Below are 57671 nucleotides of genomic sequence, written 5' to 3' on the forward strand. Positions count from 1 at the left end.
CCCTGTCCATCCAGAAAGTGTTCTTGCGCGTGCTTCAGGAGCGCACCTTCCGCCCGGTGGGCGATACTCGCGAGCAGACCAGCGATTTCCGGCTCGTGGCCGCCACCAACCGCGACCTCGACGCCATGGTGGAACAGGGACAGTTCAGGGCCGATCTGCTCTTTCGCATCAAGACCATGCGCATCCATCTGCCGCCGCTCTCCCAGCGGCCCGAGGATATCCGCGCCCTGGCCCTGTTTCAGGTGATACGGCTGTGCGAGCACTACGGCATGGAGAAGAAGAATTTCGGCTCCAATTTCTTCACCACCCTGGAGAGCTACAGCTGGCCGGGAAATGTCAGGGAACTCTTCAATATCCTGGAGAGGGCCGTGATCGAGGCGGGCCAGGAAAGGACCATCTACGCCATGCACCTGCCGCGCGCCCTGCGCATCGAGGTGGCCAAGGCGCAGATCGAGCGCATGACCGGCTCCCATGTGGTCACCGTCGGTTCCGGCCTGGTGGACGGGGTGTCTGTCCGAAAAATCGGACAGGAGATTTTCGAGGACATCTTTGACCAGGCCCTGCCTTCGCTGCGCGAGTTCAAGGGTACGGCGGAAAAGGTCTATCTTGGCGAACTGATCCGTCAGAGCGCGGGAGACCTGGCGCAGATCCTGAATGTGTCGGGGCTTTCGCGGTCCCATCTCTACTCGTTGCTCAAGAAGTATGGGTTGTCCCTGTGATGCGAGCGGGCCGGGCTGCCCGCAGGTGGATGCAGGCAGGGGTCTGGGGAAAAAAGAGGCGCATTGTGCGCCATTGGCCGGAGGGAACCTCTTTTATGCCGGGTTATCCGCACTATTTTTTGCGGGCGGGCGTTTTTGGGCTTCCTTTCATTTCGTCAAGTGTGTATGGAGGGCTAATACTTTTGCGTTCCACGCACGGTAACCATTTTCATCAAATAGGAGAGACACAGATGACCAAAGCAGAACTTGTTGCCAAAATCGCTGAGAAGAACGGCACCTCCAAGGCCCAGGCCGAGGCGTCCATGAATGCCATCCTCGATGTCATTCAGGGCGAGCTGGCCGCTGGAAACAAACTGACCCTGACGGGCTTCGGCACCTTCAGCGTCAGCGAGAGGAAGGCCCGCACCGGTCGCAACCCGCGCACCGGCAAGGAAATCAAGATTCCGGCCTGCAAGGTCGCTCAGTTCAAGCCCGGCAAGGTTCTGAAGGAAGCTGTGAAGTAGTTTTGTCACGCTGCTGATGAAGGAGCCCCCCTGCACGCGCAGGGGGGCTCTTTCTGTTTCCTGGCCTTGCAGTCAAGGGCGTGGTAGCCCTGCAGCATTGGAAATCAACGCAAACACCAGGAATAGTCATGAACCGCATCAGCGAGATTCTCGAAAAGATTGGCACGCTGGAAAACGAACTTTCCACCGAACTGGAGCGAAGGCACGACGAGCTGCGCGGCGTCATCAAGGAAAAAAAAGCGTGGTTCAGCGACGAGGTGGACCGGCGGCACAGGGAACTCGCCACACGGTTTCTGGATTACGTCTACGACTCCGGTTTCCTGAAGATACTGACCATTCCCGTCATCTGGGCCGCGCTGATCCCGGCGGTGTTTCTGGATATGGTGGTCTGCGTCTACCAGTTGGTCTGCTTTCCGGTGTACGGCATCCCGCGCGTCAGGCGTGGCCGGTATTTGGTCATTGACCGGTATGCCCTGGGCTACCTCAACTGGCTTGAGAAATGCAACTGCGTCTATTGCGGCTACTTCAACGGGTTGATGAGTTTTATACGCGAGGTGGCGGCCAGGACCGAGCAGTACTGGTGCCCGATACGCCACGCAAGGCCGGTGGTGCCCCACAGCCGCTACAAGCATTTCTTCGACTTCGGCGATGCCGGGGCCTACCGCGACGGGTTGGCCGAGGTCCGCAAAAAGTTTGATGACGTGGAGTCATACCGCAACTGACCCGGCCTCGGGAACCTCTCACTGCCCGGCGTGTCCCTAAAAAAGGATGAGTCTGTTTTTTCGGATTCATCCTTTTGTTGTGTTTTTATTGCGAAGTGGTACAAGTAATGACCAGATACTCCCGTTTGGCGCGATCTTTCTTTCATCCCGGGGGTGTGGCTCCTGTCCGGTTTTCCGGACGCAGGGGCGTCCCCGCTCTGGTCCTCGCGCAGTCTTCCTATTACAACATTTCGCTATGTTTGAACAAATGGTGAATCACCCATCTTGGCATGGAAGTTGATGCAGGGAGTTTCGGATTGATCGATCCGAACGCGACCGCACCAGCGGAGCATGTCAGATAACAAAGCCTCAGAGGAGAACGATGAAATGTCCAAGATGAAGACCATGGACGGCAACACGGCTGCGGCCTGGGTGGCCTATGCCATGAGCGAGACGGCGGCCATTTATCCCATCACCCCCTCGTCCACCATGGGCGAGATCGCGGACGAGTGGGCCGCCCAGGGCCGCGAGAACATTTTCGGCCAGAAGGTGCGCATCCGTCAGTTGCAGTCCGAGGCGGGCGCGGCAGGCGCGGTGCACGGCGCCCTGGCCGGCGGCGCGCTGACCTGCACCTTCACCGCGTCACAGGGACTTTTGCTCATGATCCCGAACATGTACAAGATCGCCGGAGAGCTTCTCCCCGGCGTTTTTCATGTCTCGGCCCGGGCCATCGCGGCCCACGCCCTGTCCATCTTCGGCGACCACCAGGACGTTATGGCCTGCCGCCAGACCGGATTCGCCATGCTCGCCTCGGCCAGCGTCCAGGAGGTCATGGACCTCTCCCTGGTCGCCCATCTGGCCACTGTTGAAGCCGGAGTGCCTTTCCTCAGCTTTTTCGACGGGTTTCGCACCTCGCACGAGATACAGAAGGTCGAGGTCATCGACTACGCGGACATGAAGCCGCTGCTGAACATGGACAAGGTGGCCGCCTTCCGCGCCCGGTCCATGAACCCGGAGCATCCGGACATCCGCGGCACGGCCCAGAACCCGGACATCTACTTCCAGGGCCGCGAGGCCTCCAACGCCCGCTATGACGTGATTCCCGGCATCGTGGAAGCGTACATGACCAAGGTCTCGGCCCTGACTGGCCGCAGCTACAAGCCCTTTGACTACGTGGGCGCGCCTGACGCCGAGCGCGTCATCATCGCCATGGGCTCGTCCTGTGAGGTCATCGAGGAGGCGGTCAACGCCCTGTGTGCGCGCGGCGAAAAGGTGGGCCTGATCAAGGTCCGGCTGTACCGCCCGTTCTCGGTCGAGCATTTCCTGTCCGTGCTGCCCGCGTCGGCCAAGACCGTGGCCGTGCTTGACAGGACCAAGGAGCCGGGGGCGCTTGGCGATCCGCTCTACCAGGACGTGCGCACCGTGTTCGGCGAGCAGGGCATGGACCTAACCGTGCTGGCGGGCCGCTACGGCCTGGGTTCCAAGGAGTTCACCCCGGCCATGGTTCAGGCCGTGTACGCCAACATGGCCGCTGCCGAGCCCGTGCGCCACTTCACCGTGGGCATCACCGACGACGTGACCAAGACCTCCCTGGCCGTGCCCGCCGTGGCCGACACCACGCCCGAGGGCACGGTCCAGTGCAAGTTCTGGGGGTTGGGCGCGGACGGCACCGTGGGCGCCAACAAGCAGGCCATCAAGATCATCGGCGACAACACCAACCTCTATGCCCAGGGATACTTTGCCTATGATTCCAAGAAGTCGGGCGGCATCACCATCTCCCACCTGCGCTTTGGCGAGAAGCCCATCCAGTCCTCCTATCTGGTCACGGCAGCCGATTACATCGCCTGCCACAATCCGAGCTATGTCCATCTTTACGATGTGCTCGACGGCATCAAGGAGGGCGGCACCTTTGTCCTCAACTGCCCCTGGACCGCCGCGCAGATGGAGATCGAGCTGCCTGCGGCCATGCGCCGGACCATCGCCCAGAAGGGGCTGAAGTTCTACACCGTGGACGCGGTCAAGATCGCGCAGCAGGCGGGCCTTGGCGGGCGCATCAACATGATCATGCAGACCGCCTTCTTCAAGCTGGCCGATGTCATTCCCTTTGACCAGGCCGTGGCCCTGCTCAAGGACGGCATCAAGAAGGCCTACGGCAAGAAGGGCGACAAGATCGTCAATATGAACAACGCCGCCGTGGACAACGCGGTGGACGCCATTGTCGAGATCAACGTGCCTGCGGCGTGGAAGACCCTGGCCGACGCCGCCCCGGTCAAACGCAACGAGCCGGAATACGTGACCAAGGTCATGCGCCCGGTGCTGGCCCAGCAGGGCGACACCCTGCCGGTCTCGGCCTTCAGCCTGGATGGCACCATGCCGGTGGCGACCTCGAAGTTCGAGAAGCGCGGCGTGGCCATCAACGTGCCCGAGTGGATCGCGGACAACTGCATCCAGTGCAACCAGTGCGCCTTTGTCTGTCCGCATTCCGCCCTGCGCGCGGTGCTGGCCGACGATGCCGAACTCAAGGGCGCGCCCGCCTCGTTCGCCACCCTCGAAGCCAAGGGCAAGGACGTCAAGGGGCTCAGCTTCCGGCTCCAGGTCAATGTCCTCGACTGCCTGGGCTGCGGCAACTGCGCCGACATCTGCCCGTCCAAGGACAAGGCCCTGGTCATGCAGCCCATCGCCACCCAGACCGGTGCGCAGGTTCCCAACTTCGAGTTCTCCGAGGCCGTTGCCTACAAGGACGCCTTCAAGCGCGACACGGTCAAGGGCAGCCAGTTCCGCCAGTCGCTGATGGAGTTCTCGGGCGCGTGCTCGGGCTGCGGCGAGACCCCGTATGTCAAGGTGCTGACCCAGCTCTTTGGCGAGCGCATGGTCATCGCCAACGCCACGGGCTGCTCGTCCATCTGGGGCGCGAGCGCGCCGACCACACCGTATTGCGTCAACCAGGACGGCCACGGCCCGGCCTGGGGCAACTCCCTGTTCGAGGACGCCGCCGAGTTCGGCTACGGCATTGACATGGCCCTGGCCCACCGCCGCGATCACCTGGCCCGGCTGGCGGTCACGGCCCTGGAATCAGCCCAGGGCGAGTTGAAGACCGCCCTGGCGGGCTGGCTGGCCAACCGCGACGACGCCGAAGGCTCGGCTGAGTGGGGCGGCAAGCTCAAGACCGCGCTCACAGGCGCGACCGATCCGGCCCTGGCCGAGATCGCGACCATGAGCGACCTGTTCACCAAGAAATCGGTTTGGATATTCGGCGGCGATGGCTGGGCCTACGACATCGGCTACGGCGGCGTGGACCATGTCCTGGCGTCGGGCGAGGATGTCAACATCCTGGTCATGGACACCGAGGTGTACTCCAACACCGGCGGCCAGTCGTCCAAGGCCACGCCGCTTGGCTCCATCGCCAAGTTCGCGGCCGCGGGCAAGACCACGGGCAAGAAGGACCTGGGCCGCATGGCCATGACCTACGGCTACGTCTACGTGGCCCAGGTGGCCATGGGCGCGGACAAGCAGCAGATGCTCAAGGCGTTCCGCGAGGCCGAGGCCTACAAGGGCCCCTCCCTGATCATCGCCTACGCGCCGTGCATCAACCAGGGCATCAAGAAGGGCATGGGCAAGACCCAGTACGAGCAGAAGCTGGCTGTCGATTCCGGCTACTGGCCGCTCTACCGCTACAACCCCACCCTGGCCGACGAGGGCAAGAACCCCTTCACCCTCGAATCCAAGGCCCCTGACGGAACCCTCCAGGAGTTCCTCTCCGGTGAAAACCGCTACGCCATGCTGGAGAAGTTCCATCCGGAAATCTCCAAGGCGTTCCGGGCGAAAATAGAGAAGGATTATACCACGAGGTACGCCATTCTGAGCCATCTGGCCGAAACCGACTTCAGCGCGGCTGGAGCGGGCGAGGCACAGGGCGATGTGGCGGCGTGCGACGCGGGTGTGTCCGCCGAAAGCCCCGGCTCTGGCGAGCCGTGTGACGACGGCAGATAGCGTTTGAGGATTGCGCGGGGTGCGGGTGTTTGCGGAGGCTTCTGCCTGGCCCTCGCCCCGCGCGTTTAGAGAAACGGGTGTGTGGTTGCACCGGTTTTTACACTTCAATGAGGAGTAGGGTACGATGTACACGTTAATGGCACTGGCACCGATTCTCACGGTGTTCTTCTTCCTGGTAATTTTGCGCTGGCCTGCCAAAAAGGCCATGCCCCTGGCCCTGATCGTGGCCGCCGGCCTGGCGTACTTCGTCTGGCAGGTTTCCGGCATGGTCATCGCCGCTTCCATCATCCAGGGTCTCGCGATCACTATCGCCATCCTCTGGATCGTCTTCGGCGCGCTCCTGATGCTCAACACCCTGACCAACAGCGGGGCCATCGCGGCCATTCGCGCAGGGTTCATGGACATCACCCCGGACCGTCGAATCCAAGCCATGATCATCGCCTGGTGCTTCGGTGCCTTCATCGAGGGCGCGGCCGGTTTCGGCACCCCTGCAGCGGTCTGCGCACCGCTGCTCATGGCGCTGGGCTTCCCGGCCATGGCTTCGGTCACCGTGGCCCTGATCATCCAGTCCACCCCGGTCACCTTTGGCGCGGTCGGCACCCCGATCCTGCTCGGCGTGCGCACCGGCCTGGACAACCCCATTGTCCATGACCTGCTGGGTAAAAACGGTATCGCCTTCATGGACTACATCTTCGAGATCGGTGCCACCGCCGCCATCATGCACGGCATCATCGGCATCATGATCCCGACCTTCCTGGCCGTCATGCTGACCCGCTTCTTCTCCAAGGAGAAGTCCATCGCCAGGGGTCTTGAGGCCCTGCCTTTCGGCATCTTTGCCGGTCTGGCCTTCACTGTTCCCTACATGCTGGTGGCCTGGTTCCTCGGCCCCGAGTTCCCGTCCCTGATCGGCGGCCTCGTCGGTCTGGCCCTGGTCGTCACCGCTGCCAAGAACAACTTCCTCACCCCCAAGAACACCTGGGACTTCGACGATCGTTCCGAGTGGCCCTCCGCCTGGATGGGTACCTGGGAGCCGAAGTTCGCCAAGGCTCCCGAGCACATGACCTTGCTCAAGGCCTGGGCTCCGTACGTCCTGGTCGGCCTGTTCCTGGTCATGTCCCGCAAGATCGATTGGATCAAGGGTGCCCTGACCTCGGTCAAGATTCCCATCAACAACATCTTTGACACCGGCATCGGCTACGTCATTGACCCCCTGTACATTCCCGGTTTCATCTTCGTGTGCGCCGTCATCTGCGCCTTCTTCATCCAGCGGATGAAGGTCAAGGACCTCTCTGATGCGGCCAAGCAGTCCTTCAAGACCACGGTGCAGGCGTCCTTTGCCCTTGGATTCGCCATCCCCATGGTGCGCGTGTTCATCAACTCCGGCGAGAAGTTCAACGCCTCTGGGCTGGCTTCCATGCCCCTTGAGCTGGCCAACGGCGTCGCCGCCCTGGCGGGTACCGCGTGGACCGGCTTTGCGGCGGTCATCGGCTCCCTGGGTGCCTTCATCGCGGGTTCGAACACCGTGTCCAACATGATGTTCTCCCTGTTCCAGTTCGGCGTGGCCTCCCAGATCGACGTGCCGCAGTCCATCATCGTGGCCCTGCAGGCCGTGGGCGGCGCTGCCGGCAACATGATCACGGTCCACAATGTCGTGGCCGCCGCCGCAGTGGTGGGCCTGATGGACCGCGAGGGCGAGATCATCCGCAAGACCCTCATCCCCATGACCTATTACCTGATCTTCGCCGCCATCATCGGCACCGTCATGATCAGTTCCGGTTGGGGCACTGTCCTGAAGTAACCGCGTCCCCCGGACGCGAGAACATGTTATGTCGGGAGGGGAGGATATCCTCCCCTCCCACCATGGACACAAATTTTCCAAGGAGATACGGAAATGGGTGCTGAAAAGCTCATCAAGGATTTTGAGGCCGCAGTCGGTGCGGACAATGTTATGACCAGCGAGACTGATCGCCACGCCTATTCCTATGATGCGGCGGTGCTCGATTCCGTCATGCCTGCCATGGTCGTCCGGCCCACCACCAGCGAGGCGCTGGGCCAGGCCACCAAGCTGTGTAACGACAACGGACTTCCGCTCACCGTGCGCGGCGCGGGAACCAACCTTTCCGGCGGCACCATCCCCCATCCGGGTGGTGTGGTCGTCCTGACCAATGGCTTGAGCCGCATCCTCGAGATCAACGAGGCGGACATGTACGCCGTGGTCGAGCCGGGCGTGATCACGGCCAAGTTCGCCGCAGAAGTGGCCAAGCGCGGCCTGTTCTATCCGCCCGATCCGGGCAGCCAGACCGTCTCCACCCTGGGCGGCAACGTGGCCGAGAATGCGGGCGGCCTGCGCGGCCTAAAGTACGGTGTGACCAAGGACTACGTCATGGGCGTGGACTTCTGGGACGTGAACGGCCAGATGGTCAAGTCCGGCTCGCGTACGGTCAAGTGTGTCACCGGCTACAACCTGTCCGGGCTCATGATCGCCTCCGAGGGCACGCTGGGCGTGTTCGACAGGATCATCCTCAAGCTCATTCCCCCGCCGCAGGCAGCCAAGTCCATGATGGCCATCTTCCCCTCCATGAAGGCCGCTTCCGAGACCGTGGCCGCCATCATCGCCAACAAGATCGTGCCCGCCACCCTTGAGATGATGGACAACTTCACCATCCGCGCGGTGGAGAATTTCCGCGGCGCGGGGTTGCCCGTGGATGCGGCGGCCCTGTTGCTGATCGAGGTGGACGGGCATCCGGCCCAGGTGGCCGACGAGGCCGCCAAGGTCGAGGAAATATGCCGGAAGAACGGTGCCACCGAATTGAAGGTGGCCAAGGACGCCGCCGAGCGCGACGCGGTCTGGCAGGCAAGACGCGACGCGCTGCCCGCCCTGGCCAAGCTCAAGCCCACCTGCGTGCTTGAGGATGCCACGGTGCCGCGCTCCAAGATCCCGGCCATGATCGAGGCCCTGGGCCAGATCAGCAAGAAGTACGACCTGACCATCGGCACCTTTGGCCACGCGGGCGACGGCAACCTGCACCCGACCATCCTGACCGACAAGCGCGACAAGAAGGAATGGGAGCGCGTGGAGCACGCCATCGACGAGATATTCGAGCGCGCCCTGGCCCTGGGCGGCACCCTGTCCGGCGAGCACGGCATCGGCATGGCCAAGTCCAAGTACCTGGAGCAGGAGACCTCGCGCGCCACGCTGGAATACTCCCGCCGCATGAAGTCCGTTCTCGACCCCAAGGGCATCCTCAATCCCGGCAAGATCATCGGCCTGAAGTCCGAAGGGTAGGGGGAATCATGGCAGATATCCACAAGCTTGCCCAAATGCTCAAGGAGCTGGACGACCAGCTGGTCGGCTGCATGCGCTGCGGCATGTGCCAGGCCGTTTGTCCCATATTCGCCCAGACCGGGCGCGAGGCCGATGTCACGCGGGGCAAGCTCGCCCTGCTCGACGGGCTGGCCAAAGAGATGCTCACCGACGCCGAAGGGGTCAACGAGAAGCTCAACCGCTGCCTTTTGTGCGGCACCTGCCAGTCAAACTGTCCCAGCGGCGTGAAGATCATGGACATCTTCCTCAAGGCCCGGGCCATCATGACCGGCTACTTCGGCCTGTCCCCTGTCAAGCGCGCCATCTTCCGGGGCATGTTGCAGAACCCGAAGCTCTTCAACGCCCTGACCAGCATGGGCTCCAAGTTTCAGGGGTTGTTCACCAAGAAGGTGGACGACATGCTTGGCTCGTCCTGCGCCCGGTTCAACTCGCCGATCATCGGCGACCGCCACTTCCGCACCCTGGCCGAGAAGCCGCTGCACACGATCGTGCCCGAGCTGGACACCCCGGCCGGAAAGAGCGGGATCAAGGTCGCCTTCTATGTGGGCTGCGTCATCGACAAGATATTCCCCCATGTGGGCCAGTCCATCATCGATGTGCTGACCCGGCACGGGGTGGGCATCTACATGCCGTCGGGCCAGGCGTGCTGCGGCATCCCGGCCCTGTCGAGCGGCGACACTGCCACCTTCGACACCCTGGTGGCCATGAACGTGGAGCGGATGGCCGAGGGCGAATTCGACTACCTCGTCACTGGCTGCGCCACCTGCACCTCCACCATCAAGGAGCTGTGGCCGCACATGTTCAAGGGGCCGTCGGCGCTCAAGTACGACATCGGCGTGATTGAAAGAAAAACCATGGACATCAGCCAGTTCCTCGTGGATATATTGAAACTGGAGCCAAAAGTGCAGACCGGCGGACGGACCGTGACCTACCACGATCCCTGCCACCTGAAGAACGCGCTGGGCATCACCGCCCAGCCCCGCGCCCTGATCAAGGCAGCGGGTTGCGGCTTCAAGGAGATGGCCGAGGCGGGCGTGTGCTGCGGCTGCGGTGGCAGCTTCAATATCGCTTACTATGAAATGTCCAAGAAGATCGGCAGCCGCAAGGCGGACAATATCATGGCCTCTGGCGCTGACACCGTGGCCACCAGCTGTCCGGCCTGCATGCTCCAGATCACGGACATGCTTTCGCAGAAAAAAGCCGGTATCGATGTGAAACACGTCATCGAACTCTACGCCGACGGCTGCTAGGCCGCCGGGAGCGGCTGGCCACCGGGGTCAGCCGCTCGTTCATCTTTGAACTGTCTGCCGGGCCAGCGCCGACAGACCGAAAAGGAAAGCACTATGTCCAAGAACCTGTATGTGACCGCGACGGAATCGCGAAGCGGCAAGTCCGCCATCGTCCTCGGCGTGTTGCAGATGATCCTGCGGGAACTGCACAATGTCGCCGTTTTCCGGCCCATCATCAATGATCCGGGCGAGGGGAGGAAGGACCACGACATCGAGCTGATGATCGAGCACTTCAAGCTTTCCATCCCCTATCGCGACACCTACGCCTACACCCTCAAGCAGGCGCGCGAGCTGATCAACTCCGGTCAGCATGCCCTGCTGCTCGAAAATATTCTCAAGAAATACAAAGACCTCGAAGCCCAATATGACTTCGTGCTCTGCGAAGGCACGGACTTCAAGGGCAAAGATCCCGCCTTTGAGTTCGACATCAACGCGGACATCGCGGCCAACATCGGCGCCCCCATGCTGGTGGTCTGCTCCGGGCTGGACAAGTCGCCCGAGGAAGTCATCTCCGTCTCCCAGACCACCATCGACACGCTGGAGGAGAAGGGCGTGGACCTCGTGGGCTGCATCGTCAACCGTGCGCCCGAGGGCGTGACCCGCGAGATGGCCAGCCTCATCGAGTGCAAGGTGCGCTGCAAGGAGCCCATGCCCGTCTACAGCATCCCGGAGAACGAGGCCCTGGGCAAGCCCACCATCGGCGATGTCAAGCGCTGGCTTGATGCCGACGTGCTCTACGGCCACAGCGGCATGCACGGGCTGGTGGACAACTATGTGGTCGCGGCCATGCAGATAGGCAACTTTCTTGGTTACATCCGGACCGGCAGCCTGATCATCACCCCGGGCGACCGCTCGGACATCATCCTGTCGAGTCTTGCCTCGCGGCTGTCCAGCTCCTATCCGGACATTTCCGGCATCGTGCTCACCGGCGGGCTGAACGTGTCCACCAATGTGCACAAGCTCATCGAGGGGTGGACCGGCGTGCCAGTGCCCGTGCTCTCGGTCAAGGGCCACACCTACCAGACCGTGCAGGAGCTGACGCGCCTGTATGGCCGCATCGAGACCCACGACGACCAGCGCATTGCCACGGCGCTTGGCGGATTTTCCCAGCATGTGGACGTGCAGGAGCTGCGCGACCGGGTCATCGAGCAGCGCTCCACCCGCGTCACGCCCAAGATGTTCGAGTATTCGCTGGTGGAGAAGGCGTCCGGCAACAAGCAGCGCATCGTCATGCCCGAAGGTTCGGGCGAGCGCATCCTGCGCGCCACCGACATCCTGCTGCGCCGCGGCGTGGCCGAGATGATCCTGCTGGGCAAGCCCGAGGAGCTCAGGGCCAAGGCGTCGGCGCTGGGCGTGGACATTTCGGGCGCGCGGATCATCGATCCCAGTGAGTCCGAGCTGCTCGATCCCTTTGCCGAGGAATATCTGGAACTGCGCAAGCACAAGGGCGTCATTGCCGAGATGGCCTGGGACCGCATGCGCGACCCCACCTATTTCGCCACCATGATGGTCCACAAGGGGTTTGCAGACGGCATGGTCTCCGGCTCGGTGACCACCACGGCCCAGACCATCCGCCCGGCCTTCGAGTTCGTCAAGACCAAGCCGGGCTGCTCCATCGTCTCCTCGGTCTTCCTCATGTGCCTCAAGGACCGCGTGCTGGTCTACGGCGACTGCGCGGTGAACCCCAACCCCAACGCCCAGCAGCTGGCCGAGATCGCCATTGCCTCGGCAGAGACCGCGCGCATCTTCGGCATAGAGCCCAAGGTGGCCATGCTCAGCTACTCCACCGGCGATTCGGGCAAGGGTGAGGATGTGGAAAAGGTCATCGAGGCCGCCAGGATCGCCAAGGCGTTGGTCAAGGAGCGCGGCCTGGGCTTCCCCATCGAGGGGCCGCTTCAGTACGACGCCGCCGTGGACCCGGACGTGGCCGCGGTCAAGATGCCCCATTCCGAGGTGGCTGGGCAGGCCTCGGTCTTTATCTTCCCTGATCTCAATACCGGCAACAACACCTACAAGGCCGTGCAGCGCGCTGCCAACGCCGTGGCCATCGGCCCCATCCTCCAGGGGCTGAACAAGCCTGTCAACGACCTCTCGCGCGGCTGCACCGTGCCGGACATCGTCAACACCGTGGCCATCACCGCCATCCAGGCGCAGGCCGAAAAGGGCAACTAGCATGAAAGTACTTGTCATCAACTCAGGCAGTTCATCCATCAAATACCAGCTCCTGGACATGCAGACCGAGGCCGTGCTGGTCTCGGGCCTGGTGGAGCGCATCGGCGAGGCCAAGGGCGAGCTGACCAACAAGGCGTTCCCCGGCACTGACCGGCAGGTGGTGACTAAAATCGAGCAGCCCATTCCGGATCACAACACCGGCATGCGGCTGGCCATCGAGCTGATCACCGACCCGGAAAAGGGCGTGATCAAGGATCGCGGCGAGATCGACGCGGTGGGCCATCGCGTGGTGCACGGCGGCGAGGAGTTCCACCAGCCCACGATCATCACCGCCGAGGTCATCCGGGCCATCGAGGCCACGGTGCCGCTGGCCCCGCTGCACAATCCGGCCAACCTGGACGGCATCCGCGTGGCCGTGGAGCTGTTTCCCGGCGTGCCGCAGGTGGCCGTGTTCGACACCGCCTTTCACCAGACCATCCCGGCCCACGCCTACATGTACGCGCTGCCCTACGCCCTGTATGCGACCGACCGCGTGCGCCGCTACGGCTTTCATGGCACCTCGCACAAATTTGTGGCCGGGGAGTGCGCAAAGCTGCTGGGCAAGCCGCTCGACAAGTGCAACCTGATCACCGTCCATCTGGGCAACGGCTGCTCCATGACCGCCGTGGAGCAGGGCAAAAGCGTGGACACCTCGCTCGGGCTGACTCCCCTTGAGGGACTGGTCATGGGCACCCGCTCCGGCGATGTGGACCCGGCTGTCCACGCCTTCCTGGCGCGCAACAAGGGCATGGGTATCGAGGAAATCGACACCATGCTCAACAAGGAGTCCGGTCTCAAGGGGCTGTGCGGCATGAACGACATGCGCGACATCCACGCGGCCATAGCCAAGGGCGACGTCAGGGCCGGGCTTGCTCTGGATGTCCAGACCTACCGCAACCGCAAATACATCGGCGCATACATGGCCGTGCTTGGCCGGGTGGACGCCATCGTCTTCACCGCGGGCATCGGCGAGAACGACGACATTGTCCGCCGCGAGTCCCTCAAGGGGCTTGAGTGCCTGGGTGTGAAGATCGACGCCGAGGCCAACGGACAGCGCGCCAAGGAGCCGCTGAAGATCAGCGCTGCCGACAGCACTGTCGCGGTCTGGGTCATTCCGACCAACGAGGAACTTGCCATCGCGCGAGAAACGAAGAGCGTTTTGAACTAGCATCCGGATGCGGCCTGGCCGGGGGGTCGGGCCAAACGGGGGAGGGTACCCATGACAACCAGCACTGAATACTGCCAGACGTTCATCGAGAAGGCCAAGGCCGTCTCCGCGTTCGTCACTGAAGTGAAAACCGAGGACGAGGCGCTCAAGTACGTCATCGACCTGTGCGACACCAAGGAGGCGTGCCAGCTGCTCGTCTCCGGCTGCGAGCGCGACCTGTCGGAAAAGGCCGAAAAGCTGTGCGACGCCAAGCAGAAAAAGGTCATCGCCGCGCCTGGCCTGAAGAAGCCGCTCTATGACAAGCTCGCGGAGATGAGCGCCAAGGCGGGTTTCGAATGCATCGATTCCGGCATGCGCGAGCATCTGGCCGGGGTGGACATCGGCTTCACCTTTGCCGAATACGGTCTGGCCGAGACCGGCACCCTGATGCTCGACTGTCCGAGCGAGGACCTGCGCCTGGCCACCATGGTCAGCGAGTTCCATGTCTGCGTGCTGCCCAAGTCCAAGATCCGCAAGGACAGCTACGCGGTGGAAAAGATGATGCTCACCCGCATGGGCAAGACCCCGGATTATCTGGCCTTCATTACCGGAGCCAGCCGCACCGCCGACATCGAGCGCGTCCTCGCGCTGGGCGTCCACGGTCCCCTTGAACTGCACATCCTGCTCCTGGAGGACTAGCCATGCAGAAAGCCGACAATCTCAAGGAATACCGCAGCGAGCTGCGCGAGTCGCTGGATAACGACTTCCTGCGCACCACGCTCGACAACTTCGCCATCGCCTATCGCACCGGGCGCGCCAACGCCTTCAAGGGCATGGACGTGCGCGGCCTGATCGACGAGATCGCCTGCTCCAAGGACGAAGCCGCCGCCCACCTGGACGACCTGTACAAGGAGTTCAAGACCAAGGCCGAGGCGGCGGGCGTGCATGTGCATCTGGCCAAGGACGCCAAGGCGGCCAACGCCATCATCGCTTCCATCGCCAAGAACGCCAACTGCAAGAAGATCGTCAAGTCCAAGTCCATGACCGCCGAGGAGACGCTCCTCAACCATGCGCTGGAGGACGAGGGGCTTGAGGTGACCGAGACCGACCTTGGCGAGTGGATCATCCAGCTGCGCCACGAGGGACCGTCACACATGGTCATGCCCGCCATCCACCTGTCGCGCTATCAGGTGGGCGACCTGTTCACCGAAGTCACGGGCAAGAAGCAGGACAGCGAGATCGAGAAGCTGGTCAAGGTGGCCCGCCGCGAGCTGCGCCAGAAGTACGTCGAGGCCGACATGGGCATCTCCGGCGCCAACTTCGCCGTGGCCGAGACCGGCACCATCGGGCTGGTCACCAACGAGGGCAACGCCCGGCTGGTGACCACGCTGCCCCGCGTCCATGTGGCGCTCATGGGTCTGGACAAGCTGCTGCCCACCCTGCACGACGCCCTGCGCATCCTCAAGGCGCTGCCGCGCAACGCCACAGGCCAGGCCATCACTTCCTACGTCACCTGGATCACCGGGGCCAACGAGTGTGCGTCCGCGCCCGACGGCAAGAAGGAAATCCACTTCGTCATGCTCGACAACGGGCGTAGCGAGCTGGCCAAGGATCCGCTCTTCTCCCAGGTGCTTCGCTGCGTGCGCTGCGGCGCGTGCGCCAACGTCTGTCCGGTCTACCGGCTGGTGGGCGGCCACAAGATGGGCCACATCTACATCGGGGCCATCGGCCTGATTCTGACCTACTTCTTCCACGGCAAGCATGCGGCCAAGAACCTGATCCAGAACTGCATCAACTGCGAGGCGTGCAAGGACATCTGCGCGGGCGGCATCGACCTGCCGCGCCTGATCAAGGCGATCCACGCCCGTATCCAGGATGAGGACGGCCACCCGTTGCCGAGCCTGCTGCTGGGCACGGTGCTCAAGAACCGCAAGCTCTTCCACACCCTGCTGCGCACGGCCAAGTGGGCGCAAAAGCCCGTGGCCGAGAAGGACGGCTTCATCCGCCACCTGCCCATGATCTTCTCCAAGGAGCACGGGTTCCGTGCCTTGCCGACCATTGCCGAGACCCCGTTCAGGGACAAGTGGGCCGAAATCCGCCCGACCGTGGAGAACCCCAAGTACCGCGTGGCCCTGTTCTCCGGCTGCGTGCAGGACTTCGTGTACCCGGAGCAGATGCAGGCGGCGGTCAAGCTGTTCGCCGCCGAGTCCGTGGCCATGGAGTATCCCATGGATCAGTCCTGCTGCGGCCTGCCCGTGCAGATGATGGGCGAGATGAAGGCGTCGCGCGATGTCTGCGTGCAGAACCTGCGCGCCTTCGAGGCGGGCGACTACGACTACGTCATCACCCTGTGCGCCTCCTGCGCCGCCCACCTCAAGCACAACTACCCCAAGCTGGTCATGGACACCCCGAGCCTGGCGCTCAAGGCCGCCGAGTTCGCGGCCAAGGTCATCGACTACAGCTCCTTTGTCCACGACGTGCTCAAGGTCAAGGCCGAAGACTTCACCCAGTCTGGCGGCAAGGCCACGTATCACGCCCCGTGCCACCTGTGCCGCGGGCTCGATGTCCACGCCGCGCCGCGCGAGCTGATCGCCACCGGCGGCATGGAGTATGTGGAGTGCAACGAGGAGGAGGTCTGCTGCGGATTCGGCGGCACCTTCTCCATGAAGTTCCCGGAGCTTTCGGCAGAGCTGCTCAAGAAGAAGCTGGGCAATGTCGAGGCCACCGGGGCCGAGGTGCTCCTGACCGATTGTCCGGGCTGCATCATGCAGCTGCGCGGTGGCCTGAAGACCAGGGGGTCGGCCATCAGGGTCCGGCACGTGTCCGAGGTGCTGGCCGACAATCTGAAGAAATAGCAAACGGCAGATCAACGCCGCCGGATGGCGGGCCGGGCGGGTGCCCGGCCTTCCCGGCGGCGGGCGGACAGGGGGATGCCTGACCAGCCCCCGTCCGTGTCCCATATTGCATGAGGCTCTCCAGGTTGGACCGCAATCCCTTGAAGCAATGCCACGCTTCCTCCTGAGACCCGGCCTCCATGCAGGTTCCCCGCCCCGGGCAGGGCGGGGAACCATTATTGTTCCGGGAATCGCAAAGCCGGTGCGCCGCTGGTTCGAAGAACCCGATCCAGCCGGGTGCGCACAACGAGGTGTCCATGAGCCAGTCCACGCCCCCATACCTGCGCAGATTCGTCGCGCTCTATTTCGGAGTTTTCGCCCTTGTTGCGGGAGCGTCCGTCTGGTTTACCCTGGCCTGTTCCGGGGAGGCGTGGGCCGTGGCCGTGGTTGCCACGGCGATCTTAGGCGTGTTCGGCCTGCTCGGCATCGCCCTGGTGGTCCTGCTCGGGCGGCTGCTCGTCGGCCCGGTCAGCCAGGTGATGCGCTACACGGCCCATGTGCTCGACGGCAACTATGCCGAGGCGGACGACGCGGCGCTGGCTAAGGCCATGCCCGGGCTGGGCGGGATGGTCAGCGAGCTGGCTGGCCGGTTCAAGGAGCGGCTCGGCTTCTCCCGGAGCATTCTCGCCGGCCTGCCCGTGCCGTGCTGCCTTGTGGACACCGGGCAGAACATCACCTTTCTCAACCAGGAATGCCTGGACATGATCGGGTCCAAGGATACTCCGGAATCCTTTTATGGCCGCAAGATTTCCCAGATTTTCTACCGCGACGACCGCAAATCCGTCATCGGGACATGCATGGATGATACTATCCGGATGATGAACCGGGAGGCGGTCTTCAAGCATGTGGACGGCAGCGACATCAACGTGCTGGCCAACCTGTTTCCCCTGACGGACGTGACCGGCAAGGTCATCGGCGGCTGCTGCCTCTATCTTGACACCACGGAACTCAAGCGGCGCGAGGCGGAGATTCTCAGCCAGAACGAGCGGATAGCGCGGGCCGCCAGCGACGCCTCAGCCATTTCCGAGGAGCTGGCCGCCGCTGCGGTGCAGCTTGAGGGGCTGGTGGCCAACGCCAGGACCGGGGCCTGTGTCCAGACGGACCGGACCGGCGAGACCGCCACGGCCATGGAGCAGATGAACGCCACGGTCCTTGAGGTGGCGCGCCACGCCCAGGACGCTGCCCTGGACGCCGACGAGGCGCGACAGCGGGCCGATGAGGGCGCTGCCGTGGTCACCGAGGTAGTCCAGGCCATCCATGAGGTCGCCACCCGCGCCCAGGAACTCAAGTCGTCCATGGAGGAGCTTGACGTTCGGGCCGAATCCATCGGCAAGGTGCTCGGCGTGATCGAGGACATCGCGGACCAGACCAACCTGCTGGCCCTCAACGCCGCCATCGAGGCCGCGCGCGCGGGCGAGGCGGGCAGGGGGTTTGCCGTGGTGGCCGACGAGGTGCGCAAGCTGGCGGAAAAGACCATGCAGGCCACCAACGAAGTGCATCAGGCCGTCACCGGCATCCAGGACGGGGCCAGGAAGAATGTCCGGGCCACGGAGATTGCGGTCAGCGCGGTGCAGAAAAGCACGGACATGGCCAACCGTTCGGGCGAGGCCCTCAAGAGCATCGTCCTGGTGGCCGAGTCCACCGCCGATCGGGTGCGCTCCATCGCCACGGCGGCGGAGCAGCAGTCCGCGGCCAGCGATGAAATCAGCCGGGCCACCATGGATGTCAACCGCATCTGTGGCGAGACCGACCGGGCCATGGCCGAGTCTGCCGAGGCGATCAAGCGGCTGGCCGGGCTGGCCGAATCACTGGCCGATGTCATTCGCGGCATGCGCTAGCGTGCATTATAAATGTGTCTCGACAGGTGACATGCGGCGCATCAGTGCTTATTCATTGTAATGTAGGTGAATGCCATTCTGGCGCATTTCGCCAATAGTCTTGAATTATTAACTTTTTTCGATGAGGGGTTGAGCGTGGTCAGGCATATCGTCATGTGGACAATGAAGGAAGAGGCCGAAGGCAACCCGGCCCAGGTCAACGCGGCCCGGATGAAAGAGATGCTTGAAGCCCTGGCCGGGCGCATCGAAGGACTCCGGCATATTGAGGTCAGTCACGACATCGTGGCCGCCGATCCCGATTGTCACGTTGTTTTGTGCTCCGAGCACGACGACGCAGACGCCCTGAACCACTATCAGGGCCACCCCGAACACCAGGCATGCGTCGGCTTCGTCAAGAAGGTCGCCGCCAGCCGAAAGGCCGTGGATTACGAGATCTAGCCGATCCGGGAACCCTGGTTCCCGGAAGAGTGCCGATGCAGTTGATCCCGGCTTTCGCGACACAGGAAACGTCGCGAGAAGGAGAGTGCCATGTCCATGCGTTACGATCAGGACCGAAAGCGGATTATCTGCCGCTGGGAAGAGCCGATCAAAGTGGTGATGAACAAGAAGGAAGGGTTCATCAACCGGTCGCGCATGATCACCGTCAAGGTCAATGACAACGGCAAGCTGAACAGCAAGGACATCCGGCGACACGCCAAGCACCCCATGTTCCCGTTCATCAGCCGGTTCAACCAGATGCTCAACAACATCGAGTATTATCCTGAAGGTGATGGGCACAGGTGCGCTGTCTGCGGCCTGGAGCAGGGCGTGAGCCCGCATTTTGACGTGGGGACCCAGTCCATCGTCTGGCTCTGCCGGGAGCATCTGACCGATTCGCCCAAGGTTGATGCCTGATCCTGGCATCGCAAGGAAACCGCAGTCCCCTGCCGACTTTTGGCAGGGGACTTTTTGTAAGCTGCGATCACCTGGGAGGTTACAATGCTGCAAGCTGGTGCGAATTCGGTTGGAATTATCATGGAAATGGAGATACGTTCATGCCATGTGGATGAAGCCTGCCCTGTTTCTCGGCCTGCTCGCTTTGGGCCTACTCTCAAGCTTGTCTGCTCTGGCGGCAGATCGGGTGGTTCTCGCCTCTCTGGAGTGGCCGCCCTATACAGGGGAGTCCCTTCCCGGAAACGGAGCCACCTCAGAGGTGGTCCGCGAGGCTTTCAGGGTCATGGGGTACGAGCTTGAGATCCGGTTCTACCCTTGGAACCGCGCTTTGAACGAGGCCCGGTTGGACAAGGATATTGCTGGGTATTTTCCCGAGTATCCAGAGCACTGGCACAAGGATGCGTTTCTCAATTCCGACAGCGTGGGCAGCAGTTCCCTTGGACTGGCAAGCCGTCAGGAGATGGTCATCAACTGGCAAACCCTTGACGATCTTCGCCGATACACCCTCGGTGTCGTGGCAGGTTACGCCAACACCCCCGAGTTTGACGCCATGGCGAAAGAGGGGCGCCTGACCATCGACCACTCCAGCACGGACGCGCTCAACCTGCGCAAGGTCCTGGCCGGGCGGGTTCGCGCCGCCGTGGTGGACACCAACGTGTTCAGGCATCTGTTGCAGGTCGATCCCGTGCTGCGCAAGCAGAGGGGAGAACTGGTGATGAGCACACGGCTCCTGGGCACCAACAGCCTGGTCGTCTGCTTCTCCGACACCGAGCGGGGGAGGAGGCTGGGGCGGATACTCAACCTCGGGTTGCGTCAGGTCGATCAGGAGGCTGTTTACTTGCGTCATTTCAAGGAATGAGGCGCGTGGCGGTCACATGGAGCAGCGGAACTCTGGGGCAAGGGCGGTCGCTCTCCGAAAGGGCGGAGCGAAACGGACAGCGGTCGATTCTGAAGAGAAATTCAGAAAATTTTATTGGACAAGTTTTGGCTCTAATGTTTAAAAATACGCGCATTGTGGAATTTGGTTTCTTGATCTTAAGAGTGGGGCATCAGGTCATGATCACGCTGCGAAAGATGAAATCCGCCACGTCCGGAGTTGCCGGTCGTTCTGTTTCGCGGGCCTGTCCGGCCCGTGCGTGCGGGTTTTCGGCGCAGGCGGTTTTCTTCAAGGATGCGAATGCGCACCGGCTCGTTTCCCCAGCCGGTTTTTTTATGGCATAGGCATTGTCCGGAAGCGGCGAGGGAGAGAGCATTGCACGGCAACGTCTCGGATATTCCCCCTCTTCGTTTCGTGTCATCCCGGTCCGTTGCGGACACCCGTGCCGGTTTTCGTGCGAGTTTGAGGCCGGTTTTATTCGAGGCCCGTCTGCCTGGAGAGTTTGTATGGATCAAATGACTGAATCTGTTCGCGTTGTCCGCAAGGGCGCGCCCAAGGCCGCGGTGTCACGGCGCGGCGATGCCGCCATCAGCTTTGTGCTGCGGTTTCTGCTGCTTTTTGGCACCTGGCTGATCCTGTCGGGCATGTTCGACGCCTTCCACATGACCGTTGGCGCTTTTTGCAGCGCCTTTGTGACCTGGATCTCTACGGATATCTTTCCGCCCGAGGTGCGCAGCTTCCGCAAGCTGCGCGCCCTGTGGCTGCTGGCCCTCTATGTGCCCTGGCTGGTCCTGGAGATTGCCAAATGCAACATGCGCCTGCTCCGGCTGGCCTTCGACCCGCACCTCAACGACAAGATATACCCGCGCATCGTCACCTTCAAGACCGTGCTGCGTACCAAGCTGGCCCTGACCTTTCTGGCCAATTCCATCACCATGACGCCCGGCACCATCACCGTGTCCATTGATGAGCGCGGCTATGTCTCGGTCCACGCCTTTGACGAAGTGGCTGCCGAGGGCCTGCCCGGCGATATGGAAAAGAAGATCAAGGCCATATTCGAGGAGTTATGATGGAATCATTCATCCTGTATTCCGGCGTGTTCCTGGTGGCCATCATGACCATGCCCCTGTATCGCGCCGTGGTTGGCCCGACGACGCTGGACCGCCTGATGGGCATGAACGCCATCGGCTCCAAGACCGTGGCCCTTATCGTCATCATCGGGCTGGTCTTCGAGCGTGTGGACATGTTTGTGGACATTGCACTCGCCTACGCGATGCTGAACTTCATCGCCGTTCTCGCGGCTTCCAGATATCTGCATAAAAGGGGACGCCGGGACACGGCATCCTAAACGTCGGAGGAAGCGACCCCATGGTCCAGATCTTGGTTGTTATTTTGTGTTGCAGCGGAATGCTGCTGTTTGTCGCCGGCATGGTGGGCATTTTGCGGCTGCCGGATGCCTACACCAGGCTCCACATGGCCGGAATGCTCGACACGCTCGGGCTGCTGACGCTGCTCCTTGGGCTGGTGCTGTATGGCGGGATCCAGGCCACCCCCATGACCTTGCTGGTGCAGCTCAAGGTGCTCCTGCTCTGGGGGTTCGTCCTGATAACCAGCCCCACGGCGACCCACGCCATGGTTGACGCGGGCGTGCGCGCAGGGCTCGCACCCTGGGTCCAGACAGACGGCAAGAGGAGGCGCAAATGATCTGGGAAATCAAACTGCTGGCCCTCATCCTCGTGATCATCTGCGCCATCGCGGCGATCAACGTCAAGGATCTGCTGGGGGCCGCCATCATCTTCGGCATCTACAGCTTCATGATGTGCGTCCAGTGGCTGGCCATGGGCGCGGTCGATGTGGCCTTCACCGAGGCGTCCATCGGCGCGGGCATCAGCACCGCCCTGATGTTTGCGGCCATTTTCCGGACCACAAGGAGGACCAAAGATTGAAAAAGGCAGCTCTTGTGGCCGTGCTTCTTGCCGGCGCTTTCCTGATTCTGTCCATGGAGAACTTCTCCTCCTGGGGCGATATTGAATCTCCGGCAAGCCGTCATATTTCACGGTACTTCATCGAAAAAAGTTACGAGGACACCCATACCCCCAACTTTGTCACAGCCGTTTTGGCCGACTACCGTGGGTTTGATACCATGCTGGAAACCGTGGTGGTCTTCACTGCGGCCCTGGCCTGTTTCCTCATCGTCCGTCTGCCCAGCGACGTGTGCAAGCCCGGCCTGTTCTACTATCGTCATGCCAGCACCGGGCTGGTGGTCCGCAGGCGTCAGGCCTGCGCACTCCCGGATGAGGGCGGCGCGTTCGAGCGCGTGGATTCCGACTGGCCGCCGCACGATGTCGTGGTCACCACCACCTGTCGGATGATCATCCCTTTCATCCAGCTTTACGCCCTGTATGTGCTCGCGCATGGTCACTACAGTCCGGGCGGCGGTTTTCAGGGCGGCGTCATATTCGCGGCCAGCTATGTCCTGCTCGCCGTGTCGCACGATCTGCGCACCCTGGTGAACCAGCTGACCGAGCGCTTCACGCATCTGCTTGCGGCTGCGGGTGTGCTGGTCTACTTCGGCACCGGCCTCCTTGGCTTGGCCAAGGGAGCGAATTTTCTGGATTACGATGCTGTTGCTGACATAATGGGCGTGTCCCTGGCGAGCGGGCACTCCCTTGGCATCCTGTTCGTCGAAACCGGCGTGGCCATGACCGTGACCGCCGCGCTGGTGATCATCTTCAAACTCCTGTCCTCTCGCGGGGCGGTCACGGAAGGATTGTAGGCGTATGGAAGACTTCCTGACGCAACTGACATCCAAGTACAACTTCTGGGCCTACATCGTCCTGATGATGATTGGCCTGTACGCGATGATAGCCAAGGGGAACCTGATCAAGAAGCTGATGGGGCTTGGTATATTTCAGACCGCCATCATGCTCTTCTACGTTGCCATCGGTTCCAAGGCGGGGGCCACCATACCCATCCTGCTGGATACCCACTCCAAGGAACTGATCGACTTCGCGGACTACATCAACCCCTTGCCCCACGTGCTGATGCTGACAGCCATCGTCGTCTCCGTGGCGACACTCGGCGTGGCTCTGGCCCTGGTCCAGCGCATCTTTGATGTGCACGGGACGCTGGAAGAAGATGAAATACTGGAAAAAATCAAGAATCCATAGCCATGCATGATGTAGTCCTGACCCTCCTCCCGTTGCTTCTTGGAGCGTTCCTCGCCACCCTGGCGGGCTGGACGCGGAGCGTGCTCGCCTATCCCGTGGGTGCCATCGCTCTCCTGACATCCTTCGGCTTTGCCGTGAAACTCCTGTGCAGCGTCCTGGCGCACGGGACCGCGACATACCTGCTTGGCGGATGGTCCCCCCCGTGGGGCATCGTCTTTGTCGTGGATACGTTCAGCGCGGGCATGCTCGTGCTGATCTCGGCGTCGGCGCTGTTCACCTTCCTCGCCTTCAGGGCCGAGATCCTCGACCATTTCGCCGAGAAGTCGGCGGCTTTTGTGGCCCTGTTCATGCTCACGGTGGCCGGGCACATGGGCATCGTCGCCACCGGCGACCTGTTCAACCTGTACGTCCTCATCGAGGTCGCAGCCTTGAGCGGCTACGCGCTCCTCGGTTTCGGGACCGGGCGCTCCCCGCTGGCGAGCCTCAACTACCTGTGCATCGGGTCGGTGGGCGCTTCGTTCTATCTGCTTGGCGTCGGCTATCTCTACATGCTGACCGGCTCGCTGAACATGGCCGATCTGGCCCGGATCATCGCGGCCTCGCCGGTTACGGTGTCCATGCACGGGGCTGTGGGCGTGATCCTGCTCGGCCTGTGGGTGAAGATGGCGCTGTTCCCGTTCCACGGCTGGCTGCCCGGCGCCTATGGAATGACATCCCCGGTGTCGGCCACGCTCATGGCGCCGCTGACCACCAAGGTCATGGTGTATGTGGTCATCCGCATTCTCATCAGCGTGCTCCCCGGTGCCTCCATACCGGACGCCATCCCCGCAGTGGCCGTGACCCTGGCCACCGCCGCCATTTTCGTGGGGTCTGTCATGGCCTTCCGGCAGACAGACCAGCGCCGCATGCTCGCCTACATCCTGGTGGCCGAGGTGGGCTACATGGTCGGCGGCGTGTTCATCGGCAACCGCACGGCCATGACCGGGGCCATGTTGCACGTCTTCGCCGACTCGCTCATGACCCTGACCCTGTTCATGGCCGTGGGCAGCATCGCCCGCCAGCGCGGCGAGATGACCCTTGGCAACCTGAGCGGGCTCTTCAGGACCATGCCCTTCACCATGGCCGCCTTTGTCCTTGGGGCCATGTCCATGATCGGCGTGCCGCCCCTGTTCGGCTTCTTCAGCAAGTGGTACCTGCTCTCCGGCGCACTGGCGTCCGGTCAGTATGTGTTCATGGCCGGTCTGCTGGTGTCGAGCCTGGTCAACGTGGTCCTCTTCTTCCGGCTCTTCGAGACGGCCTTTTTCGATGCGCCCGGGGAGTCTGTCCGGGACATCGAGCATTGGAGTCGCGTGACGCCGCTGGCGATTGTCGCCGTGCTGCTTATTGTGGCCGGGCTTTCGAGCGGTCTGATCGTGGACCGGCTCATCGCCGGAATCATCCCCGCAAGCCTCATCTAGCCGGAGAAGTCACATGTATTCCATATACTCGATCCAGCCCCTTCTCGCAGTGGCCGCCCCTCTGCTGGCGGTCCCCGGCATCATCTCGGCGCGCACGCCCAACATCCGCGAGGCGTGGTCCTTTGCGGCGGCGCTGCTGCTGCTGGCGCTTCTGGCCTGCATGGTCCCGGCGGTGCTGGCCGGGCACACCTACACCTGGGTTCTGGCCGAGGTTCTGCCCGGCGCGCCCATCGCCTTCCGCGTCGATGCCTTTGGCATGCTCTTCGCCCTGGTCTCCTCCAGTCTGTGGGTGGTGACCACGGTCTATTCCATTGGCTACATGCGCGCCAAGAACGAGCATGCCCAGACCCGCTTCTTCGGCTATTTCGCAAGCTCCATCTTCTGCGCGGTGGGCGTGGCCTTCTCGGCCAACCTGCTGACCATGTACCTGTTCTACGAGCTGCTTTCCTTCTCCACATACCCGCTGGTGGCGCATCACCAGAACGAGGAGAGCCGCAAGGCCGGGCGCAAATACCTCGGCTTCATCGTGGGCACCTCCATCGGGCTGGTGCTCCCGGCCATGGTCGCGGTGCACCACTTCACCGGCAGCCTCGATTTCGCCTCGGGCGGCATCGCCCTGGGCGCTGCGGACTCCACGACCCTGACCGTGCTGCTCTGCCTGCTGCTTTTCGGCTTTGCCAAGGCGGCCCTCATGCCGGTCCACGTCTGGCTCCCGGCGGCCATGGTCGCGCCCACGCCGGTCAGTTCGCTGCTCCATGCCGTGGCCGTGGTCAAGGTCGGCGCGTTCTGCATCATGCGCGTGGTCACGGGCACCTTTGGCGTGGAGACGCTCCAGGCCCTGCATCTCAACGATGTCATCACCGGCGTGGCGGCGGTGACCATGCTGGCGGCGTCGCTGATCGCCCTGTCCCAGGACGGGCTGAAGCGGCGGCTGGCCTACTCCACCATCGGCCAGCTCTCCTACATCGTGCTGGGCGCGGGGTTGATGACCACTGCCGGGCTGACCGGCGGCATGCTGCACATCTCCATGCACGCCTTTGGCAAGATCACGCTCTTCTTCTGCGCCGGAGCCATTTATGTGGCCACGGGCGAGAAATACATCAGCCGTCTCAACGGCATCGGCTACCGCATGCCCTGGACCATGACCGCATTCCTCATCGGGTCTTTGTCCATCATCGGCATCCCGCCCACGGGCGGGTTCCTGAGCAAGTGGTATCTGCTCAACGGGTGCATCGGGTCAGGTCAGTGGGTGCTCGCCCTGGTCCTGCTCGTCAGCTCGCTGCTCAACGCGGCCTACTTCCTGCCCATCGTCTACCGGGCGTGGTTCTGCGCCCCTGATCAGGCCCAGCACTCCGGGCCGGTGCGCGAGGCCCCGCTGGCGTGCATCGTGCCGCCGCTGATCACTGCGGGCATTTCCGTGATCCTGTTCTTCTATCCTTACCCGTTCCTGAATTTGGCCCGACTGGCCGCCAACTAGGAGTTGCGATGAGCAAGAAAAAGGAATTCGACTTCTTTGACCGGCCAAAGACAAGGCGCATGCTCTGGATCGCTCTCTGGGGCAGTTGCGGGCTGACCGTGGCCTTGCAGTTCTTCGCCTCGCCCGAACCGCATTTCGGCTTTGACGACTTCTTTGGTTTCAACGCCCTGTTCGGGTTCGTTGCGTGCTCTGTTCTGATCCTGGTCGCCAAGGGTCTGGGCTTTATCCTGAAGAGAAACACGGACTATTATGATGACTAGCATTCACCCGATCCTCGCCTATCTGGGAGCCGCTGCGCTGCTTCCGCTGTTCACCGGAGCGTGGCGCAACCGCATGGTTCTGGCCGCAGCCGCCGTCGGTCTGCTCATCGTGCACAACCTCCCGTCAGGCACCCTGGCCACGGCCAATTTTCTCGGCATGGACCTCGTCCTCATGCGCGTGGACGGCCTGAGCCGGGTGTTCGGGTACATCTTCTGCCTCAACTCGGTCTTTGCCTTCCTCTTTGCCTACAAGCTCAATGACGTGCGCCAGCAACTGGCGGCCCTGTTCTACATCGGCTCGGCCCTGGGGGCGGTGTTCGCCGGAGACCTGATCACCCTGTACGTATTCTGGGAGATCATGGCCATAGCGTCCACCTTCCTGATCCTGGCCCGCAAGACCAAGCTTTCGTCCGGGGCGGGATTCCGCTACGTGCTCGTCCATCTTTTCGGCGGGCTGTGCATGCTGGTGGGCATCATCGTCCATATCCAGACCACGGGCTCCATCGCCTTTACCTCGCTGGCCCCCAGCCTGGGCAGCTGGCTCATCCTGCTCGGCGTGCTGGTCAACGCGTCCGCCTTCCCCTTTGCCAGCTGGCTTTCGGATTCCTATCCCGAGGCCACAGTCACCGGCGGCGTCATCCTCTCGGCCTACACCACCAAGACGGCGGTCTACGCGCTCCTGCGCGCCTTCCCCGGCTGGGAAATCCTCATCGTCATCGGCTGCCTGATGGCCGTTTACGGCATCATCTACGCCCTGCTCGAAAACGACATGCGCCGCATCCTGGCCTATTCCATCACCAACCAGGTGGGCTTCATGGTCACGGGCGCGGGCATCGGCACGGCCATGGCCATCAACGGCGCGGCAGCCCACGCGTTTTGCCACATCATTTACAAATCGCTCCTGTGGATGTCTGCGGGCGCGGTGCTGGCCGCCACGGGCAAGAGCAAATGCACGGAACTCGGCGGACTCCACAAGACCATGCCGTTGACGTTGCTGCTCGGACTCGTCGGGGCGCTGGCCATATCGTCATTCCCCGGCACCAGCGGCTTCACCAGCAAGAGCATGATCATCCAGGCCGCTGCCAACGAGCATCTGACCTGGGTGCTGATGATCCTTGAGATCGCTTCGGCGGGCGTGTTCCTGCACGCGGGCATCAAATTCCCGTACTTCGTCTTCTTTGCCAAGGACAAGGGGCTGCGGCCTCCCGAGGCGCCCAGGCACATGCTCCTGGCCATGGCCGGGCTGGCCTTCCTGTGCATCGCCCTGGGCGTTTACCCCCAGCCGCTGTACGCCATCCTGCCCTTTGACGTGGGCGGGTTCGACGTCTACAAGGGGGGCAAGGTCGTGGCGCAGCTCCAGCTGCTCCTGTTCTCGGCCCTGGTCTTCTTCCTCATGCTGCCGCTGCTCAAGCGGACCGACACCATCGCCCTTGAAACCGACTGGTTCTACAGGCGCGGCGGGCGGCTGTTTTATCAGGCCGTGTCCGCATTCTTCAATGGGCTGAACGACATGGCCGCCAAGGTCGCTGGCCGCGCGGTTCACGGGTTCGCCGAGTTCTGCCGGAACTTGCCTGAGCGGGCCTTGTTCCTGCTGACCGCGCTCAATCCTGATTTTTGGACCAGTGGCACGACCGTCAATGCCGCGCTCAGGATGAAGCAGATCAGGGATTCCCTCGACGCGGGAGCCCTGCCTGTGGGCGGTTCGCTGATTGCTGTCACTCTCGGGCTGGCTGTCCTTTTAGGCCTGGTCTTGTAATTATCCTGGAGGTTTGATCATGAAGTCTTTGAATAGCAGCCAGTTCAATATTCTCGAAAACGTCTCGGAGGAGCTGATCGAAAGGCTCCGGCGCGAGGTCCAGCCCAAGGACTACGCCAAGGGGGAGGTCGTCTACCAGAAAGGCGACCCGGCGGATAATTTCTACTTTCTCCTGAAGGGCAAGGCGCAACTCCAAGTGGAGAACAAGGAAGGGGTGACCGTCATCCTCGGCGTGATCAAGGTCGGGTACTGCTTTGGCATGACCGCCCTGTTTCCCGAGCAGTCCAGGCAGCATTCCGTGGTCTGCGATGACGCCTGCCGGGTGGCTGTCATCTCTGGCAGCGACCTTCGCGCCATCCTGGAGTCCGAGGACAAGATCGGGCTGCCCTTGCTCTGGAATCTGTTTCATCTGCTCAAGGACCGGCTCGATCTGCGCACAGATCAGCTTGTGCAGGTGCTCGCCTCGCATCCCGATGTGAGCAAGCTTGGCATCTGACCGATCGCTGGCGAGTGAACCCGACGGCATGTCCCCACGGTCTTGCTGTTTGGCGAAGCAGGCTTTGCCTGTGCGCTTCAGACGCGAGGTCGGGCAATGGCCTGGGGATGATCAGGAATGCAGGAAGCAGGGCTGCGGCCCTGCTTTTTGTTGTCACGCGTCTCAGGGGTGAGGCGTGATGCTGTCGGCCCGAGTGCGGGCGGCTGGATTTCATTGTTTTTTGCCGATGAGCTTGGGAGGCGCCATGAGACTATTGCTGGTCGAGGACGAGCGGGAGATCGCTGACTTCCTCAAGGCGCGGCTTGAGGGCGAAGGGTTTGATGTCGTGGCTGCGGTTACTGGCGAGGAAGGGTTTTTCCTGGCCAACGAGCAGGTGTTCGATGTAGTTCTGCTCGATCTGACCCTGCCCGGTCGTGGCGGGCTTGAGGTCCTCAGGATGCTGCGCAGGCGCGGCATCAACGCACCGGTGATCCTGATTTCCGGCAGCGACAGCGTCGAGGACAAGGTGGCCGGGCTCGATGCCGGGGCCGACGACTACATCGTCAAGCCGTTCGCCTTTCCCGAAGTGCTTGCCCGCATCCGCGTGGTGTTGCGTCGCGGCTGGGCCGATCAGGTCCTGCTGCTTCGGTGCGGCGATCTGGCCATGGATCTGATCACCCGCATCGTCACGCGGGGGGGGCGGACCATCGCTCTGACGGCGCGCGAGTTCGAACTGCTGGAATACCTGCTTCGCCATCCGGGCCGGGTGGTCACGCGCGACATGCTGGCACGCGACATCTGGCAGGAGGACACCAGGGCCACCAACCTCGACAATGTCATCGACGTGCACATTGCCCGCATCCGAAAAAAGCTCGATCACGGGCACGAACGCAAACTGCTTCACACCCAGCGCGGCGTGGGCTTCCAACTCAAGAATCCTGAACTCGACACCAGGCAGAAGTAACGTCTTCCGCCACGAAGTTGCCCCTGCCCGTGGGCGGGCGGTGCAAACCCTCTCTTTTGGAATTGTTGCTTCCAGTGCCTGCGTTATCGTTTAATCTCCAATAGTCATAGATGGATACATCCCCTGTTCCGGCCCGGACTGGAAGGGCTGGAGGATGTTGAAGCAGGCGTCCTGCGTTTTTTGCGCGTGTCCGCGCGTGTTTTCCGTACCGTTGTAGTAGGCGCCGTTGGCTTCGAGGATATGCTCGATGCGCTCCCTGAAGGCATCGACGAACGCCTTGCCGTCGCCTTTGAAGGTCATGTTGCCCATGGTGATGTCGGTGGCCGCACTCATGGCGTCGAGGGTCATGCACTGGGTTGCGAGATCAGCCTGGCAAGTGACATGCCCCCAGACCATGGAGTTTTCCGGGATGGCGATGGGTTCGTCGGAGTCGATGATGGTGTGCGGCATGACGATGGAATTGCGGCCCACAGTGATATGCTCGGGCTTCTTGCCGTGCAGGAAGGAGTTGAAGCCGACAAAGACCTTGTTGCCGAGGCGGGTGTTGATGACCTTTGCCCCGTGCGCGGTGATGTCGAGGCCCTCGTAAACCGAGTTCATGATGTAGCAGTTTTCCTGGGCGTTCGAGCCGTTGCCGAAAACCGAGTCCTCGACGTGGGCGCGCTGGGCCACCAGGGCATTGTCGCCGATGGTGCAGTTGCCCTTGAGCACTGCGTAGGGGCTGACGTAGGCGCCATCGCCCTTGCCTTCAAAGGGCTCGGGACTGATGGACGAGTAGATGGGCAGGAAGTCTTCCTTGCGCTCGTCCACATGGTCGAAGAACTCGCCGGACAGGCTGCCGTTCTCGTCCATGGAGATGTACTTTTTGAGCACGCCTTCGGGATAGATGTAGTTGAACTCGAAGAGGCCGTTGTATCTGATCCAGACGCGGCCCGGCTCAATGACCTGGCGCGAGAGGTCTCCGGCCTGGACATAGGCGTATTCGCCTACCACGCAGTTGTGCATGTACGAGAAATCGACAGTGGCAAAGGGGCCGAGGAATACACCCTCTGTGGTGGTGCCGTGAATGTTGGAGTAGTGCATGGCCACGGTGTTCAGGATCTTGAAAACCTCCGGGATTTCCGGATTGTGGGAATAGTTGTGGACCAGGGTCTTGACGAGGTAGCTGTTGATGATGCGGATGACCTCGTTGTAGAAGAGCTTGGTCTTGATGCCGTCGAACTCCACCACGTCGCCCTTGCGTTTGAGCTCGTCGCCGCGGATGTCGCTTTTGTAGAGCACAGAGCGGTCCACCAGGGTCTTGCCCAGGAAATAGGTGCCACCCAGGCTTGAATTGGTGAAGCGGAAGCTCAAGGGGTGGTCGGTGGTCAGGGCGTAGAAGGCGTAGTAGAGCAGATGTCTTTCGCGCGGGATGGCGTTTTTCAGGATCGGCTCCACGTCGATGCCCATGGGCTTGAGGTTGATGTTGATTCTCGAAGTGATGTGGGTCAGCAGTTCTTCAAGCTTTTCCATGGAGTCTCTCCCTCATGAGAAGTGTTGCAGACAAGACAGCTGCCGTACACGAGGTGTACGACAGCTGTCTTTATTTCATAGATGGTTCCGATTGGCTAGCCCCCGGCAGGCACGGTGATGGGCATGCCCATCAGCGGCCAGATGACGAGGCAGGCCAGGCCCACCACGACCATGAGCATGATGCTGGCCGGAATGCCCCACTTGAAGAACTCGCCGGTGGTGAACTGCCGGGAGTCGTAGGCGATGGCGTTGGGGGCCGCGCCCACGAGCAGCAGGAAGGGCATGCCCGCCGTGACCAGCGAGGCGTACAGGATGACCTCGGCCGACACGCCCAGGTAGGGCGCGATGACCAGGGCCACGGGCAGGGATATGGCGATGGCCGCCACGTTCATGATGAAGTTGGTCATGATCATGACAAAGAAGGCGATGGACATGACGAACACGAACCAGTTGGCCTCCTGGAACATGACCAGCCAGTTGACGGCCATCCACTTGGCCGCGCCCGTCTCCCACAGACAGAAGCCGATGGACATGGCGCCCGCGAAGAGCAGGATGATGTTCCAGGGGATGTCTTCCAGGTCCTTGATGTCCAGGATCTTGAAGATGAAGAAGAGGACCGAGGAGCACAGGATGATGGCAGTCTTGTCCACCGCGTCCAGCGCGGGCACAAAGGCGCGCAGACTCATGATGAGGATGGTGATGCCGACGATGATGGCGGCCATGATTTCGTTGCGGGTCAGGGAGCCCATGCGGGCGTTGAGCTCGCGGGCCTTTTCGCGCAGGCCGGGGATGCGGTCTTTCTCGGGCTTGCAGACGAGCATGAAGAAGCCCCAGAGCAGGAAGACCATGAGCCAGCCTATGGGGGCCATGTAGTAGGACAGCTCGAAGAAGCCGACCTCCTTGCCCACGATCTCCTTGAAGAAGCCGATGGCCACGGCGCCGCGGGCCGCGCCGAGCAGGGTGACGATGGAACCCGCGCCCGCCACATAGGCCATGCCGATGAACAGCCCCTTGCCGAATTTGGTGGGCTTGTCGCCCTCGCCGTACAGGGCGTAGATGGCCAGCAGCAGCGGATAGATGGTGGCGGCCACGGCGGTGTGGGCCATGATGTGGGTCAGGGCGGCGGTGACCACGAACACGCCCAGATAGATCATGCTGGTGCGCTCGCCCACGATGTCGAGCATCTTGTAGGCCAGCCGCTTGGTCAGGCCGGTCTTGGTGAAGACCAGGCCGATCATGATGGAGGCGAAGATGAACAGGACCGAGGGGTCCATGAAGTCCTTGAAGGCCGATTTGGCCGGGCGGATGAGGAACATGACCTGGAGAATGCCGATCATCAGGCTGGTGATGCCGATGGGCACCACCTCGAAGACCCACCACGTTCCGGCCAGAAGGAAGACCGCCAGGGCTCCCTTGGCCTCATGGGAGAGGACGAAATGCTGGCCAGTGGGGTCGATGGCGTCGGGCCAGGCCGGAGAAAAATAGACCAACGTGAACAGGGCGACGCCGGTGAGCATGAACACCAGTCGGCTCCAGTCGAACTTTGATTGCGGGGCGTGTGCCGCTTCCATGGTAACCTCCTCAGGTCAACCCGAAAATTGTGTTAGCAGCCGCAGCTGGTGATTCTTTTCCTGATTTCCGCAAAGACATCGGCGAGGCGGAGCAGTCCGGTCACCTCGCGCTTGCGGCGGACGATGAGTGGCTGGTGCACGCCGGTGATGTAGTGATGCACGCCGAATTCGAGGTTGTCTTCCTCGTCGAGGTACTCCACGTCAGCGGGCACGTACATGACTTCGGACACCTTGATGTTTACACACTTGCGGCACAGTTCGTTCAGGGTGTCGGACCACAGGCCGAACTCCTTGAAGATATCGGCCACGTATTTGTTGGTCAGGGTCTCGCCGTTGCGCTCGTGTTCCGTGAGCCGCTTGTAGCTGGGTTCAAGGGCCGCAAGGATGTCGGTCATGGTCAGGATCCCGGCCAGGCTTCCCTGCTCGTTGATCACGAGGACATCGTTGTGCTTGCTCGTGGAGAGGGCGGCTGCGGCGTCGCCCAGCGTTGCCCCGGTGTCGAGCGTCGTGTATTCGCCGACCGGAGTCATCAACTCTTTGACTTTCATTATCTTCCTTCCTTGGGAAAAAGTTTCATACACCACCCCCGATGTCCTTGGCCCGTCTGGCCGAAACCGCGTCGAGCTTTTGCAGCAGTTCATCGAGATCCACAGGTGCTGCCACCTCGTCGAGCGCGCCGTGCTTCATCGCCTCGATGGACAGGGGAACGTTGCCCGAGTGGTTGATGAGGATCACTTCGCTGCCTGGGCAGTCCTGACGGATGCTCCGCAGAAAGGCCAGGAGCGTCTGCCTGGGGCTGGAGAGCCCGACCAGCACCGCGCCTGTCCGTTCGCGGCAGGCCATGAGCCTTGCCTCGGCAGGGTCTCCGGTGGCCTGCACCGTCATTCCGCGCCTGACAAGCTGCCTTGCCAGGCTTTCCCGGAAGCGTTCGTCCGCATCAACTATCAACACATTCATCAGGGTCGGTCCATCCTCGTGTTCAGGCGCATGGTTTGCGACTTGTTTCACAAGCAATAGGCAAGGTGTGTGCCACGATTTTTTTTACACGCTATAATAATGAGTTGTGAAATTTTAGCGATGTGGCTGGCGTGAGAATGAACCAAAATGAGACAAAATAAAACATATAGTGCGGGTCAATATGTTTCACTTTGAAACACAATAAAGCGGCGTAGTCAGTATATGTATGTTCCTGGAACAAGCCGCTTGTCGTGGTAGGCGTCGAGCACGGCGTCCACCGGCCCGCAGACATCGTCGATGACCTTGGTGCCTTTCCACACGAGGAAATCGTGGTATTTGCCTTCGATTCCGGCGCAGATGACGGTGTTGACGTTCTCGCTGATGGCCAGTCGGCAGATGGATTCCGCCGAGGCATGGTCCAGGACCACGACCTTTTCCTCCAGGCTTTCCCTGCGGCTGGATTCGCGGGGGATGGTGACGATGAGCACGTCTGTGGCGAGGTCGAAGCGGGGGGCCACGTCGTTGTCCATGAGTGGGATGAGTATTTTTTCCATGGGGCTATCCGAGGTCGTGGTGTTTCATCTTGCGCCACAGGGTGGAGCGGCCCCAGCCGAGGAGTTCGGCGGCCTGGCTTTTTCTGCCGCCCGCCCTGCGCAGGGCGTCGAGGATTATGGCGCGCTCCATGTCGGTCCAGGTGGCGGACGGGGCCATGGGCGTCCGGGGCAGGGCATCGGCCCTGCCGGGCGTATCTGCGGGCGCGCCGGACTGCCCGGAGGCGTCGGGCCATGCCGTGGGCTCCAACTCTGCGGGCTGGGGCGGGTCTGCCGGGTGGAGTAGATAGCCGGGCAGGTGCCGGGTGAGGATGAGCTTGCCGTCGCAGAAGTTGACCGCGTATTCGATGAGGTTGCGCAGTTCGCGAACATTGCCCGGATAGGGGTACGCCTTGAGCAGGGTCTTGGCGTTGTCCGAGAACCCTTCGACCTTCTTGCCGAACCGGGTCTGGAGCTTTTTCAGGAAGTGGTCCTGGAGCAGGGGGATGTCGCCGCCGCGCTCGCGAAGGGGCGGCAGGTGCAGGCGGATGACGTTGAGCCGGTAGAGCAGGTCCTGGCGGAACAGCTTCTGGCGGACCATGGCCTCCAGGTCGCGATGGGTGGCGACCACGACCCGGACATCGGTATGAAAGCCCTTGGAACTGCCCAGGGGATAGACCACCTTGTCGTCGAGAAAGGAGAGCAGCTTGACCTGGAGCGCCAAGGGCAGGTCGCCGATCTCTGTCAGGAACAGGGTGCCGCCGTGGGCCATGCGGAAACGGCCCGGCTTGTTCTGGTCCGCGCCGGTGAAAGCGCCCTTGGTGTGGCCGAAGAGCTCGGATTCGAGCAGGGTGTCGGGCAGCGCGCCGCAGTTGACCTTGACAAAGGGGCCGTCGCTGCGGGCCGACGCGTTGTGGATCTCCTCGGCCAGCAGATCCTTGCCGGTGCCTGTCTCGCCGGTGATGAGCACCGACGAGTCGGTCTGGGCAATGGAGGGAACCATGGCGAAGATCTTCTCGATCTGGGGGCTGCGCCCCACCAGATCGCCCAGCCCGAAAACGCCCGTGGCCACGCTGTTGAGGGTGTGGGTGGTCCGCGAGGTGATGGTCTCCACCGCGCCGCGCAGGCTCCCCTCCTCGTCCAGCAGGGGGGCCACGGTCAGGCGCACCTGGATCTTGCTGCGCTCGCGGCTGACGAGGTTGGCCTCGACGCCGACCGCCCCCAGCTTTTTCCACCCGGTCATGACCGGACAGTCGCCCATGCAGTAGTCGCAGCGCAGGCTGTGCAGGCACTGGAGCCCCAGCACCCGGTTGCGGTCCACGCCCGTGAGGGTCTCGTAGGTCTTGTTGACCAGCAGCAGGATGCCCGCGGCATCCATCACGGCCACGCCAAGCGGCAGCTCGTCGAGCATGGCCGAGAGGCTGTCCGTGTCTGGCAGCAGGGCGGCGAGCTGTGTCGGGTCTAGGGTGGGCATGGGACACGCCTGTCGGGGTGAAATGTTACATCTCGGCGCGCAGGCGCGGATCAGATTGAATCATAATGAAACAAGCACCAAAAGACAAGGCGCGCACACGGAGCCGTGATGGCGTGGTCCTGACGGATCGACTTCCGCAATCTCTTGACCATGGGGTCGTTGATGGTATTCTTGTCCTGCTTATGACTGAATAGGAACACCGTGTTCCCGCCCAGGCGAGGCAGGCGTGTCCGCACCCTGTCTGGTATCGCCGATAGCCCCTGCATAAACTTGGCAGCAGGTGGGCAACTGGGCGCGTCGCGGAAGCGTCGCCGGTTTGTCACTTGACGGTGGGGACCGGATCAGTACACTGGGCTCAATGAGATATCCCGCCATGCGCGCAGCGTGGCCGGGGCAAGGAGCCGCAACCCTTGGGAGATTGTATGGCGAATCTGCTGGAGAAGCATTGGCATTATCGGGAAGGCGACGAAGTGGCTGCGTTGCTTTCGGTTGATCCGAAAACCGGCCTTGATCAGTTTGAAACCGAGCAGCGGCTCAAGCGTTTCGGCGAGAACGTCATCACGGGAAAGCGTTCCAAGACCGCCCTTGAGCGTTTTCTGCTCCAGTTCCACCAGCCTCTGGTCTATATCCTTATCGCGGCGGGCGTGGTCACCGCCCTCCTGGGCGAGTGGGTGGATTCCTTTGTCATCATGGGCGTGGTTCTCGTCAATGCCCTGGTCGGCTATTTTCAGGAGGCCAAGGCGATCAAGGCGCTCCAGTCCCTTTCGGCGAGCATGCGCGTGGAGGCGGTCGCCCTCCGCGCCGGGGAGCCGGTGCGTCTTGCCGCGTCCCAACTGGTGCCAGGGGATATCGTCCTACTCAGGTCCGGCGACAAGGTTGCGGCGGACCTGCGCATCCTTTCGGTCAAGGAACTCAGGGTGGACGAGTCCACCCTGACCGGCGAATCCGTGCCCGTGGAAAAGAACCCGGCTGCCAGTCCCATGGACGCGGTGCTGGCAGACCGACGCTGCATGGCCTATGCGGGCACGCTGGTCAGCTTCGGCCAGGGGCGCGGCGTGGTCGTGGCCACGGGCAACCTGACCGAGATCGGGCGCATATCGGGCCTCATCGATTCGGCGGACGAGCTGGAAACCCCGCTGACCCGCAAGATCACCCGTTTCAGTCATCTCCTGCTCATCGCCATCCTGGCCCTGGCCGGTCTGGCCTTTCTCCTCGGCCTGATGCGTTCCGAGCCCTTGAGCGATATTTTCATGGCTGCCGTGGCCCTGGCCGTGGGTGCCATCCCCGAAGGACTGCCTGCGGCGGTGACCATCATCCTGGCCCTTGGCGTGTCGCGTATGGCCGAGCGCAAGGCGGTCATCCGCAGGCTGCCCGCCGTGGAAACCCTGGGCGGCACCACGGTCATTTGCTCGGACAAGACCGGCACCCTGACCGAAAACCAGATGACCGTGCAGAGCATCTTCAGCGGCGGGATGGGCTACGATGTTTCGGGCACAGGTTATGGCAGCGAGGGGGAGATCGTCGCCCAGGACGGCGGCGACGCCCGTGCCAGCAAGGCCCTGGAGGAGTGCCTGCGCGCAGGGTTGCTGTGCAACGACGCCAGGATACGGAGCAAGGACGGCCAACTATCCGTGGAGGGAGACCCCACCGAGGGGGCCTTGCTTGTCTCGGCGGCCAAGCTCGGCCTTGAGCTCGGTGCCGAGATGTCGGCCCGGCCCAGGGTGGACGAACTGCCCTTCGAGTCCGAGTGGCAGTACATGGCCACCGTGCATGACCAGGGCGACCATGTGATCGTCTACATGAAGGGTGCGGTGGAGAGGATCGTCGAATGCAGCGCAGCGAGCATGACCCCGTCCGGGGACGTGGCCGCGCTCAATGCCGATGTCATCCTGGAGGAGCAGCGGCGCATGGCGGCCAAAGGGCTCCGGGTGCTTGCCCTGGCCAGGAAGGTTCTGCCCGCAGGCAGCGGGATAGAGCGCGCGGACGCCTGCCTGGGCATGGATTTCCTCGGGTTGCAGGGGATGATCGACCCGCCGAGGGAGGAGGCTATCAAGGCGGTCGCGGCCTGCCAGAAGGCGGGCGTCTCCGTCAAGATGATCACTGGCGACCACGCGCTCACCGCAGAGGCCATCGGGCTCCAGCTCGGCCTGAGCGGCCGTGACTGCACCCTTGGCCGCGACTGCCCGGTGCTGACCGGCAGGGAGATCGCCGCATTGAGCGACAAGGAGCTGATCGAGAAGGTCGGCGGTGTGCCGGTCTTTGCCAGGGTTTCGCCGGAGCAGAAGCTGCGTCTGGTCATGGCCCTTCAGGCCAGGGGCGAGATCTGCGCCATGACCGGCGATGGCGTCAACGACGCCCCGGCGCTCAAGCAGGCGGACATCGGCATCGCCATGGGCATCACCGGGACGGATGTGGCCAAGGATGCCGCCGACATGGTGCTCACGGACGACAACTTCGCCACCATCACCGCAGCGGTGGAGGAAGGGCGGGGCGTCTACGCCAACCTGATCAAGTTCATCGCCTGGACCCTGCCCACCAACGCGGGCGAGGGGCTGGTCATCCTGTTCGCCATCCTCTTCAATACCGCACTGCCCATCCTTCCGGTGCAGATATTGTGGATCAACATGACCACCGCGGGCTGCCTGGGCATGATGCTCGCCTTCGAGCCCAAGGAGCCGGGCATCATGGAGCGCCCGCCGCACAGGCCGGACAAGCCTATCCTGGACCGGGTCATCCTGCGCCGGATCGGGCTGGTCAGCCTGTTGCTGCTTGTCTGCGCCTTCGGCCTCTTCAAGTGGGAGATATTAAGCGGCTCCTCGCCCGAAAAGGCGCGCACCATTGCCGTGAACGTTTTTGTCGTCATTGAGGGCTTCTACCTGTTCAACGCGCGCTCCTTCAAACGGTCGCCCTTTGCCCTGGGGCTTGGGACCAACCTGTGGGTCATCGGCGGCTTTGTCATCATGATGACCCTGCAACTGCTGTTCACCTATGCCCCGGTCATGAACACCCTGTTCTCCAGTACGCCCATCGGGCTGCTCGACTGGCTCAAGATCACCCTGTGCGGGGTGGCTGCCTTCCTGCTGGTGGAGGCAGACAAGAAACGCACCGCCTCGGACGTGTAAATCCGGGTCCAACGGGTCGTCACAGGCCCGCGATGCACTGGATGGCGCCCTCTGCCGTGTTGGCGGGAGGACGCAGAGTTGCCTGACAGGCCACACCTCAACAGACCGAATATGGAGAAGATCATGGACAAGGTGCTTTTCATTTGTGTTCACAATAGCGCGCGCAGCCAGATGGCCGAGGCATACCTCGATCTTTTCGGCAACGGGGAGTTCGAGGCGCAGAGCGCGGGTTTTGAACCCACCAGCATCAATCCGCTGGTGGTTGAGGTCATGCGCGAGGAAGGGGTGGACCTGAGCAGCAAGGGTGTGCAGTCCGCCTTTGACCTCTTTAGGCAGGGCAGGGTATTTTCCTACGTGATCACCGTGTGCAGCGATGCTGACGAGGCGCAGTGTCCGATCTATCCGGGCCTGGTGCGCCGTCTCCACATCCCCTTTGCCGATCCGTCAAAACTGGAAGGAACGCGCGAGGAAAAGCTGGCCCAGCTCAGGGGTATCCGTGACCAGATCAGGGAGGCGGTCAAGGGGTTTGTCGCGTGGGTGCGGGCAGGCGGCGAGGGCGATCTGATGCACCACATCAGACAATGACTTTTCGGGCCCGGACCATTCCGGGCCGCAGGCGGTAGGGCGTGGCCCGAGGCAGAGGGCCGGGCGCGCCTCAGGCCGCGAGGGGTTTGTTGTCGTCTTCCTCCTCAAGCAGGTGCAGGGCTATCTGCAGGGCGCTGCCGTGACTCAGGCAGACGTTGTTCTTGCCCACCAGCCGGACCACGCCGAGGGTGGTCATGTCCTGGTGGATTTCTTCGTGCAGGGCGATGATGACCTTGATGCCGGTTGCCTGGAGCCTTTCGATCATCTCGGTCAGGGCGAAGACGGCGGAGATGTCGATGAAGGGTACTTGCATACAGTTGACGACCACGATGCGGGTGCCGAGCAGCCGTTCGACCTTGTCCGCCATCTGGGAGGCGGTGCCAAAGAAAAACGGTCCGTTGATGTTCATGACGCGAATCCGGAAGCTGCTGGCTTTCTGGATGTCGCGCTCAAGGGTGGTGAGCTCGGCTGTGCTGTCGGTGCCGGAAATGCTGATCCTGGTCTGGCGCGAGATGCGCCAGGTGGTCATGACCGCAGCCAGGGTCACGCCGATGGCCACCGCCGCGATGAGATCGACAAACACGGTGATGCCGAAGACCGTCAGCATGACGGCCATGTCCTCGCGCGGAATCTGGCGAATGATCTTGAGCAGCCGGTAGTCGAGGATGTCAACCCCGACCTTGATGAGAATGCCCGCCAGCACAGCCAGGGGGATGTGCGAGGCCAGGGGGCCTGCCCCCAGGATGACGGCCAGGAGCAGCAGGGAGTGGACCACGCCCGAAAGCCGGGTGCGTCCGCCCGCGTTGATGTTGACCACGGTGCGCATGGTCGCGCCCGCGCCGGGCAGGCCGCCCACCAGGCCGCAGACGGCATTGCCGATGCCCTGGCCTATGAGTTCGCGGTTGGAGTCGTGCCGCTCCTTGGTCAGGGAGTCGGCCACGATGGAGGTGAGCAGAGAGTCTATGGTGCCGAGCAGGGCCAGCGCCAGGGCTGTTCCGGCTATGTGGCTCCACAGGGAGAGATCGATGGACGGCAGGTTGAATTCGGGCAAGCCCATGGGTATTTCGCCGATGGTGCTGACCGGCAGGTCGAAGCCCCAGGCGACCAGGGTCATGCAGACCAGGGCGATGAGCGGCGAAGGCAGCACCAGGGAGATGCGCGGCGGCACCTTGAAGACGATGAGCATGGTGGCCGCGGCCAGCAGCAGGCTGGGCAGGGAGATGTCGGCCAGGGCCGCCGGCAGATTGACCACGGCCATGATCGGCGAGTTGGCACCCGGACTGCCCAGGATGGGACCGAGCTGGAGCAGGATGATGATCACGCCGATGCCGGTCATGAATCCGGATATGACGGGATAGGGGATGAACCGGACAAAGCCGCCCACGCGGCACAGGCCAAAGCCGATCTGCATGAGCCCGGCCAGGATGACAACCATGCACACCGATTGGAAATCGCCGTGAAAGAGGACCACGGCGGAGGCCGTGACCACGGTCATGGGGCCTGTGGGGCCGGATATCTGGGTGCGGGTGCCGCCGAAGACCGCCGCGAAAAAGCCGAGCACCATGGCTCCGTAGAGTCCGGCTGCCGCTCCCGCGCCGCTTGCCACGCCAAAAGCCAGGGCCAGCGGCAGGGCTATTATGCCCGCCGTCAGCCCGCCGAATATATCGCCGCGCAGATGCGCTGGCGAAATGACCCTACGCATGGGGGGGATTCCTTGTTATGCAGTCGGCCTGTCAGCGGTCGGCTTGGTGTGCTTTCTTTTCCCTTCGGGCCGAGGCGGCTTCAGCCGCTTCGTCGATGGCCTTGATCAGAGCGTCCAGCTCCACGGGTTTGTTCAGGAAAGCCCGTGCCCCCCAGCGGCGACACTCGGTGACGCACAGGGGGGTGCCATACGCGCTGAGCATGATCACCTCCACATCCGGGTGCGAGGTCTTGATCAGATGCAGGGTTTCCAGCCCGTCGATGCCGGCCATGCGCACGTCGAGCACCACGACATCCATCTCCACGCCCTGGTTCAAGGCTTCGAGGGCCGTCCGTCCGCTGTGGGCCTGATGTATGGTGTAGCCGCGTTTATCCAGGCGGCGGGCAACGGCGTCGACAAACCCTTCTTCGTCATCCGTCAGCAATATGTTCACGGCCATGCGTTCAACCTCCGGGAGTGAAAAAAAGACAATCCTGTGTCTGTTCATGCCCAGTATCTTAAATGCGATTCAAAGGGAATGGGTAACAGGTCCAGGAACGAGCTTTTCAGCATGTCTTGCAGGCATGGACCCATCGTCGATGCCTGCTCAGGGAGACGAGTCTGGATGACGTTACTTGACACGGGATTGATCCTTGCTCATTGTATCCGCGCAGTGACTTAAACAGATGGAGCGTGTCATGGTGCAACCGGACAAGGCGGCGCGGGTTTTCAAGGTTCTTTCCGTGGAGTCGCGGGTGCGGCTCATCGAGCTGCTCAAGCAGCGGTCGCTGTGCGTCAATGCGCTGGCCCGGTCTCTGGCCATCACCCCTGCGGCGGTGTCGCAGCATCTCAGGGTGCTGCGCGACGCAGAGGTGGTCATCGCCGACAAGCAGGGCTACCATGTCCACTACCGGATCAATCCCGACACTTTGGCCCAATGGGCCCGCATCGCCGGGAGCGTTTTGCAGGCCGATGGCGTGCGCGAGCGCGTTGCCAGGAGTCTTGCCGGGACGGACGGGTAGTCGGCCTTCTCTTTTTTTGCCGATTTTCAAAGTCTGTGCGCAGTAACTTAATCAATTGAGCCGGAGGTTGCCATGAGCATGCATCATCGCCGCAAGGGCGTGGTTGACGCGGGACGTCCCTGTGGATGGAAGGAAGGGGGCGGCCATGTCCGCTGAAAACGGAGCCGCCATCGAGGTGCGCGGGCTGGCCAAGCGGTTTGGCGAGGTGCAGGCGGTCAGGCAGGTGGACTTCACGGTGTCGCCGGGCGAGTTGTTCGGCTTTCTCGGTCCCAACGGGGCGGGCAAGACCACGACCATCAACATGCTCACCGGGCTGGCCCGGCCCGATGCCGGGTCCATCGTCATCGACGGCATTGATTGCGTCAGGCATCCCAGGGCGGCCCAGCACCTCATCGGCGTGGTCCCGGACGAGAGCAACCTGTACCCCGAGCTGAGCGGCTACGACAACCTGTGCTTCTGCGCCGCGCTCTATGGCATGGGCAAGGCCGAGCGCCGGGAGCGGGCGGACGAACTGCTGGAAGCCTTTGGCCTGACCCAGGCCGCCGGGCGCAAGTTCGCCGGATATTCCAAGGGCATGAAGCGCAAGCTGACCATCGCCGCCGGGATCATCCACAGGCCGAGGATTCTCTTTCTCGACGAGCCGACCACGGGCATCGACGTGGCCAGCGCCCGACATCTGCGCCAGCTCATCGCCGAACTGCACGAGGCCGGGACCACCGTGTTCCTGACCACCCATTATATCGAGGAAGCGGAGCGGCTGTGCGACCGCATCGCCTTCATCCTGGCGGGCAGCATCGTCAGGGTGGATACCGTGGCCAATCTGGTGCAGCCAATCCTGGATCGGCATGTGGTCCAGATCGCGTGCGAAAACGGTTTCGACAAAGGCGCGGGTGGCGGGCATGACGCCATTTCGGCCCGGCTCAGGGCCGCGTTTCCTGATCTCCATTTCGGCTCCTTCGAGTCCGGGGCGATCCGTGTGGAAGGCGACGGCCCGGTACGCGTCGGGCCGCTGGTGCGGTTTCTGGAGGAGCAGGAGCTTGAGGTGTCCGAGGCGCGCAGGATCAGGCCGAGTCTTGAGGATGTCTTTGTCTCCATCACCGGCATCGAGGCCGACGCCATGCGCGGCGAAAAGGAAAAATCGGGAGGCCCGCGATGAAACGCTGGATTGCGTTCTGGAACATATTGGTCAAGGACATGCGCACCTATTACATGAAGCCGCCCAACATCAGCTGGGGGCTGCTCTTTCCCCTGGCCTGGACCGGCATGTTCTTCATCCGCTCAGGCCAGGGGCTGGAGAGCGTGCCTTCGGTGCTGCCCGGCGTGGTGGCCGTGTCCATCCTGTTCGGCACCACCTCCATGCTGGCCGTGACCGTGACCTTCGAGAAGAAGAACCGCTCGTTCGAGCGGCTGCTCCTGGCGCCGCTCCCCTTTGAGCTGCTGATGCTGGCCAAGACGAGCGGGGCGATCCTCTTCGGCATTGCCAACGCCTTTGTGCCGGTGATCATGGCCGCCTTTCTCATGGATCTGTCCCATGTGGCGTGGTCCGTGTTCGTGCCCGCCGTGGTTTTGATCGCCGTGGCCTCGGCCTTTCTCGGCTTGTTCATCGCCGTGGCCGTGAGCGAGGTCTTCGAGGCCCAGACCTTTTCCAACTTCTTCCGCTTTCCCATGATCTTCCTGTGCGGGCTTTTCTTCCCCATCAGCGGGCTGCCCGTGTTCCTCAAGCCGCTCTCCTTCGCGCTTCCGTTGACGTATGGGGCGGATGTGCTTCACGGGGCGGTCCACGGCGATCATCTGCTGCCGTATGCCGTTGATCTGGCCATTCTCGGCGTATTCTGTCTCGGCCTGTTCCTGCTCAGCCTGCGCAACATCAGGAAGCGCTGGATCGCCTGAACCGTACCCGGTCAGAGGCCTCTTTGGGGTGCCACCCGCGCCAGAGCGGCCCAGGCGTCAGCGCCGGGGCATGCCGGGGCCGGCGTCCCTGAAGACCACGGTCATCAGGGTTCCGGCCTGATCATCCGTGCGCATGACGATGTTGGCCCCGTGGGTACGGGCGATGAGTGCGGCAAAGTAGGTGCCAAGGCCGGTGCCGTTCTCCTTGCCGTGGGTGACGTATTTGTCGAAGACCCGGTGGCGGATCTCGGCTGGCACCGGGGTCTGGTTGTAGACCGAAACCCGCTTGCGCGGGCCGTTTTCCAGGCGCATGAGGACCAAGCCGCCCCGGTTGGACGCCTCGATGGCGTTCTGGATCAGGTTTCTGAGCATGGCTCGCAGCAGCGGCTCCTCGCCCCGGACGGCGAACTGCTCCACGCCGACCACCTCGGCCTCGTCCAGCTCGATGTTCAGCGACACGCCCAGGCTGGCGAGCAGGGGGGCGAATTCCTCCTCAAGGGCGCAGGCGGTTTCCACAAGGTCCACGGGCTTCTGGCGCAGGGAGTAGATGCCGTGCTCCATCTTGAACATGTCGAGATGGTTGCGGATCATGTCGAGCATCCGGTAGCCAGCCGCGCGGATGCGCTTGACGCTCTTGACTTGCTGGTCGTTCAGCCCGCCCTCGGTCAAGAGCAGCTCCGGGTAGCCGATGACCAGGCTCAAGCTCGATTTCAGGTCGTGCCGGTTGATGCGCTCCACCTCGTCGCGGACCATCTCGGCCTTGGTCCTGCGCCGTATCTCGGCCTCCAACATCAGGTTCTTGCGCTCCAGCTCCTGGCCGCTGATCTCCAACTGCCGAGTGCGTTCTTCCACCATCTGCTCCAGGTATTGGCGGTGGCCGCGCAGTTCGGCATCGCGCTGTCCGATCTTTTCGAGCATGGCGTTGAACCCGACCACGAGCATGCCGATCTCGTCGTCGCTGCGATACTCCACCCGCCTTGCATAGTCCTCGTTCAGGGTGATGTCGGCCACGGCGCGGCCAAGCTCGGTCAGCGGGTCGGTCAGCCGCCGCCGGAAGCGGATCGCCACCCGGATGCAGACCGCGAAGACACCCGCCATGATGAGCAGGGCGATGAGCAGGGAGCGCCACATGGCCGCCCACTGGTCGGCCAGGGACACGGTCACCACCAGCCAGCTGCCGGGCGAGGCCGAGGCCACGGGCCGGATCACGGTCAGGCTCGACAGGTGCATCTCGACCACCGGCTCGCCATTACGCAGAGCCTGGGCTTGGTCTGGGAGTGGGGGCGGCTCGCCATAGGCGGCGAACAGGACGTTCCCGTCCACATAGACCGCTGCCCCGGAAACCTCGGAGATCAGGGCCAGGGCGGCCAGATCCTCGGTGGCCGCGTCGGGATCGTCAAAGTCCGCTGCCGCAGCCAGGGATGAGGCCATGAGGCTTGTCAGCGAGCGCGCCCGCTGGGCCGCCTCGCGTTCATGGGAGTGGATGGCAAAGAGCAGGTTCAGGGCAAAGGCCAGCACCAGCGCCAGCAGCGACGTGCCGAGAATGGCGGCCACCAGCTTGCGGCCCAGGGGGGTGAAGCGGTCATCGTGCATTGTCGCCCCCGTGGTATATCCTGGCCAGTCCCAGCAGCCGGGAGCTGATGTCCAGGCCCGCCCGCTCGGCGGCCTCCGGGTTGATCTCCAGCTTGAGCTTGCCGTCTGACAGGAAAAGATTGACCACCGCGCCCATGCGCAGGCTGGCCGGGCTTTGGCCGACAGTCAGAACCGGGCGCCTGGAGGCCCATTGCAGGATGGCCGCCGCGGACCGGTCCGGCGCGCCCGCCAGGACCAGAACATGACAGGTGTCCACAGGCCACTGCACGAGCCTGAAGCCGCCGCTGTCCCCGGCATCGTCGAAGTAGGGGCGCAGACTCTCGGCGTCGGTGGCCGCCACGATGACCGGTTCGCCGTCGGCGGGAGCGGCATCCTCAGGCCAGGTGACGTACCTGACCAGCCGCTGGACGAACAGGGCTCGTAATTGGTCGCCCGTGGCCGTGCGCGGCGATGAGCCGGGCAGGGCCGGAATCGGGGTGAGCAGGAGTGCGGCGAGCAGTGCCGCCACGAACAGGCCCTTGCCCGTATCCATTAGAAATCCCATGTAATCCTCAGATCGACACTGGGGCCGACCTTGAGCGGTGAAAACTGCGCATGCGGTTCGGTGAGGTTGCGGCCGATGAGCTCGATGAGCAGGGCGTCCGTGGCCCGCCACGAGGTATGGGCGTCCAGGGTGAAGAAGCCTGGCACGCGGGGATTGGTCGGGCTGTCGATGTAGCCTGCCAGGAGATCGAAGCCGACGCCCTCCCACGGCGTGGTCAGGGCCTGGAGCTTGAGCTCGCCCTGGGTGCCGTTCTCCGGCATGGAGTCGCCCATGGGGGCCTTGTCCATGCCGTAGACGCGCTGGTCGATGAGGCTGATTGAGGGACGCAGCGTCAGCCAGTCCGCCGCGCGCCAGTTGAGCAGGGCCTCCATGCCGTAGGCCGTGCCGCGCAGGGTGTTGGCAAAGGTGGCCGTCATCGACGTGTCGTCGAATTCGAGCTTGGTCAGGTGGTCGTAGTCGTTGACGTACAGGGACAGGTCCAGGCTCAGGTCGCGCGAGGCGGTGTGGCGGTAGCCCGCTTCGTAGGAGATCATTTTTTCGGTACCCAGGTTTCCGGGGGCGACGACCGTGTATTCGACGCCGTGCTGTCTGATCCGGTAGCTGCCGTCGCGCTGCCAGCGCGAGTCGGCGCGCACGGCGCGCGAGATGGCCAGCCAGTATTCGTTGTCGGTGCGGGTGTAGAGCAGCCGGGCCGTGGGCTGCACCTCAAGCTGGCCCTGGCCGAAATAGTCGAACTTGGAGCCGAGGATCAGGAAGAACTGCCTGGGCGACAGGGTGATCTTGTCCTGCACAAAGGCGTTGACCTCGTAATAATCCGGGTCCTTCATGTCGATGGACACGGCCCGCCCGTTGGTGAACTCGTCCCAGTTGTAGCGGGTGCCCGCGCCAAGGGTGAAGCGATGCGCTCCGGCCTGCTCCGCCGCGTACTGGACCTCGGCGTCCGCCGTGTTGAGCACCCCTTCGAGGTCGCCGATGGATGTCTGCTCGCGTGTGTACGAAGTGCGGAAGCTGACGCTTGAGTCGAGGCCCAGGGCCCTGTCCCAGGAGAACTGGCCGTAGCCGGTGTAGGTGTTGGTGGATTTTGGGTCATGGATGTGGGGCGTGCTTGCCGCACTGTCGTCGATGCGCGCCCCGGTCAGCTCGCCCTGGAGGGAGAGGGCGTCGGTGAAGGCGTTGGTCCAGTCCGCCCTGAAGCCGGTGCGGCCCTGCTTCCAGTCGCTCGACCCCCGTTGGCCGGAGTTGCCGGAGAGCCAGCTGCCGGTGCGGTAGGCGCCGTTGGCGTACATCCTGTAGTGGCCTTCGTCGCCCAGGGTGTCGCCGGTGCGCAGCGTTTGCTCGAAGCCGGTGGTGCCGAGCATGGTCACACTCTGGTTGCCCTGAGTCTCGGCAGCCGTTTTGGTGATGACGTTGATGACCCCGGTGAAGGAATCCGCCCCCCACAGGCTTGTCCACGGCCCCCGGACCACCTCGATGCGCTTGACCGTGCTGAGAGGGACGCCGCTGCCGCCCCAGTACACCCCGGCTGCTGCGGACGAGGTGACGGGCCGTCCGTCGATGAGCACAAGGTGCTTGTTGTCGAGCATGCCGTTGAAACCCCGGATGCCCACGGCCCATTTGTCGGTGTCGGTCTGGGCCACATGGACACCCGGCACCAGCTTGAGCGCCTCCTGGATGGTGGTGGCCCCGGAGCGGAATATATCCTCCTCGGAGAGCACGGTGACTGCCCCAGCCACCTGGCTCAGGGGTTCGGCCCGGCGTGACGCCGTGACCACCTCGACCTCCATCAGTTCCTTGAGGTCGAGGTCCTCCAGCCGCTGGTCGTCCGCTGCAGCAGAGGTGACGGACATGGCCACAAGGAGCAGCAGTCCAAGGAGCAGAAGCCCAGCCAGAAGTCCCCTGCCCCGGCCCGGCATCTAGACCGCTCCGGCCTGTGGCACGGCGAGCAGGTAGCCGCGTCCGCGAATGGTCTTGATGCTGGCGTGGCCGCCCAGTTTCCGGCGCAGGTTGCTCATGTGCACATTGAGCACATAGTCGTCGAAATCCGTGTCGCGCCCCAGCGCCTTTTCCATGAGATCCTCGCGCTGCACGATGTTGCCCAGGTTCAGGGCGAGCTGCTCTATCAGGCCGAATTCAGTTGAGGTCAGATGCACCGGCGCGTCGGACAGGGTCACCTGCTGCGCCCCCCGGTTGATGAGAATCTCGCCCACCTTGATGTCCCCCTGTGGTCGGGGGGGCTGCTGGGGGTCGCCATCGCCTCGCTCCGGGCCGACGCGGCGCAGCACGGCGCGCATCCGGGCCAGCAGCTCGCGCAGGGGGAACGGCTTGGACACATAGTCGTCCGCGCCCATCTCAAGCCCCACCACGCGGTCGATCTCCTCGCCGCGCCCGGTCAGCATGATCACGGGTACAGCCGAATCCCCCCGGAGCCTCGACAGGACGTTGAAGCCGCTGGTGTCCGGCAGCATGACATCGAGAATGATCAGGCAGTATTCGTTCGATCTGGCCTGGGCCAGGCCGGATTCCCCGTTGTAGGTGGCGTCCAGGGCAAAGCCTTCACCTTCCAGGTAGCGGCCCAGGAGTTCTGCCAGTTCCGGGTCGTCGTCAATCAATAGAACCTTATTCATAACGGACTCCTTTGAATGAATGGTAAAGATTCATCATCAATAATTGAACTGTTATATTGTTAAGAAATGTAAAGATTGTTGTGAAATGTAAATTTTGTATGAATCTATTAAGCATTGGTTAATTTTTTGATGCAGGAAAAATTTGCCCTGCGTAAACGGTACATGTGATTCGCTCCGTATAAATGGTCATAAAGCCTCACTCGCGGTGGGTGAGGCAAATGCATGGATGCAGAACCATTCAAGGAGGAACACATGTCTTTAGTCGTCAACAACAACATGATGGCAGCCAATGCGGCCCGCAACCTGAACACCTCTTACAGCGCGCTGAGCACGTCTACGGAGCGTCTGTCTTCCGGCCTTCGCATCAACTCGTCCTCAGACGATGCGGCCGGGCTGGCAGTTCGCGAACTGATGCGCTCGGACGTCGCGACCATCAACCAGGGTGTGCGCAACGCCAATGACGGCATCTCCATGATCCAGACCGCTGACGGCGCCTTGAGCGTGGTCGACGAGAAGCTCATTCGGATGAAGGAACTGGCCGAGCAGGCGTCCACCGGTACCTACACAGACAGCCAGCGGCAGATCATCGACGACGAGTATCAGGCCATGGCCTCGGAAATCACCCGTATCGCCAGCGCCACGGACTTCAACGGCATCCACCTGCTCAATGGCAACCTGGGCGGGACGGGCATGACCATCCACTTCGGCACCGGTAACGACGAGGCCGAGGACAAGTATGCCGTGACCATCGACGATTGCAGCGCCGAGGCGCTGGGCGTCGGCATCGGCGTCGGCGAGAATGTGGCTGGCGCCACGGTTTCCACCCAGGCATCTGCCCAGGCAGCACTGGAGGCGCTCGACAACGCCATCACCTCCAAGGACAAGGTCCGCGCCAACCTGGGCGCCATGGAGAACCGGCTGTCAGCCACCATCTCCAACCTGGAAATCCAGGCCGAGAACCTCCAGGCCGCCGAATCCCGCATCTCGGACGTGGATGTGGCCACCGAGATGACCGAGTACACCAAGCAGCAGATCATCACCCAGATGGCTGTTTCCATGCTCTCCCAAGCCAACTCGCTGCCGCAGATGGCCCTGTCCCTCATCGGCTAGCCCTCCAACACATGGCCAGGTCCGGTTTCGCCGGGCCTGGCCTCCCTGATTACAATAGCGCTCCAGGCGTGGAAAAGGTTGCAGGTCGCGCCTGGGAAAATCCTGCCCGCCGCTTGCTCAGCCCGCCGCCCGGCATTGCCCGCCGCCCCCGCAGTTGGTCCCACGCCCGCACAGCATCCTGAAATGCCGACTTTTTTCATGAAGTTTTCTCAAGGACGTCTCTGCGTCCTGAATAAATTCGAAAGATTCATGGTCATTCATTTCTTTCGTCTGAATGCAAGTAGACAAATATTGATTCAAAACCAATGTTGCACGGCATGCTGGTTGCTCAATTCAGGGCATGAAGACGCTTACTTGTTCAACAACACTCCATACACAGGCTAACATTATTGATCTTTCGTATGCAGATTTTTTTGAAAAATATTCTCGTGTAATATTTAAATTCATACATGCATTCTCTTCAGCCAAGCATTTGAAAGTCAATCGTGACGATATTGATGACATATATCAAGAAATTGCGATGAAGATCATCAGGAATGACTACATTTATAAGTACAACAACGAGAAGAGTTCGTTTTTGACATGGCTCAATATTATCTGCCGGACCATGACAATTGACTACTACAGAAGGAAGCTGCGCTGGGAGACTGGCGAGTGGAGTGACGAGCCGGAAGAGTCCACGGACCTGGGCGCGGAGCAGCCCGTGTTCATTCTGCCAGCCGGAGTGCTCACGGACAGGCAGGAGGAAGTGATCGCCCTGTTTTTCAAGGACGACATGGAAGCGGGCGAGATCGCGGCAAAGCTCGGCATATCGCCCATGACCGCCAGGAGCATCAAGTTCCAGGCTTTGGAGAGACTGCGCAGACATTTCAAAACCGCCGCGCGGGCCAGCACGGATCAGGGCGTGGACCAAGGCGCGAAAGAGACACGGAGGAAAGTGTCATGACCGTTGAAACGACCAGCTATTACGAGTCCCTGCTGACAGCGTCCTCGGAGACGGCGGACACGAGTACGGCCAGCACCTCATTGGGATCAATGGATTTTCTGAATCTGCTCATCACCCAGTTGCAGTACCAGGATCCGACCGAGCCGGTGGACAACACGGAAATGGTCAACCAGATGACCCAGTTCTCCCAGCTTGAGTCGCTAACCAGCATCGAAGACAAGCTCGACGAGTTGACATCGAGTCTGAGCGCGTCCTCGACCACCAGCGCCATCAGCTACCTGGGCAAGGAAGTGGAGGCCTCGGGCTACTCCCTAAGCAAGTCAGGCGACGACATCTCCGACCTCTACCTCACCCTCGACGACGCCGCCGAGTCAGTGACCGTCAACATCTACAACTCAAGCGGCACTATCGTCGACACCGAGACCCTGAGCGCCCTTGAAGCGGGTAGCTATTCCTTTACCTGGGACGGGCTCGATTCCGACGGTTCGGAGGTGGCCGACGGCACCTATTACGTCGCGATCTCTGCCGAGGACAGCAACGGCGACTCGGTGGATGTCAGCACCACCACCACGGGCACCGTGGCGGGCATCAGCACCACCAGCGACGGCGTAGTTCTCATCCTGGACGATGGTCGCACCGTGAATCTGAGCGACGTGACCCTCGTCACCACATAACGCGTCAACATTTGTCTGCAATACAAGGAGGTTTGATATGAGTATCACAGGATCAATGTACACCGGCATCTCCGGACTCAAGGCCCAGAGCCAGGCCACCTCGGTGGTCAGCAACAATCTGGCCAACTCCACCACCACTGCCTACAAGAGTTCGTCCATCACCTTTGAGGACGTGTTCTACAGCACGGTCTACGCCGGCGGTAGCGTCGGCCAGGTGGGCAACGGCGTGACCGTGGCCTCGGTCAATACTGACTATTCCCAGGGATCTTACGAGTCCACCAATTCGGCCACGGACGTGGCCATCAACGGCAACGGATTCTACGTGGTGATCGACCCGGACACGGGCAACACCTATTACACCAGGGCAGGCAACTTCACCTTCAACACTGAAGGCTATCTGGAGGATGCCCACGGCAACAAGGTCCAGGGTTGGGCCATGAACGACGGCTCCATTGAGGGCACCCTGACGGACATCGTCATCGATCAGTCCCAGTCCCCGCCCAACGCGACATCTGAGGTCGGCTTTTCGCTCAACCTTGATTCCACCGAGACCGATCACACGACCTCGGCTACCAATCCCTACGCGGCCCTGTTCGAGGCCTACGACGGCACCGCCGACCCTGCCCTTGGCGACTCCGCCTATGCCTATTCCACCACGATCAGCGTCTTTGACGAGAACGGCTCGGCCCATGATGTGACCGTCTACTTCGACCCGGTCGAGACCGACGACGGGACCATTGTCTGGGAATACGTAGTCACCTGCAACGGCAGCGAGGACAACCGCGATTTCAACGGGACCGAGATGAACGCCACCAGCGGCGCGGGCATGCTCATGACCGGCACCGTCACCTTCAGTTCGTCGGGCGACATCGTGTCCATGACGGCCTTCACCCTTTCGGACACGCCGACCAATCTGACCGACCCGCTGGCCGCTGAAAACTGGGTTCTGGCCGACTTCGACGCGGACGGCTTCCCGGTCTTTTCCGCCAACTTCACGGGGGCGGACGAGGATCAGCCCATAGCCCTCAATCTCGGCATGGCCAACACCAACACCACAGGCACGGGCTGGGACACCTCGGGCGGCATCTCCTCGCTGGCCGATTTCACCCCGACCACGGCGGTCGGCGATCTGCCCGCTTTCAACAACGGCGTAGTGCAAACCACCACGACCACCAGCACCTCGCTGAGTTCGGCCACCTACAGCCTGTCCCAGGACGGCTACGCTCCGGGCGTGCTCATCAACGTGGCTATTGACGAAAACGGCGTGCTCTCCGGCGAATACACCAACGGCCAGACCCAGGAACTCTACACCATCGCCCTGGCTAACTTCACCAACACCCAGGGATTGAGCTCTCAGGGCAGCAATCTCTACTCGGCCACCACCGAATCGGGGCAGGCGTTCATCGGCACGCCCGGTTCCGCCGGGTTCGGCACCATCGCCTCCAACTCTCTGGAGCAGTCCAACGTGGACACCGCCACCGAGCTGACCAAGCTGATCATCCTCCAGGCAGCCTACCAGGCCAACGCCAAGGTCATCACCACGGCTGACACCCTGCTCTCCGCCGCCATCAGTATGAAGCGGTAATTGGTCGGATTTGAAGGAGGTCATTCATGCTCACCAGCCTGTACAACCTGGCGTCAAGCGCCCTGAAAAACGCCCAGGTGTCCATCAACAACGCGTCGAACAACATCGCCAACGCGGACACCGAAGGTTACCAGCGCACCGAGGCCGCCTACGAGACCAGTTACTCGATCTCGATATACGGCCTGTCCGTGGGGACCGGGGCGAACATCACCTCCATCATCTCGCTCAAAGATCAGTTCGTCGAGGCCCAGTACCTCGACGCCTCGGCGGACCTGAACCGGGAGAGCGCGGCCCTGACCTATCTGAACCAGCTCGATTCGCTGCTCAACCAGGCAGAGGGCGGTCTGAGCGAGACCCTGACCGACTTCTTCGACGCCTGGAATGCCCTGACCACCGATCCGGATTCGCTCTCGGCCCGCGAGGATCTGCTCGGCATCGCCGAGACCCTTGTCTATGCGCTCAACTCGACGGCGGATGGACTTGAGACCATGGAAGCGGCCATCAACACCGAGATCGAGGACGCGGTCAGTTCGGCCAACCAGCTCATCGCGGATATAGCCGTAGCCAACGCATCCATCGCGGCGAGTCCCGACAACAACCAGCTCATATCGGATCGCGACCAGATGATCCGGGAACTTAACGCCATCATCGGCGTGCAGACCATCGAACAGGAGAACGGCATGGTCACCATCCTCACGGACGAAGGCTACAGCCTCGTGGACGGGACCGAGACCCACTCCCTCGTCTACGGCGACGCCACTGCCACCTCGGCCCTGGTGCGCGCCTCGGACTACGACGGGGAGCTGGCCTACTCGGGCACGTCGAGCGAGGAGGTGCTCCTCAAGTTCGTCAGCTCGGGCGCGGACGGTACCGCCCAGTTCAAGGCGTCGCTCGACGGCGGCAAGACCTGGATCACGGACGAGAACGGCGAAACCATGCTCTACATCGCCGGGGACGAGGCCGCCCCGGTCGAGATCGCGGGCATCGAGATATGGTTTGAGGGCGGCAGCGCGGACCACGCCGTGGGCGACACCTACACCATCGTGCCCAAGTCCGGCCTCTACTGGGAGAAGAGCGACGGCTCTCTGGTGAACATCACGCCCATGACCGATTCGAGCGGCACGGCTGTCAACGGTCGGACCTCCGGCGGCTCCCTGGCCGGGCTGTTCAACGTGCGCGATGACGTGGTCACGCCGACCCTCGACTCTCTGAACGACCTGTCCGAGTCCATCATCTGGGAGGTCAACGCTGTCCATTCCACGGGCGCGGGCCTCGACCACCACGAGACCCTGACCGGCAGCTACACGGTGGAGGATTCGGGCGCGCTCCTGTCCAACAGCGGCCTGCACTTTGCCGACAACGTCACGGCGGGGGATTTTTCGCTGGTCACCTACGATTCGGACGGCAATGTCTCCACCTCGGCCATCATCAGCTTTGATCCGGCCACGGACTCGCTGGACGATCTCATGGCCGAGATCAACACCGCCTTTGGCGGCGAGCTGACCGCAAGCATCAACGCAAGTGGGCAGTTCGTTCTGAGCGCGGGCTCGGACACGGGCTTCGAGATTGCGTCGGACTCCACCGGGCTCATGGCTGCACTTGGGGTGAACACCTTCTTCAGCGGCATCGACGCCGACACCATCGCCATAGCCAGCGCCGTTGCCGAGGACACCTCGCGCATCAACGCGGGCGCGGTGGGCAGCGACGGGCTGGTCTCCTCGGGCAACAACGACATAGCCACGCTCCTGGCGGCCCTCTCCGACTCCAAGGTGGGCGTGGGGGACAAGAACACGAGCCTGACCAGCTATCTGGCCAGCCTTGTGGCCGGGGTGGGCGCCGCAGCGTCCTCGGCAGAGCTCAAGCTGACCTACGCCCAGACCTCCGTCGACTACTACTACCAGCAGCAGGCCTCGGCCAGCGAGGTCAATGTGGACGAGGAGCTGATCAATCTCCTCAAGTACCAGCAGGCGTTCAAGGCCGCCGCCGAGATCATGACCGTCACCCGCACCATGATGGATACGGTTCTGGACATTGTCTAGCCGGTCGGCATTGGCCGCAACGAATCAAAAAGGCAGGCATTGCAATGCGCATCAGCACCCCGCAGATATTTTCACAGTCCCTCAACCAGATCAATTCCTCCCTGATCGACGTTGCCAAGCTCAACTCCATCAACAGCTCCCAGAAAAAGCTCAACTCGCCGTCGGACGACCCCTTTGGCATGGGCACGGTCATCGAGCTGCGCGGCTATGACAAGACCTTGAGCGGGTACGTCAACAACTGCAAGACAGCGGCAGAATCGCTCAGCCTTGCGGACGACATCCTGCTTCAGGCCAGCGAGATCATCACCGCCGCGCGCGAGCAGGCCGAGCAGGCGGCGAGCGAGACCTACACCGCAGCCCAGTTGCAGATGATGGCCGACGAAATGGCGAGTTACCTCGACAGCCTGATGACCATGGCCAACACGCAGATGGGGACGGATTCCATCTTTGGCGGGGATTCGCTCGATTCTACGGCCTACGAGATGGGGCTTGGCGTGACCATGACCAACGACTCGCTCTCAAACGCCAGCTTCGTCTCCATTGAGGGCGAGCTGGACTCGGCCGTGGTCAGTGTCCGCCTGGGCACGGACGGCGTGATCGGCACGGACGAGATAGAGTACAGCTATTCCACGGACGGCGGCGAAACCTGGACCTCGGCCACCCTGGCCGCAGGCGACACGGTCCTCGACCTCGGCTCCTGCCAGGTGGAACTGGCCGCGGGCACAGCGGTCACCGAGGCGGACGGCGACGGCGAAGGCACGGAGTTCATTGTCCGCAAAGCCGCCGTGTACACCGGCAGCGACACGGCCATGACCGTAGCCATCTCCGGCAGCAGCACCGTGGCCATGACCACCGTGGGCAGCTCGGTCTTCGGCGGGGTGGATCAGTCCGGCGCGGGCTACGGCGAGCCCAATCTGTTCGAGACCATCTCCAACTGCATCGCCTTCATGGAGACCGGCAACCATGCGGGCGTGGCCGCCTGTCTCGACGAGTTGCGCAGCGCCCAGGAATCGCTCGAAGCCGCCAACGCCAACATCGGGGCCAGGGAAAACAAGGTCACCTACACCAGCGAGGCCATCTCGCAGGTGCGCACCATCACCGGCAACAGCATCAGCCGGGTGGAGGACGCAGACGCGGCGCAGATCCTGGTGGAACTGGAACAGGCCAACTATGTGTACGAGGCGGTCCTGACCTCCTCGGCGAGCATCATGAGAATGAGCCTGCTTGACTACATCTAGAAAAAGGAGCGCGCCATGGGATACGTTTCATCACTGTCGTCCGATGTTATCTCGTACCAGACAGTTTCCCTGTCCGGCGAGGTCACTTTTGCCGGACTGGGCAACGGCACGGACTTCGAGGAGATCATCGAAGCCACCATTTCAGGTGAGAGCTACAGGAAGGAAGCCTACGAGGCGGACAAGGAGGAGACCGAGTACATCATCGACCTCCTGGAGCAGCTCGACACCGAATTGCAGACCCTGAGCGAGACCCTTGAGGACATGGGCAGCTTTTTGGTCCAGGACGCCGTGTGCAGCGGCGACGGCGTTGAGGCAACCATAACCGGCGAGGCCGCCACAGGCTCGCACACGGTGATCGTTGGCCAGGTCGCCCAGGGCGATGTCTGGGCGTTCACCGACCTGGGCTATGCCTCTTCGGACGAGACTGTCACAACCACGGCCACCACCCTGGAGCTGACCTACGCGGGCGAGACCATCTCTATCGATATCGCCGCTGGCACTACCTTGGATGGGCTCGTCAGCACGGTCAACTCCAGTGCCTCGGCGCGCGACAAGGTCACGGCCAGTCTGGTCAACGACGGCTCCAACTATTATTTCGTGCTCACGGGGGCGGACACCGGCGCGGACAACGCCGTGACCGTGGCCGACACCGGAGATCTCACCGGCTGGGACGCCTCGGGATTCACCAACACCCAGACGGCCTGCAACGCACGTCTGAAGGTGGACGGCTTTCCCACCGGTGCGGACAGCTGGATCCAACGCTCCACCAATACTATCGACGATGTGATCACGGGCATGACCCTCGAACTCACGGACACCACCGGGGACGACGGGCTGCGCATCACCGTGGGTGTGGACACGGACGCCATCGTCGAGCAGGTCGAGGACTTTGTCACCGCCATGAACGAGATCATCTACACCATGCAGGTGCTCACCGGGCGGGTCGAGGGCGACGACGAGGACTCGTACACCGTGGACAACTACGCCA

52 protein-coding genes (2 of these 52 only partly in view) are annotated in these 57671 nt (G+C 62.4%); 40 read left to right on the top strand and 12 right to left on the bottom strand.

Annotated features, from left to right (window positions below):
- The 28 genes from DAES_RS05325 to DAES_RS05460 form a co-directional block, all read left to right on the top strand.
- A protein-coding gene (locus tag DAES_RS05325) for a sigma-54-dependent transcriptional regulator (protein ID WP_013514012.1) crosses the window boundary here: on the top strand, positions 1 to 719 show its 3' portion. It extends 724 nt beyond the left edge of the window; 719 of the gene's 1443 nt are visible here — the last part of the coding sequence; its start codon lies beyond the left edge, outside the window; it ends in the stop codon at positions 717 to 719.
- 230 nt (positions 720 to 949) lie between these two features.
- Complete coding sequence (locus DAES_RS05330; RefSeq protein WP_013514013.1) at positions 950 to 1222, top strand: HU family DNA-binding protein; 273 nt, start codon at positions 950 to 952, stop codon at positions 1220 to 1222.
- A 128-nt stretch (positions 1223 to 1350) separates the two neighbouring features.
- Positions 1351 to 1944, top strand: coding sequence for a hypothetical protein (locus DAES_RS05335; RefSeq protein ID WP_013514014.1), 594 nt, complete (start codon positions 1351 to 1353; stop codon positions 1942 to 1944).
- Between the two features lie 366 nt (positions 1945 to 2310).
- A complete protein-coding gene (nifJ, locus tag DAES_RS05340; protein WP_013514015.1) occupies positions 2311 to 5913 on the top strand; it encodes a pyruvate:ferredoxin (flavodoxin) oxidoreductase in 3603 nt (1200 codons plus the stop codon).
- 124 nt (positions 5914 to 6037) lie between these two features.
- A complete protein-coding gene (locus tag DAES_RS05345; RefSeq protein WP_013514016.1) occupies positions 6038 to 7711 on the top strand; it encodes an L-lactate permease in 1674 nt (557 codons plus the stop codon).
- Positions 7712 to 7804: 93 nt separating this feature from the next.
- The gene (locus tag DAES_RS05350; protein ID WP_013514017.1) at positions 7805 to 9199 is read left to right on the top strand and encodes an FAD-binding oxidoreductase; all 1395 of its coding nucleotides are present in this window, start codon (positions 7805 to 7807) and stop codon (positions 9197 to 9199) included.
- 8 nt (positions 9200 to 9207) lie between these two features.
- A complete protein-coding gene (locus tag DAES_RS05355) occupies positions 9208 to 10488 on the top strand; it encodes a (Fe-S)-binding protein (protein ID WP_013514018.1) in 1281 nt (426 codons plus the stop codon).
- Positions 10489 to 10581: 93 nt separating this feature from the next.
- Positions 10582 to 12699, top strand: a complete 2118-nt coding sequence (pta, locus tag DAES_RS05360; RefSeq protein ID WP_013514019.1) for a phosphate acetyltransferase — start codon at positions 10582 to 10584, stop codon at positions 12697 to 12699.
- 1 nt (position 12700) lies between these two features.
- Complete coding sequence (locus tag DAES_RS05365; RefSeq protein WP_013514020.1) at positions 12701 to 13906, top strand: acetate/propionate family kinase; 1206 nt, start codon at positions 12701 to 12703, stop codon at positions 13904 to 13906.
- A 51-nt stretch (positions 13907 to 13957) separates the two neighbouring features.
- Entirely contained in the window at positions 13958 to 14584 is a 627-nt protein-coding gene (locus DAES_RS05370; RefSeq protein ID WP_013514021.1) for a lactate utilization protein, read from the top strand.
- Positions 14585 to 14586: 2 nt separating this feature from the next.
- Entirely contained in the window at positions 14587 to 16740 is a 2154-nt protein-coding gene (gene ldhH / locus DAES_RS05375) for an L-lactate dehydrogenase (quinone) large subunit LdhH (RefSeq protein WP_013514022.1), read from the top strand.
- 296 nt (positions 16741 to 17036) lie between these two features.
- A complete protein-coding gene (locus DAES_RS05380; protein ID WP_013514023.1) occupies positions 17037 to 18617 on the top strand; it encodes a methyl-accepting chemotaxis protein in 1581 nt (526 codons plus the stop codon).
- 135 nt (positions 18618 to 18752) lie between these two features.
- Positions 18753 to 19055, top strand: a complete 303-nt coding sequence (locus tag DAES_RS05385; RefSeq protein WP_013514024.1) for a Dabb family protein — start codon at positions 18753 to 18755, stop codon at positions 19053 to 19055.
- Between the two features lie 90 nt (positions 19056 to 19145).
- Positions 19146 to 19511 (top strand): hypothetical protein, encoded by a 366-nt coding sequence (locus tag DAES_RS05390; RefSeq protein WP_013514025.1) that lies wholly within the window; start codon positions 19146 to 19148, stop codon positions 19509 to 19511.
- A gap of 145 nt (positions 19512 to 19656) precedes the next feature.
- Entirely contained in the window at positions 19657 to 20409 is a 753-nt protein-coding gene (locus DAES_RS05395) for a substrate-binding periplasmic protein (protein WP_013514026.1), read from the top strand.
- A gap of 5 nt (positions 20410 to 20414) precedes the next feature.
- The gene (locus tag DAES_RS05400) at positions 20415 to 20771 is read left to right on the top strand and encodes a hypothetical protein (protein WP_157864812.1); all 357 of its coding nucleotides are present in this window, start codon (positions 20415 to 20417) and stop codon (positions 20769 to 20771) included.
- Between the two features lie 162 nt (positions 20772 to 20933).
- Positions 20934 to 21497 (top strand): Na+/H+ antiporter subunit E, encoded by a 564-nt coding sequence (locus DAES_RS05405; RefSeq protein WP_013514027.1) that lies wholly within the window; start codon positions 20934 to 20936, stop codon positions 21495 to 21497.
- Complete coding sequence (locus DAES_RS05410) at positions 21497 to 21775, top strand: monovalent cation/H+ antiporter complex subunit F (protein WP_013514028.1); 279 nt, start codon at positions 21497 to 21499, stop codon at positions 21773 to 21775. The genes DAES_RS05405 and DAES_RS05410 overlap by 1 nt, the downstream gene beginning before the upstream one ends.
- A gap of 59 nt (positions 21776 to 21834) precedes the next feature.
- Positions 21835 to 22131 carry a monovalent cation/H(+) antiporter subunit G gene (locus DAES_RS05415; protein ID WP_236608469.1) on the top strand — a complete coding sequence of 99 codons (297 nt, stop codon included), beginning with the start codon at positions 21835 to 21837 and terminating at the stop codon, positions 22129 to 22131.
- Positions 22128 to 22373 (top strand): Na(+)/H(+) antiporter subunit B, encoded by a 246-nt coding sequence (locus tag DAES_RS05420; protein ID WP_013514030.1) that lies wholly within the window; start codon positions 22128 to 22130, stop codon positions 22371 to 22373. The genes DAES_RS05415 and DAES_RS05420 overlap by 4 nt, the downstream gene beginning before the upstream one ends.
- Positions 22370 to 23203: a hydrogen gas-evolving membrane-bound hydrogenase subunit E gene (gene mbhE, locus DAES_RS05425; protein ID WP_013514031.1), complete on the top strand. Its 834-nt coding sequence runs from the start codon at positions 22370 to 22372 to the stop codon at positions 23201 to 23203. The genes DAES_RS05420 and mbhE overlap by 4 nt, the downstream gene beginning before the upstream one ends.
- Before the next feature lie 4 nt (positions 23204 to 23207).
- Positions 23208 to 23597: a cation:proton antiporter subunit C gene (locus tag DAES_RS05430; RefSeq protein ID WP_013514032.1), complete on the top strand. Its 390-nt coding sequence runs from the start codon at positions 23208 to 23210 to the stop codon at positions 23595 to 23597.
- Positions 23598 to 23599: 2 nt separating this feature from the next.
- Positions 23600 to 25054: a complex I subunit 5 family protein gene (locus DAES_RS05435; protein WP_013514033.1), complete on the top strand. Its 1455-nt coding sequence runs from the start codon at positions 23600 to 23602 to the stop codon at positions 25052 to 25054.
- A gap of 13 nt (positions 25055 to 25067) precedes the next feature.
- On the top strand, positions 25068 to 26531 hold the full coding sequence (locus tag DAES_RS05440; protein ID WP_013514034.1) for a monovalent cation/H+ antiporter subunit D family protein: 1464 nt from the start codon (positions 25068 to 25070) through the stop codon (positions 26529 to 26531).
- A gap of 8 nt (positions 26532 to 26539) precedes the next feature.
- Entirely contained in the window at positions 26540 to 26791 is a 252-nt protein-coding gene (locus tag DAES_RS05445; protein ID WP_013514035.1) for a hypothetical protein, read from the top strand.
- The gene (locus DAES_RS05450; RefSeq protein WP_041271361.1) at positions 26781 to 28547 is read left to right on the top strand and encodes a Na(+)/H(+) antiporter subunit D; all 1767 of its coding nucleotides are present in this window, start codon (positions 26781 to 26783) and stop codon (positions 28545 to 28547) included. The genes DAES_RS05445 and DAES_RS05450 overlap by 11 nt, the downstream gene beginning before the upstream one ends.
- Positions 28548 to 28566: 19 nt before the next feature.
- Positions 28567 to 29043 carry a Crp/Fnr family transcriptional regulator gene (locus tag DAES_RS05455; protein WP_013514037.1) on the top strand — a complete coding sequence of 159 codons (477 nt, stop codon included), beginning with the start codon at positions 28567 to 28569 and terminating at the stop codon, positions 29041 to 29043.
- Positions 29044 to 29287: 244 nt separating this feature from the next.
- Positions 29288 to 29986 carry a response regulator transcription factor gene (locus DAES_RS05460; protein WP_013514038.1) on the top strand — a complete coding sequence of 233 codons (699 nt, stop codon included), beginning with the start codon at positions 29288 to 29290 and terminating at the stop codon, positions 29984 to 29986.
- Between the two features lie 90 nt (positions 29987 to 30076).
- On the opposite strand, the gene DAES_RS05465 is transcribed toward DAES_RS05460, so the two are convergent.
- The 6 genes from DAES_RS05465 to DAES_RS05490 form a co-directional block, all read right to left on the bottom strand.
- A complete protein-coding gene (locus DAES_RS05465) occupies positions 30077 to 31498 on the bottom strand; it encodes a transferase (protein WP_013514039.1) in 1422 nt (473 codons plus the stop codon).
- 95 nt (positions 31499 to 31593) lie between these two features.
- Positions 31594 to 33069 (bottom strand): SLC13 family permease, encoded by a 1476-nt coding sequence (locus DAES_RS05470; RefSeq protein WP_013514040.1) that lies wholly within the window; start codon positions 33067 to 33069, stop codon positions 31594 to 31596.
- Between the two features lie 32 nt (positions 33070 to 33101).
- On the bottom strand, positions 33102 to 33617 hold the full coding sequence (locus DAES_RS05475; RefSeq protein ID WP_013514041.1) for a CBS domain-containing protein: 516 nt from the start codon (positions 33615 to 33617) through the stop codon (positions 33102 to 33104).
- A gap of 25 nt (positions 33618 to 33642) precedes the next feature.
- Positions 33643 to 34026, bottom strand: a complete 384-nt coding sequence (locus tag DAES_RS05480) for a response regulator (RefSeq protein ID WP_013514042.1) — start codon at positions 34024 to 34026, stop codon at positions 33643 to 33645.
- A gap of 215 nt (positions 34027 to 34241) precedes the next feature.
- The gene (locus DAES_RS05485) at positions 34242 to 34580 is read right to left on the bottom strand and encodes a NifB/NifX family molybdenum-iron cluster-binding protein (RefSeq protein WP_013514043.1); all 339 of its coding nucleotides are present in this window, start codon (positions 34578 to 34580) and stop codon (positions 34242 to 34244) included.
- Positions 34581 to 34584: 4 nt separating this feature from the next.
- Positions 34585 to 36030, bottom strand: coding sequence for a sigma-54 interaction domain-containing protein (locus tag DAES_RS05490; protein ID WP_013514044.1), 1446 nt, complete (start codon positions 36028 to 36030; stop codon positions 34585 to 34587).
- Positions 36031 to 36452: 422 nt separating this feature from the next.
- On the opposite strand from DAES_RS05490, the gene DAES_RS05495 reads away from it, so the two are divergent.
- A complete protein-coding gene (locus DAES_RS05495; RefSeq protein ID WP_013514045.1) occupies positions 36453 to 39152 on the top strand; it encodes a cation-transporting P-type ATPase in 2700 nt (899 codons plus the stop codon).
- A 123-nt stretch (positions 39153 to 39275) separates the two neighbouring features.
- Entirely contained in the window at positions 39276 to 39737 is a 462-nt protein-coding gene (locus tag DAES_RS05500; protein ID WP_013514046.1) for an arsenate reductase ArsC, read from the top strand.
- A 70-nt stretch (positions 39738 to 39807) separates the two neighbouring features.
- Here the strand turns inward: DAES_RS05500 and DAES_RS05505 are convergent, their stop codons facing one another.
- Positions 39808 to 41439 (bottom strand): SulP family inorganic anion transporter, encoded by a 1632-nt coding sequence (locus tag DAES_RS05505; RefSeq protein ID WP_013514047.1) that lies wholly within the window; start codon positions 41437 to 41439, stop codon positions 39808 to 39810.
- 31 nt (positions 41440 to 41470) lie between these two features.
- Positions 41471 to 41878 carry a response regulator gene (locus DAES_RS05510; protein WP_013514048.1) on the bottom strand — a complete coding sequence of 136 codons (408 nt, stop codon included), beginning with the start codon at positions 41876 to 41878 and terminating at the stop codon, positions 41471 to 41473.
- Positions 41879 to 42116: 238 nt separating this feature from the next.
- Here DAES_RS05510 and DAES_RS05515 point away from each other — a divergent pair, with 238 nt between their 5' ends.
- From DAES_RS05515 to DAES_RS05525, 3 genes are all read left to right on the top strand, one after another.
- On the top strand, positions 42117 to 42440 hold the full coding sequence (locus tag DAES_RS05515; RefSeq protein ID WP_013514049.1) for an ArsR/SmtB family transcription factor: 324 nt from the start codon (positions 42117 to 42119) through the stop codon (positions 42438 to 42440).
- A 145-nt stretch (positions 42441 to 42585) separates the two neighbouring features.
- Complete coding sequence (locus DAES_RS05520; protein WP_013514050.1) at positions 42586 to 43596, top strand: ABC transporter ATP-binding protein; 1011 nt, start codon at positions 42586 to 42588, stop codon at positions 43594 to 43596.
- Positions 43593 to 44330 (top strand): ABC transporter permease, encoded by a 738-nt coding sequence (locus tag DAES_RS05525; RefSeq protein ID WP_013514051.1) that lies wholly within the window; start codon positions 43593 to 43595, stop codon positions 44328 to 44330. The genes DAES_RS05520 and DAES_RS05525 overlap by 4 nt, the downstream gene beginning before the upstream one ends.
- Positions 44331 to 44387: 57 nt before the next feature.
- Here the strand turns inward: DAES_RS05525 and DAES_RS05530 are convergent, their stop codons facing one another.
- From DAES_RS05530 to DAES_RS05545, 4 genes are read right to left on the bottom strand one after another with little or no spacing between them, the layout of a single operon-like run.
- Complete coding sequence (locus DAES_RS05530) at positions 44388 to 45923, bottom strand: sensor histidine kinase (protein ID WP_013514052.1); 1536 nt, start codon at positions 45921 to 45923, stop codon at positions 44388 to 44390.
- Positions 45913 to 46467 (bottom strand): YfiR family protein, encoded by a 555-nt coding sequence (locus tag DAES_RS05535; RefSeq protein ID WP_013514053.1) that lies wholly within the window; start codon positions 46465 to 46467, stop codon positions 45913 to 45915. The genes DAES_RS05530 and DAES_RS05535 overlap by 11 nt, the downstream gene beginning before the upstream one ends.
- Positions 46455 to 48380: a TonB-dependent receptor plug domain-containing protein gene (locus DAES_RS05540; RefSeq protein ID WP_013514054.1), complete on the bottom strand. Its 1926-nt coding sequence runs from the start codon at positions 48378 to 48380 to the stop codon at positions 46455 to 46457. The genes DAES_RS05535 and DAES_RS05540 overlap by 13 nt, the downstream gene beginning before the upstream one ends.
- On the bottom strand, positions 48381 to 49091 hold the full coding sequence (locus DAES_RS05545; RefSeq protein ID WP_013514055.1) for a response regulator transcription factor: 711 nt from the start codon (positions 49089 to 49091) through the stop codon (positions 48381 to 48383).
- 252 nt (positions 49092 to 49343) lie between these two features.
- On the opposite strand from DAES_RS05545, the gene DAES_RS05550 reads away from it, so the two are divergent.
- The 7 genes from DAES_RS05550 to fliD form a co-directional block, all read left to right on the top strand.
- Positions 49344 to 50201 carry a flagellin N-terminal helical domain-containing protein gene (locus DAES_RS05550; RefSeq protein WP_013514056.1) on the top strand — a complete coding sequence of 286 codons (858 nt, stop codon included), beginning with the start codon at positions 49344 to 49346 and terminating at the stop codon, positions 50199 to 50201.
- A gap of 340 nt (positions 50202 to 50541) precedes the next feature.
- Positions 50542 to 51147, top strand: coding sequence for an RNA polymerase sigma factor (locus DAES_RS05555; RefSeq protein ID WP_157864813.1), 606 nt, complete (start codon positions 50542 to 50544; stop codon positions 51145 to 51147).
- On the top strand, positions 51144 to 51821 hold the full coding sequence (locus DAES_RS05560) for a flagellar hook assembly protein FlgD (protein WP_013514058.1): 678 nt from the start codon (positions 51144 to 51146) through the stop codon (positions 51819 to 51821). The genes DAES_RS05555 and DAES_RS05560 overlap by 4 nt, the downstream gene beginning before the upstream one ends.
- 37 nt (positions 51822 to 51858) lie before the next feature.
- Entirely contained in the window at positions 51859 to 53406 is a 1548-nt protein-coding gene (locus tag DAES_RS05565; protein ID WP_013514059.1) for a flagellar hook protein FlgE, read from the top strand.
- A gap of 26 nt (positions 53407 to 53432) precedes the next feature.
- Positions 53433 to 55445, top strand: a complete 2013-nt coding sequence (gene flgK / locus DAES_RS05570) for a flagellar hook-associated protein FlgK (RefSeq protein ID WP_013514060.1) — start codon at positions 53433 to 53435, stop codon at positions 55443 to 55445.
- Positions 55446 to 55489: 44 nt separating this feature from the next.
- A complete protein-coding gene (locus tag DAES_RS05575; RefSeq protein ID WP_013514061.1) occupies positions 55490 to 56683 on the top strand; it encodes a flagellin N-terminal helical domain-containing protein in 1194 nt (397 codons plus the stop codon).
- A gap of 15 nt (positions 56684 to 56698) precedes the next feature.
- Positions 56699 to 57671, top strand: the 5' portion of a protein-coding gene (gene fliD / locus DAES_RS05580) for a flagellar filament capping protein FliD (RefSeq protein ID WP_013514062.1). The gene runs 737 nt beyond the window's last position; only the first 973 of its 1710 coding nucleotides appear in the window; it begins with the start codon at positions 56699 to 56701; its stop codon lies off the right edge, out of view.

The sequence above is a fragment of the Pseudodesulfovibrio aespoeensis Aspo-2 genome, assembly GCF_000176915.2.
Classification (GTDB): domain Bacteria; phylum Desulfobacterota; class Desulfovibrionia; order Desulfovibrionales; family Desulfovibrionaceae; genus Pseudodesulfovibrio; species Pseudodesulfovibrio aespoeensis.

Coding starts and splice junctions, on each gene's coding strand:
- DAES_RS05535 (WP_013514053.1), bottom strand. CDS start 46,467: ATGGGATTTCTAATGGATACGGGCAAGGGCCTGTTCGTGGCGGCACTG.
- DAES_RS05460 (WP_013514038.1), top strand. CDS start 29,288: ATGAGACTATTGCTGGTCGAGGACGAGCGGGAGATCGCTGACTTCCTC.
- DAES_RS05505 (WP_013514047.1), bottom strand. CDS start 41,439: ATGCGTAGGGTCATTTCGCCAGCGCATCTGCGCGGCGATATATTCGGC.
- DAES_RS05490 (WP_013514044.1), bottom strand. CDS start 36,030: ATGCCCACCCTAGACCCGACACAGCTCGCCGCCCTGCTGCCAGACACG.
- nifJ (WP_013514015.1), top strand. CDS start 2,311: ATGTCCAAGATGAAGACCATGGACGGCAACACGGCTGCGGCCTGGGTG.
- DAES_RS05415 (WP_236608469.1), top strand. CDS start 21,835: ATGCTGCTGTTTGTCGCCGGCATGGTGGGCATTTTGCGGCTGCCGGAT.
- DAES_RS05330 (WP_013514013.1), top strand. CDS start 950: ATGACCAAAGCAGAACTTGTTGCCAAAATCGCTGAGAAGAACGGCACC.
- DAES_RS05335 (WP_013514014.1), top strand. CDS start 1,351: ATGAACCGCATCAGCGAGATTCTCGAAAAGATTGGCACGCTGGAAAAC.
- pta (WP_013514019.1), top strand. CDS start 10,582: ATGTCCAAGAACCTGTATGTGACCGCGACGGAATCGCGAAGCGGCAAG.
- DAES_RS05390 (WP_013514025.1), top strand. CDS start 19,146: ATGTCCATGCGTTACGATCAGGACCGAAAGCGGATTATCTGCCGCTGG.
- DAES_RS05465 (WP_013514039.1), bottom strand. CDS start 31,498: ATGGAAAAGCTTGAAGAACTGCTGACCCACATCACTTCGAGAATCAAC.
- DAES_RS05455 (WP_013514037.1), top strand. CDS start 28,567: ATGAAGTCTTTGAATAGCAGCCAGTTCAATATTCTCGAAAACGTCTCG.
- DAES_RS05495 (WP_013514045.1), top strand. CDS start 36,453: ATGGCGAATCTGCTGGAGAAGCATTGGCATTATCGGGAAGGCGACGAA.
- DAES_RS05480 (WP_013514042.1), bottom strand. CDS start 34,026: ATGAATGTGTTGATAGTTGATGCGGACGAACGCTTCCGGGAAAGCCTG.
- DAES_RS05515 (WP_013514049.1), top strand. CDS start 42,117: ATGGTGCAACCGGACAAGGCGGCGCGGGTTTTCAAGGTTCTTTCCGTG.
- flgK (WP_013514060.1), top strand. CDS start 53,433: ATGCTCACCAGCCTGTACAACCTGGCGTCAAGCGCCCTGAAAAACGCC.
- DAES_RS05540 (WP_013514054.1), bottom strand. CDS start 48,380: ATGCCGGGCCGGGGCAGGGGACTTCTGGCTGGGCTTCTGCTCCTTGGA.
- DAES_RS05420 (WP_013514030.1), top strand. CDS start 22,128: ATGATCTGGGAAATCAAACTGCTGGCCCTCATCCTCGTGATCATCTGC.
- DAES_RS05405 (WP_013514027.1), top strand. CDS start 20,934: ATGGATCAAATGACTGAATCTGTTCGCGTTGTCCGCAAGGGCGCGCCC.
- DAES_RS05485 (WP_013514043.1), bottom strand. CDS start 34,580: ATGGAAAAAATACTCATCCCACTCATGGACAACGACGTGGCCCCCCGC.
- DAES_RS05350 (WP_013514017.1), top strand. CDS start 7,805: ATGGGTGCTGAAAAGCTCATCAAGGATTTTGAGGCCGCAGTCGGTGCG.
- DAES_RS05435 (WP_013514033.1), top strand. CDS start 23,600: ATGCATGATGTAGTCCTGACCCTCCTCCCGTTGCTTCTTGGAGCGTTC.
- DAES_RS05475 (WP_013514041.1), bottom strand. CDS start 33,617: ATGAAAGTCAAAGAGTTGATGACTCCGGTCGGCGAATACACGACGCTC.
- DAES_RS05470 (WP_013514040.1), bottom strand. CDS start 33,069: ATGGAAGCGGCACACGCCCCGCAATCAAAGTTCGACTGGAGCCGACTG.
- DAES_RS05450 (WP_041271361.1), top strand. CDS start 26,781: ATGATGACTAGCATTCACCCGATCCTCGCCTATCTGGGAGCCGCTGCG.
- DAES_RS05525 (WP_013514051.1), top strand. CDS start 43,593: ATGAAACGCTGGATTGCGTTCTGGAACATATTGGTCAAGGACATGCGC.
- DAES_RS05575 (WP_013514061.1), top strand. CDS start 55,490: ATGCGCATCAGCACCCCGCAGATATTTTCACAGTCCCTCAACCAGATC.
- DAES_RS05510 (WP_013514048.1), bottom strand. CDS start 41,878: ATGGCCGTGAACATATTGCTGACGGATGACGAAGAAGGGTTTGTCGAC.
- DAES_RS05550 (WP_013514056.1), top strand. CDS start 49,344: ATGTCTTTAGTCGTCAACAACAACATGATGGCAGCCAATGCGGCCCGC.
- DAES_RS05555 (WP_157864813.1), top strand. CDS start 50,542: ATGAAGACGCTTACTTGTTCAACAACACTCCATACACAGGCTAACATT.
- DAES_RS05365 (WP_013514020.1), top strand. CDS start 12,701: ATGAAAGTACTTGTCATCAACTCAGGCAGTTCATCCATCAAATACCAG.
- DAES_RS05565 (WP_013514059.1), top strand. CDS start 51,859: ATGAGTATCACAGGATCAATGTACACCGGCATCTCCGGACTCAAGGCC.
- DAES_RS05520 (WP_013514050.1), top strand. CDS start 42,586: ATGTCCGCTGAAAACGGAGCCGCCATCGAGGTGCGCGGGCTGGCCAAG.
- DAES_RS05530 (WP_013514052.1), bottom strand. CDS start 45,923: ATGCACGATGACCGCTTCACCCCCCTGGGCCGCAAGCTGGTGGCCGCC.
- DAES_RS05430 (WP_013514032.1), top strand. CDS start 23,208: ATGGAAGACTTCCTGACGCAACTGACATCCAAGTACAACTTCTGGGCC.
- DAES_RS05355 (WP_013514018.1), top strand. CDS start 9,208: ATGGCAGATATCCACAAGCTTGCCCAAATGCTCAAGGAGCTGGACGAC.
- DAES_RS05440 (WP_013514034.1), top strand. CDS start 25,068: ATGTATTCCATATACTCGATCCAGCCCCTTCTCGCAGTGGCCGCCCCT.
- DAES_RS05345 (WP_013514016.1), top strand. CDS start 6,038: ATGTACACGTTAATGGCACTGGCACCGATTCTCACGGTGTTCTTCTTC.
- DAES_RS05370 (WP_013514021.1), top strand. CDS start 13,958: ATGACAACCAGCACTGAATACTGCCAGACGTTCATCGAGAAGGCCAAG.
- DAES_RS05380 (WP_013514023.1), top strand. CDS start 17,037: ATGAGCCAGTCCACGCCCCCATACCTGCGCAGATTCGTCGCGCTCTAT.
- DAES_RS05395 (WP_013514026.1), top strand. CDS start 19,657: ATGTGGATGAAGCCTGCCCTGTTTCTCGGCCTGCTCGCTTTGGGCCTA.
- DAES_RS05500 (WP_013514046.1), top strand. CDS start 39,276: ATGGACAAGGTGCTTTTCATTTGTGTTCACAATAGCGCGCGCAGCCAG.
- DAES_RS05560 (WP_013514058.1), top strand. CDS start 51,144: ATGACCGTTGAAACGACCAGCTATTACGAGTCCCTGCTGACAGCGTCC.
- DAES_RS05445 (WP_013514035.1), top strand. CDS start 26,540: ATGAGCAAGAAAAAGGAATTCGACTTCTTTGACCGGCCAAAGACAAGG.
- DAES_RS05410 (WP_013514028.1), top strand. CDS start 21,497: ATGGAATCATTCATCCTGTATTCCGGCGTGTTCCTGGTGGCCATCATG.
- DAES_RS05545 (WP_013514055.1), bottom strand. CDS start 49,091: ATGAATAAGGTTCTATTGATTGACGACGACCCGGAACTGGCAGAACTC.
- ldhH (WP_013514022.1), top strand. CDS start 14,587: ATGCAGAAAGCCGACAATCTCAAGGAATACCGCAGCGAGCTGCGCGAG.